The sequence below is a fragment of the Comamonas aquatilis genome (genome assembly GCF_965139575.1).
GTDB classification, from domain to species: Bacteria; Pseudomonadota; Gammaproteobacteria; order Burkholderiales; family Burkholderiaceae_C; genus Comamonas; species Comamonas aquatilis.
On sequence record NZ_CBCSIW010000010.1, the window covers coordinates 57,672 to 113,627 of the forward strand.

Annotated in this window: 50 protein-coding genes and 1 tRNA gene (1 of these 51 cut by a window edge); 26 read left to right on the forward strand and 25 right to left on the reverse strand. The window is 61.4% G+C overall.

Features of this window, described 5'->3' with window-relative positions:
* Both ACNAZA_RS13335 and ACNAZA_RS13340 read right to left on the reverse strand, forming a co-directional pair.
* Positions 1-22: the 5' end (the start) of a putative bifunctional diguanylate cyclase/phosphodiesterase gene (locus ACNAZA_RS13335; protein ID WP_415797046.1), read on the reverse strand. 2,438 nt of this gene lie to the left of the window's left edge; 22 of the gene's 2,460 nt are visible here — the first part of the coding sequence; the start codon lies at positions 20-22; the stop codon falls past the left edge of the window.
* 563 nt (positions 23-585) lie between these two features.
* Complete coding sequence (locus tag ACNAZA_RS13340) at positions 586-1,500, reverse strand: LysR family transcriptional regulator (RefSeq protein WP_415797047.1); 915 nt, start codon at positions 1,498-1,500, stop codon at positions 586-588.
* Positions 1,501-1,684: 184 nt separating this feature from the next.
* Between ACNAZA_RS13340 and ACNAZA_RS13345 the strand changes: the two genes are divergently transcribed.
* The 4 genes from ACNAZA_RS13345 (at position 1,685) to ACNAZA_RS13360 (ending at position 7,341) form a co-directional block, all read left to right on the forward strand.
* Positions 1,685-3,019: a DUF3100 domain-containing protein gene (locus ACNAZA_RS13345; protein WP_415797048.1), complete on the forward strand. Its 1,335-nt coding sequence runs from the start codon at positions 1,685-1,687 to the stop codon at positions 3,017-3,019.
* A gap of 24 nt (positions 3,020-3,043) precedes the next feature.
* Positions 3,044-4,243, forward strand: coding sequence for a M20 aminoacylase family protein (locus tag ACNAZA_RS13350; protein ID WP_415797049.1), 1,200 nt, complete (start codon positions 3,044-3,046; stop codon positions 4,241-4,243).
* Positions 4,244-4,874: 631 nt separating this feature from the next.
* Positions 4,875-6,188, forward strand: a complete 1,314-nt coding sequence (locus tag ACNAZA_RS13355; RefSeq protein ID WP_415797050.1) for a cation:proton antiporter domain-containing protein — start codon at positions 4,875-4,877, stop codon at positions 6,186-6,188.
* Complete coding sequence (locus ACNAZA_RS13360; RefSeq protein ID WP_415797051.1) at positions 6,178-7,341, forward strand: YbdK family carboxylate-amine ligase; 1,164 nt, start codon at positions 6,178-6,180, stop codon at positions 7,339-7,341. The genes ACNAZA_RS13355 and ACNAZA_RS13360 overlap by 11 nt, the downstream gene beginning before the upstream one ends.
* Before the next feature lie 87 nt (positions 7,342-7,428).
* Here the strand turns inward: ACNAZA_RS13360 and ACNAZA_RS13365 are convergent, their stop codons facing one another.
* The 3 genes from ACNAZA_RS13365 to ACNAZA_RS13375 form a co-directional block, all read right to left on the reverse strand.
* Positions 7,429-7,743 (reverse strand): DUF2322 family protein, encoded by a 315-nt coding sequence (locus tag ACNAZA_RS13365; RefSeq protein ID WP_415797101.1) that lies wholly within the window; start codon positions 7,741-7,743, stop codon positions 7,429-7,431.
* 181 nt (positions 7,744-7,924) lie between these two features.
* A complete protein-coding gene (locus tag ACNAZA_RS13370; RefSeq protein WP_415797052.1) occupies positions 7,925-8,680 on the reverse strand; it encodes a hypothetical protein in 756 nt (251 codons plus the stop codon).
* A gap of 103 nt (positions 8,681-8,783) precedes the next feature.
* Positions 8,784-9,632, reverse strand: coding sequence for a DUF2167 domain-containing protein (locus ACNAZA_RS13375; protein ID WP_415797053.1), 849 nt, complete (start codon positions 9,630-9,632; stop codon positions 8,784-8,786).
* 314 nt (positions 9,633-9,946) lie between these two features.
* On the opposite strand from ACNAZA_RS13375, the gene ACNAZA_RS13380 reads away from it, so the two are divergent.
* Positions 9,947-11,152 carry an MFS transporter gene (locus ACNAZA_RS13380; RefSeq protein WP_415797102.1) on the forward strand — a complete coding sequence of 402 codons (1,206 nt, stop codon included), beginning with the start codon at positions 9,947-9,949 and terminating at the stop codon, positions 11,150-11,152.
* A 128-nt stretch (positions 11,153-11,280) separates the two neighbouring features.
* Positions 11,281-13,077 (forward strand): amidohydrolase, encoded by a 1,797-nt coding sequence (locus ACNAZA_RS13385; RefSeq protein WP_415797054.1) that lies wholly within the window; start codon positions 11,281-11,283, stop codon positions 13,075-13,077.
* A gap of 109 nt (positions 13,078-13,186) precedes the next feature.
* Here ACNAZA_RS13385 and ACNAZA_RS13390 read toward each other — a convergent pair whose 3' ends face one another.
* From ACNAZA_RS13390 to ACNAZA_RS13405, 4 genes are all read right to left on the reverse strand, one after another.
* Entirely contained in the window at positions 13,187-13,681 is a 495-nt protein-coding gene (locus ACNAZA_RS13390; protein ID WP_415797055.1) for an EVE domain-containing protein, read from the reverse strand.
* A gap of 7 nt (positions 13,682-13,688) precedes the next feature.
* On the reverse strand, positions 13,689-14,345 hold the full coding sequence (locus ACNAZA_RS13395; RefSeq protein WP_415797056.1) for a hypothetical protein: 657 nt from the start codon (positions 14,343-14,345) through the stop codon (positions 13,689-13,691).
* A 131-nt stretch (positions 14,346-14,476) separates the two neighbouring features.
* Positions 14,477-14,728: a GlsB/YeaQ/YmgE family stress response membrane protein gene (locus tag ACNAZA_RS13400; RefSeq protein ID WP_415797057.1), complete on the reverse strand. Its 252-nt coding sequence runs from the start codon at positions 14,726-14,728 to the stop codon at positions 14,477-14,479.
* 190 nt (positions 14,729-14,918) lie between these two features.
* Positions 14,919-15,545, reverse strand: coding sequence for a C40 family peptidase (locus ACNAZA_RS13405; RefSeq protein WP_120967775.1), 627 nt, complete (start codon positions 15,543-15,545; stop codon positions 14,919-14,921).
* Positions 15,546-15,885: 340 nt separating this feature from the next.
* Between ACNAZA_RS13405 and ACNAZA_RS13410 the strand changes: the two genes are divergently transcribed.
* The 4 genes from ACNAZA_RS13410 (at position 15,886) to ACNAZA_RS13425 (ending at position 21,654) form a co-directional block, all read left to right on the forward strand.
* Positions 15,886-16,488: an isochorismatase family protein gene (locus ACNAZA_RS13410; protein WP_415797058.1), complete on the forward strand. Its 603-nt coding sequence runs from the start codon at positions 15,886-15,888 to the stop codon at positions 16,486-16,488.
* 238 nt (positions 16,489-16,726) lie between these two features.
* Positions 16,727-18,649 (forward strand): propionate--CoA ligase, encoded by a 1,923-nt coding sequence (locus tag ACNAZA_RS13415; RefSeq protein WP_415797059.1) that lies wholly within the window; start codon positions 16,727-16,729, stop codon positions 18,647-18,649.
* Between the two features lie 162 nt (positions 18,650-18,811).
* Positions 18,812-20,200, forward strand: coding sequence for a phosphomannomutase/phosphoglucomutase (locus ACNAZA_RS13420; protein ID WP_415797060.1), 1,389 nt, complete (start codon positions 18,812-18,814; stop codon positions 20,198-20,200).
* A 143-nt stretch (positions 20,201-20,343) separates the two neighbouring features.
* Complete coding sequence (locus ACNAZA_RS13425; protein ID WP_415797061.1) at positions 20,344-21,654, forward strand: 3-deoxy-D-manno-octulosonic acid transferase; 1,311 nt, start codon at positions 20,344-20,346, stop codon at positions 21,652-21,654.
* Between the two features lie 144 nt (positions 21,655-21,798).
* Here ACNAZA_RS13425 and ACNAZA_RS13430 read toward each other — a convergent pair whose 3' ends face one another.
* From ACNAZA_RS13430 to ACNAZA_RS13450, 5 genes are all read right to left on the reverse strand, one after another.
* Positions 21,799-23,229, reverse strand: coding sequence for a TolC family outer membrane protein (locus ACNAZA_RS13430; protein WP_415797103.1), 1,431 nt, complete (start codon positions 23,227-23,229; stop codon positions 21,799-21,801).
* Between the two features lie 144 nt (positions 23,230-23,373).
* Positions 23,374-23,718, reverse strand: a complete 345-nt coding sequence (locus ACNAZA_RS13435) for a rhodanese-like domain-containing protein (protein WP_120967785.1) — start codon at positions 23,716-23,718, stop codon at positions 23,374-23,376.
* 154 nt (positions 23,719-23,872) lie between these two features.
* Positions 23,873-24,583 (reverse strand): protein-L-isoaspartate O-methyltransferase family protein, encoded by a 711-nt coding sequence (locus ACNAZA_RS13440; protein WP_415797062.1) that lies wholly within the window; start codon positions 24,581-24,583, stop codon positions 23,873-23,875.
* Between the two features lie 54 nt (positions 24,584-24,637).
* Positions 24,638-27,859, reverse strand: coding sequence for an efflux RND transporter permease subunit (locus ACNAZA_RS13445; RefSeq protein WP_415797063.1), 3,222 nt, complete (start codon positions 27,857-27,859; stop codon positions 24,638-24,640).
* Between the two features lies 1 nt (position 27,860).
* A complete protein-coding gene (locus ACNAZA_RS13450; protein ID WP_415797064.1) occupies positions 27,861-29,123 on the reverse strand; it encodes an efflux RND transporter periplasmic adaptor subunit in 1,263 nt (420 codons plus the stop codon).
* 213 nt (positions 29,124-29,336) lie between these two features.
* On the opposite strand from ACNAZA_RS13450, the gene msrA reads away from it, so the two are divergent.
* The 3 genes from msrA to ACNAZA_RS13465 all read left to right on the forward strand — a co-directional run bounded on the left by msrA (position 29,337) and on the right by ACNAZA_RS13465 (position 32,849).
* Positions 29,337-29,885, forward strand: coding sequence for a peptide-methionine (S)-S-oxide reductase MsrA (gene msrA, locus ACNAZA_RS13455; RefSeq protein ID WP_415797065.1), 549 nt, complete (start codon positions 29,337-29,339; stop codon positions 29,883-29,885).
* Between the two features lie 255 nt (positions 29,886-30,140).
* Positions 30,141-30,515: a hypothetical protein gene (locus ACNAZA_RS13460; RefSeq protein ID WP_415797104.1), complete on the forward strand. Its 375-nt coding sequence runs from the start codon at positions 30,141-30,143 to the stop codon at positions 30,513-30,515.
* Between the two features lie 234 nt (positions 30,516-30,749).
* Entirely contained in the window at positions 30,750-32,849 is a 2,100-nt protein-coding gene (locus tag ACNAZA_RS13465) for a TonB-dependent receptor domain-containing protein (protein WP_415797066.1), read from the forward strand.
* Positions 32,850-33,002: 153 nt separating this feature from the next.
* On the opposite strand, the gene ACNAZA_RS13470 is transcribed toward ACNAZA_RS13465, so the two are convergent.
* Both ACNAZA_RS13470 and pdxH read right to left on the reverse strand, forming a co-directional pair.
* Entirely contained in the window at positions 33,003-34,088 is a 1,086-nt protein-coding gene (locus ACNAZA_RS13470; RefSeq protein WP_415797067.1) for a tyrosine-type recombinase/integrase, read from the reverse strand.
* A gap of 363 nt (positions 34,089-34,451) precedes the next feature.
* Positions 34,452-35,099, reverse strand: a complete 648-nt coding sequence (gene pdxH / locus ACNAZA_RS13475) for a pyridoxamine 5'-phosphate oxidase (protein ID WP_415797068.1) — start codon at positions 35,097-35,099, stop codon at positions 34,452-34,454.
* A 61-nt stretch (positions 35,100-35,160) separates the two neighbouring features.
* Here pdxH and ACNAZA_RS13480 point away from each other — a divergent pair, with 61 nt between their 5' ends.
* Positions 35,161-35,766 (forward strand): nucleotidyltransferase family protein, encoded by a 606-nt coding sequence (locus tag ACNAZA_RS13480; protein WP_415797069.1) that lies wholly within the window; start codon positions 35,161-35,163, stop codon positions 35,764-35,766.
* A 56-nt stretch (positions 35,767-35,822) separates the two neighbouring features.
* On the opposite strand, the gene ACNAZA_RS13485 is transcribed toward ACNAZA_RS13480, so the two are convergent.
* The 3 genes from ACNAZA_RS13485 to ACNAZA_RS13495 form a co-directional block, all read right to left on the reverse strand.
* Positions 35,823-36,434 (reverse strand): superoxide dismutase family protein, encoded by a 612-nt coding sequence (locus ACNAZA_RS13485; RefSeq protein WP_415797070.1) that lies wholly within the window; start codon positions 36,432-36,434, stop codon positions 35,823-35,825.
* Positions 36,435-36,605: 171 nt separating this feature from the next.
* Positions 36,606-37,211 carry a gamma-glutamylcyclotransferase gene (locus ACNAZA_RS13490; RefSeq protein ID WP_415797071.1) on the reverse strand — a complete coding sequence of 202 codons (606 nt, stop codon included), beginning with the start codon at positions 37,209-37,211 and terminating at the stop codon, positions 36,606-36,608.
* 174 nt (positions 37,212-37,385) lie between these two features.
* Positions 37,386-38,324 (reverse strand): Dyp-type peroxidase, encoded by a 939-nt coding sequence (locus tag ACNAZA_RS13495; RefSeq protein WP_415797072.1) that lies wholly within the window; start codon positions 38,322-38,324, stop codon positions 37,386-37,388.
* A 195-nt stretch (positions 38,325-38,519) separates the two neighbouring features.
* On the opposite strand from ACNAZA_RS13495, the gene ACNAZA_RS13500 reads away from it, so the two are divergent.
* Positions 38,520-38,596: transfer RNA gene (locus ACNAZA_RS13500), tRNA-Val, on the forward strand.
* A 141-nt stretch (positions 38,597-38,737) separates the two neighbouring features.
* Here the strand turns inward: ACNAZA_RS13500 and ACNAZA_RS13505 are convergent.
* Positions 38,738-39,679 (reverse strand): LysR family transcriptional regulator, encoded by a 942-nt coding sequence (locus tag ACNAZA_RS13505; RefSeq protein WP_415797073.1) that lies wholly within the window; start codon positions 39,677-39,679, stop codon positions 38,738-38,740.
* A gap of 176 nt (positions 39,680-39,855) precedes the next feature.
* On the opposite strand from ACNAZA_RS13505, the gene ACNAZA_RS13510 reads away from it, so the two are divergent.
* From ACNAZA_RS13510 to ACNAZA_RS13540, 7 genes are all read left to right on the forward strand, one after another.
* The gene (locus tag ACNAZA_RS13510) at positions 39,856-40,686 is read left to right on the forward strand and encodes an alpha/beta hydrolase (RefSeq protein ID WP_415797074.1); all 831 of its coding nucleotides are present in this window, start codon (positions 39,856-39,858) and stop codon (positions 40,684-40,686) included.
* A 211-nt stretch (positions 40,687-40,897) separates the two neighbouring features.
* Positions 40,898-42,175 (forward strand): efflux RND transporter periplasmic adaptor subunit, encoded by a 1,278-nt coding sequence (locus ACNAZA_RS13515; RefSeq protein ID WP_415797075.1) that lies wholly within the window; start codon positions 40,898-40,900, stop codon positions 42,173-42,175.
* Positions 42,176-42,201: 26 nt separating this feature from the next.
* Positions 42,202-45,444: an efflux RND transporter permease subunit gene (locus ACNAZA_RS13520; protein WP_415797076.1), complete on the forward strand. Its 3,243-nt coding sequence runs from the start codon at positions 42,202-42,204 to the stop codon at positions 45,442-45,444.
* 14 nt (positions 45,445-45,458) lie between these two features.
* On the forward strand, positions 45,459-46,928 hold the full coding sequence (locus ACNAZA_RS13525) for an efflux transporter outer membrane subunit (RefSeq protein ID WP_415797077.1): 1,470 nt from the start codon (positions 45,459-45,461) through the stop codon (positions 46,926-46,928).
* 267 nt (positions 46,929-47,195) lie between these two features.
* Entirely contained in the window at positions 47,196-47,771 is a 576-nt protein-coding gene (locus tag ACNAZA_RS13530; protein ID WP_415797078.1) for an RNA polymerase sigma factor, read from the forward strand.
* Positions 47,772-47,789: 18 nt separating this feature from the next.
* Complete coding sequence (locus tag ACNAZA_RS13535) at positions 47,790-48,602, forward strand: anti-sigma factor (protein ID WP_415797079.1); 813 nt, start codon at positions 47,790-47,792, stop codon at positions 48,600-48,602.
* Positions 48,603-48,844: 242 nt separating this feature from the next.
* Positions 48,845-49,378 carry an OmpA family protein gene (locus ACNAZA_RS13540; protein WP_415797080.1) on the forward strand — a complete coding sequence of 178 codons (534 nt, stop codon included), beginning with the start codon at positions 48,845-48,847 and terminating at the stop codon, positions 49,376-49,378.
* An 81-nt stretch (positions 49,379-49,459) separates the two neighbouring features.
* Here the strand turns inward: ACNAZA_RS13540 and gloA are convergent, their stop codons facing one another.
* The 3 genes from gloA to ACNAZA_RS13555 form a co-directional block, all read right to left on the reverse strand.
* Positions 49,460-49,876: a lactoylglutathione lyase gene (gene gloA / locus ACNAZA_RS13545; protein ID WP_415797105.1), complete on the reverse strand. Its 417-nt coding sequence runs from the start codon at positions 49,874-49,876 to the stop codon at positions 49,460-49,462.
* 215 nt (positions 49,877-50,091) lie between these two features.
* Entirely contained in the window at positions 50,092-50,244 is a 153-nt protein-coding gene (locus ACNAZA_RS13550) for a helix-turn-helix domain-containing protein (protein WP_415797081.1), read from the reverse strand.
* 98 nt (positions 50,245-50,342) lie between these two features.
* Positions 50,343-50,465 (reverse strand): hypothetical protein, encoded by a 123-nt coding sequence (locus tag ACNAZA_RS13555; RefSeq protein ID WP_415797107.1) that lies wholly within the window; start codon positions 50,463-50,465, stop codon positions 50,343-50,345.
* Here ACNAZA_RS13555 and ACNAZA_RS13560 point away from each other — a divergent pair.
* The 3 genes from ACNAZA_RS13560 (at position 50,433) to ACNAZA_RS13570 (ending at position 52,379) form a co-directional block, all read left to right on the forward strand.
* Positions 50,433-50,942, forward strand: a complete 510-nt coding sequence (locus tag ACNAZA_RS13560) for a VC1465 family Xer recombination activation factor (protein WP_415797082.1) — start codon at positions 50,433-50,435, stop codon at positions 50,940-50,942. The genes ACNAZA_RS13555 and ACNAZA_RS13560 overlap by 33 nt on opposite strands.
* On the forward strand, positions 50,939-51,415 hold the full coding sequence (locus ACNAZA_RS13565) for a hypothetical protein (protein WP_415797083.1): 477 nt from the start codon (positions 50,939-50,941) through the stop codon (positions 51,413-51,415). Before ACNAZA_RS13560 ends, ACNAZA_RS13565 begins: the two co-directional genes overlap by 4 nt.
* 67 nt (positions 51,416-51,482) lie before the next feature.
* Positions 51,483-52,379, forward strand: coding sequence for a rolling circle replication-associated protein (locus tag ACNAZA_RS13570; protein WP_415797084.1), 897 nt, complete (start codon positions 51,483-51,485; stop codon positions 52,377-52,379).
* A 499-nt stretch (positions 52,380-52,878) separates the two neighbouring features.
* Here ACNAZA_RS13570 and ACNAZA_RS13575 read toward each other — a convergent pair whose 3' ends face one another.
* Positions 52,879-53,865, reverse strand: a complete 987-nt coding sequence (locus ACNAZA_RS13575; RefSeq protein WP_415797085.1) for a DNA-binding protein — start codon at positions 53,863-53,865, stop codon at positions 52,879-52,881.
* Positions 53,866-54,309: 444 nt separating this feature from the next.
* Between ACNAZA_RS13575 and ACNAZA_RS13580 the strand changes: the two genes are divergently transcribed.
* The gene (locus tag ACNAZA_RS13580) at positions 54,310-55,353 is read left to right on the forward strand and encodes a site-specific integrase (protein WP_415797106.1); all 1,044 of its coding nucleotides are present in this window, start codon (positions 54,310-54,312) and stop codon (positions 55,351-55,353) included.
* Between the two features lie 87 nt (positions 55,354-55,440).
* Here the strand turns inward: ACNAZA_RS13580 and ACNAZA_RS13585 are convergent, their stop codons facing one another.
* Positions 55,441-55,905 carry a VOC family protein gene (locus ACNAZA_RS13585; RefSeq protein WP_120967933.1) on the reverse strand — a complete coding sequence of 155 codons (465 nt, stop codon included), beginning with the start codon at positions 55,903-55,905 and terminating at the stop codon, positions 55,441-55,443.
* Positions 55,906-55,956 lie beyond the last annotated feature (51 nt).

The following is a 55,956-nucleotide window of genomic DNA, read 5'->3' on the forward strand; positions in this document are numbered from 1 at the left end:
TAGGTTGAGTGCTCTGTTGCATATTGAGTAGCGCTGATGGGTGTGGTGTAAGCGATGCGCGAAAACAGGTTGAAATACCTCAATTCGAGCCATTAAAGTTCAGGCAACTCAAGCCGGCATCTGCAGTTCAATCTCAAAATTTGCGCATTCATCCGGGCCTTCTGTGAATAAACCCCCGTCTCTCACTTCTAAGTGTTTTAAATTGTTTAATTTGTATATGTATGCATTATCTCGCGAGCGATGTGCAATCAATGATTCAAAGCGGCAGCGCATGGCCCAATGCCGTATTTCTTCCTATTGCCCTATGTCAATGTGGCACACACTGCCTTGCCCTTCCGGCCTTTTGATCAGTGCGAAAAATCCACTAATGCGATAGCAAGCGATATCCTTATTTTGCGGTAGTTGGGTAACAAAGTGTTTGTAGGACGAGGTCGGCAAATGCCTGGGCGATATGGCTCACGCGGGATTGCCATGCTTTTAGGTACTTATCCGGTATCCAAGCCCTCGTGTGAGACTGCCTGTTTTACTGGCATTTGAAAGACAGCTGGTCCGGTTGCGCTGAGGCAGTCGGAGCTGCCGCCTGCTTTAGGCCGTAGCCTGAAATGCCTGCATGCCCTGCATGCAGTACTGAAGAAAACGATTGGCCGCTGGCGATAGATGCCGGCCGGTGCGCGTGATCAGCTGCATTTCTGCATTCTGGAAGGTGGGGCTATTGACGGGAATGGCGCACACGCGGCCCTGGGTCAGTTCGGTGGTGATGGAGCAGGGCGGCAGCAAGGTCACGCCCTGGCCGGTGGTCACAAAGCTGATCAGCACGCTGATCAGATTGCTGGTGAGAGCGGGGCTGAGGCGAATCCTGTCGGTCTGCTCGGCGTATTCCACCAGTTGCCGTATGCCGTAAACACCTTGCAGCAAGGCGATAGGCCATTGCGTCAGTTCCTGCAGCGAGGTGCTTTGCGCCTTGCTCAGGGCATGATGAGGGTTGACGATGGCATGCATGGGCTGGCGCGCCGAGCCGCGGGCGGTGATATGGCTGTCGGCAGGGGGGTAGTAGACCAGACCGACTTCGGCCTCATCCTCGCGCACGCGGCGCATGATTTCGTTGGTGCCGTAAATCTCCAGCGAGATGGACACGCCGGGATACTGCTGGCGAAACTGACGAATCGGCCCGTCAATCAGCTCCTGGGCAAAGCCTTCGCCGCTGACCACCTGCACGGAGCCGCTATGCAGGCCGCGCAGCGCATCCATCTTGGCCAACATGTCGTGGCGATGGGCCATATGCTGGCGGTAGTAATCCAGGATCAGCTGTCCAGCCTGCGTAGGCACGACTCCGCTGCGGTGGCGCTCCAGCAGGGCCACGCCCAGGGCGTCTTCCAGCAGACTGATCTGTCGGCTGACGGCCGAGGGAACAATGCCAAGCTTTTCTGCCGCTGCACGCACCGAGCCGCAGGTGGCGGCCTCATATAGATAGTGCGCACGAGAGTCTTGATAGGCAGGCATGAAGCGGAGCTTGAGTGATTCGGGATTCTGCTAGTGTCCACTTTTTTAGAACAGAAAATACAAAGTCATGAAATATATGCATTGATATATTCACCGCCAGTACAGGGTAGAGGCTTTGCGGCTCTGCCTTTGAATCATAGCAAGTGCTCGCTGTATGCATATACAGTGACTAAAAAGGAAATCGATGAGTACCGAGATGCAGCGAGCCAAGACGGCGTTGAACCTGGGCAGTGTGGTGCAGATATTTGCGCTGGCGCTGGTGATAGCAGCCCTGTCCGAATGGCTGGGGCCTTTGCCGATTGAGCTGGGCGTGGGCCGGGTGGTGCTGCTGCCCATGATCTGGGCGCTGCTGATTGGTCTGGTGCTGGGCTTGCTGAACAAACGTCTGCCTTCGCCGCTGAAGATCAGCCTGTACAGCCAGCATCTGGCGGCGGCCATCCTGTCTTCGGCGCTGTTTCTGTTCATTGCCAAGCTCGGTCTGCTGGTGGGCGGTTCGCTGCCGCAACTGGCTCAGGTGGGCTGGGGTCTGGTACTGCAGGAGCTGGGTAATCTGGTGGGCTGCATCATGCTGGGCATGCCGGTGGCGCTGTTGCTGGGGATCAAGCGCGAAGCGATTGGCGCTACCTTTTCCATCGGTCGTGAGCCCGGCCTGGCCATTGTGGGCGAGCGCTTCGGCATGGATTCGCCCGAAGGGCGCGGCGTGCTGGCCGAATACATCACCGGCACCTTGATCGGTGCGATCTTCATCTCTGTGCTGGCTGGCTTTGTGTCCAGCCTGAACATTTTTCACCCGCTGGCGCTGGGCATGGGTGCCGGCGTGGGTTCGGGCAGCATGACGGCTGCCGCCGTGGGCGCGATTGCGGCCCAGCATCCGGAGATGGCTGACCAGATCGCCACCTTTGCGGCTGCGGCCAATCTGATTGCGACCACGGTGGGCACTTATCTGACGCTGTTCATCTCCTTGCCGCTGGCGGTGCGCGCCTACCGCTTTCTGGAACCCATCCTGGGCCGCAACCGCAAGGCGGTGGCAGTGGAGCAAAGCGTCACGGCCGAGCCACAGGAAACCGTGCACGCACCCGTGCTGGGCCTGGGCATGCGCCTGGCCTCGTGGCTGCTGGTGGGCGCCATGGTGCTGATTGGCAACCGTATCGGTTACGGCGTTCCCATGCTGGATGCACTGCCGGGTGTGCTGATCATCATCTTGGCCGTGCTGGTTGGCGATCTGATCTATGTGGGCACCCGCCGCAAGCTGCCCGCGGTGTGCTGGATCTCCTTCATCGCCATGGCCATGACCTTCCCCCACACGCCTTATGCCGCCGAAGTGGCGGCGCTGACCGGCAAGGTGAGCTTTCTGGCCATGATCACGCCCATGCTGACCTTTGCAGGCCTGTCGCTGGCCAAGGACATCCCGGCCTTCCGCCGTCTGGGCTGGCGCATTGTGGTGGTTTCGTTGTTGGCCAATGCGGGCGTGTTTCTCGCCGCGACGGTGATTGCACAGTCTTTTGTGCACACCATGTGAACTGATTGAATCGAGGAGCATGCAATGAGCAGCATTCATTCACCCAAGAATTCATCCAACATCTGGCCTGAGCTGGCAGAGTTGCAATCTTGGCGCCACGATTTTCACCGCCACCCCGAAACCGCGTTCAAGGAACACCGCACCAGCGCCCGCGTGGCCGAGCTGCTGAGCAGCTGGGGACTTGAGGTGCACACCGGCTTGGCCGGCACCGGTGTGGTGGCCGTGCTCCAGGGCGCACTGGGCGAAGGCCCCAGCATCGGTCTGCGTGCCGATATGGACGCGCTGCACGTGCATGAGCTCAACCAGTGCGAGCATGCATCCCAGCACCAGGGCCGCATGCATGCCTGCGGGCATGACGGCCACACCAGCATGCTGCTGGGTGCGGCCAAGGTGCTGGCAGCCCAGCCGGACTTTGCCGGCACCGTGAACTTCATCTTCCAGCCCGCCGAGGAAAACGAAGGCGGCGCGCGCGAGATGATTGCGGAAGGCCTGTTCGAGCGCTTTCCCATGCAGGCCGTCTACAGCATGCACAACTGGCCGGGCCTGCCGGTGGGGACGGCGGCCGTGCACTCCACGGCGGTGATGGCGGCGTTTGATATTTTCGATCTGACGCTGACCGGCAAGGGCTGCCATGCGGCCATGCCTCATCTGGGCAAGGACGCCTTGCTGGCGGCCTGCCAGCTGGTGAGTCAGCTGCCGGCGCTGATTGCGCGGGAGCAGGAGGTGCACAAGCCTGCCGTGCTGAGTGTGACCAGTTTCAACGCCGGTGACACCTATAACGTGATGCCCGAAGTCATCAAGCTGCGCGGCACGGTGCGCTGCTTTGACATGGCGCAGCGTGCTCGCATCGAGCAGCGCTTTCGCGATGCGATTGCCGCCACCTGCGCGCTGCACGGTCTGCAGGCCGATCTGGACTACCGCGTGAGCTACCCGGCCACTATCAACAACCCCATCCACGCCGAAATCTGTGCCGAGGTGCTGACCGAGGTGCTGGGCCAGGGCCATGTGCGCCGCGACATGCAGCCCAGCATGGCCTCTGAAGACTTTGCCTTCATGGCCCAGGCCTGCCCCGGTGTCTATATCTGGATGGGTAACGGCGAAAACAGCGCCTCGCTGCACAACCCACATTACGACTTCAACGACGCGGTCCTGCCTCTGGGTGCGCGCTATTGGGTGGAATTGGTCAGCGCCTTGTTGCGCGAGGGCAAGCTGCCCAAAGCCTGAAGATGGATTTTCGAATTGCTACAGATGTAGCGTGACAAAAGCCTACGTCAGGCGCAAGTGATGGCTTGGCGGCAGCTTGGGGCTCTGGCTGCCGCTCCCCAAGCGGCTGTTGTGTCATCTGCTGTACGCCTAGGTTCAAGGTTTTGTCGATAGTCAGCAGTAACTCTTTATTTGATAGCTGCTGGCGATTGCCTTCAATGTGCTTGAAGGCTTTTCCTATATAAATGTTACCGAACCTGAGTCTTGGCTGTTCGCCGCTGCGATGACAGCAAATTGACAACAAGAAAAGGCCAGGGTCAAAGCCCAAATCGCTGAGCACATGGTTCTATGATGTGTTTAGCGCTCCGAATTTCGGAGCGTGCGTGGTGGCCGTCTTGAAAGCGCAGCCAACACAGTGAGGCCGATTCATGGCTTGGGTTGGGTTGTCGCTGGCTGGCAGACGCCAGGCGTCTATGACACCAGTCCTGTGTTGCTTGCTTTGAACGGACAGGCTACCTTCTGCAGGTGTTGCTTTCCAGGCCTTGGGCCTTTCACGCGGCGTTCGCCGCATTCACGTATCGCAACGCTGCCTGCCAAATCCCGGCCGCACGGCGTGTATCGCCGTGCCGGCCTTGATACAGGAAGGCGCTTTATGCACTCTGCCGACTTATGGGCAAAACTGGCACCGGGTCACTTTCCTGCGCTGCTCAGTTGGTGCGTGCTGGTGGGCGCTGCGGCGCTATTGGGTCATATGGTGCACCGCGTGTCCGGTTTTCCGCGCATGCTGGGCTATACCGCTGTGGGGCTGGTGGCCGGCTGGCTGGGCTTTGGTGATCTGCCCTGGCCGCTCAGAGGCAATACGGCGCTGCTGCTGGAAATCGCCGTAGGCACCAGCGTGCTGGTGGCAGCATCGCAAATTTCGCTGCGCTGGTTGTTCAAGCAACCCTGGCTGCTGCTGCAAAGCCTGGGCGAGTCTCTGATCACTCTGGGTTTGACGGCCGGCCTGCTGGTGGCCCTGGGCTGGGGCTGGCCGGTGGCGCTGGCCGTGGGCGTGATTGCCATGGCGGCATCGCCCGCCGTGTTGCTGCGCATTGCCGAAGATCTGCGTGCCAGCGGCGCGGTGACGGACCGCAGTGTGCTGCTGGCGACGGTGAGCAGCTGGCTGGCGCTGCTGGCCGGCTTGGTGCTGACGGCATCCTGGGTGCCGGTGAGTGACATTTTGGGCCCGACCACGGGCACCGAGCCCGCGCAGTTGACGCAGATGCGTTTTTCCGCCTCCGGTCTGCTGGCCGGTCTGTATAACGTGGCGCTTTCACTGCTGTGGGCGGCTTTGTTGGCGGCGGCTCTATGGCCGGTGCTGCGCTGGAAATCCTCGCGCAGCGACACCACGGCGCTGTATCTGCTGGCCGCTCTGGCTGCGACCTGCCTGATGGCCGAGCACTGGGGCGGTTCCGCTGTTTTCGCCTTTATGGTGGCCGGCTTGCTGCTGCGCAATTTGAGTGCCAAGCCGCTGCTCTGGCCCCAGGCTTTTCAGGCGGCGAATGCCATGCTCAATCTGGTGATGTTTGTGCTGGTGGCCAGCATGGCGGCGCAGGTGCAGCTCAATGGAGCCATGTTCTTTGTGGTGCTTTGTGTGGTTCTGGCGCGCATGACGGGCAAGCTGGGTTCCATCTTGCTGCTGGGCCACGGCACGGGCCTGGGCTGGCGGCGCCAATGGCCCGTGGCCTGCGCTCAGCTTCCGTTGTCCGGTCTGGCCCTGGTACTGGCTTCGTCCATTGCCTGGCAGTGGATGCCGCTGAACCCGGGCGTGGCACAGCAGGTCTCGGCCATTGCCTTGCCGCTGATCGTGATCTGCGAGTTGCTGGGCGTGTTGGCAGCATCGGCGGCGCTGTGGCGCTCGGGTGAGGCGCACCGCGGCATAGGCCGCACGGCGCTGTTGAGAGGGGAAAAACGCCATGACACATGAAACCACCGAGATTCAGAGTCCCAGCGCCGGTTCCGGCTTGGGCGAGTTTGCATCGTCCCAGGCATTGACGCTGGGGGTGGAGCTGGAGCTGCAGCTGCTCAATACCCACCACTACGACCTGACGCCTTATGCGCCGGACATGTTGGCCCTGCTGAAGAACACGCCGGTGCCGGGCTCCATCGTGCCCGAGGTGACGGCCAGCATGATTGAGATATCGACGGGCATCTGCACCGACGCACAGGACGCTTACCAGCAACTGGCCGTCACGCGCGATGCACTGGTCAAGGCGGCAGATCGCCTCAATATCGCCATTGCCGGCGGCGGTACCCATCCGTTTCAGCAATGGCACCAGCAGCGCATTTACGACAAGCCCCGCTTCAAAGAAGTGACGGCGCTGTACGGCTATTTGACCAAGCAGTTCACCATCTTCGGCCAGCATGTGCATGTGGGCTGCCCCGATGCCGATGCCGCGCTGATGATGCTGCACCGCCTGTCGCGCTATATCCCGCATTTCATTGCGCTGTCGGCTTCCAGCCCCTTTGTCCAGGGCCAGGACACGGCCTTCGACTCGGCCCGGCTCAACTCGGTCTTCGCTTTTCCGCTCTCGGGCCGGGCACCGTTTGCCCTGCACTGGGAGGATTTCGAGCGCTACTTCGACAAGATGGCGGCCACGGGCGTAATACAAAGCATGAAGGACTTTTACTGGGACATCCGGCCCAAGCCCGAGTTTGGCACGGTGGAAGTGCGGGTGTTCGACACGCCGCTGTCTATCGAGCGCGCCGCCCAGCTGGCCGCCTATGTCCAGGCCCTGGGTGCCTGGTTTTTGAGCGAGAACCCGTTCGAGCCCAGCGAGGATGACTATCTGGTCTATACCTACAACCGCTTTCAGGCCTGTCGCTTCGGGCTGGAAGGCAGCTATGTCGATCCGGTGAGCAGCGAACAATCGGTGCTGCGCGAACATATTGCGCTCACGCTGGAGCGCATCACGCCTTACGTCACGGCGCAGAGCAGGCCGGCCCTGCAGCAGTTGCGCAACAGTCTGAATCTGGGCGGCAACGACGCCAGCTGGCTGCGCGCATGTTATGCCGACGCTCAGCAACTGCCCGAGGTGGTGCGCCAAGCTGCACTGCGCTTCAGAGGGGCGCAGCCTTAAGCGGACAAAGACTGTTGTTTCAATGAAAAGAGCTGCCAGCCCTTGTCGATAAAGCGCTGGCAGCTCTTGTTTTTGAAGGCTTGCGCTTCAGGCTTCGATTACCTTGATGGCATAGCCTTGGCCCGAGGCAATCACTTGCAGCAGGCGGTCGATATTGGGGTGAGCGCCGGGTCGGGCCTTGGCGTCGTCCGTGTGCTCGGCAAAGAGTTGCAGACCTTCTTCGGCGGCGGCGACATTGATGCTGCCGTGCTTGACAGCCAGTGCGTTGTACACGGTGACGGAGCCGGCTTTGCCTGGTGCATTGGGAATGCTGGCGGCCAGGCCGCCGTCAGCGGCGATCAGCTGCAGCTCGGCAATGTGCTCGATGGAGGGGAGTTGCTTGAGGTTGTCGGCAAAGGCCATGGTGAACAAGTGCGCTATGGTTGAGAAAGTAGGCATTGTGCGGGATGAGCACAGAGCTTTCAGCAAAAGACTTGGCTTGCGCGGTTGCTAGCCATTGGTGGTTGGTTTGCTATTAAATAAATAACTACTACTCCTTTATATTCAAAGGGTAGAAGCTGATTTCACATGAATTTTTGCGGGCTCATTCAATCTCTTGCGGCAGTTCGGCGGTGAGCAGCTGCAGAGATTTTTCCAGCGCCTGGTGACGCTCGGCCAGTTCGGGCAAGCCGGCAATTTCCTGCAACTCTCTGGCAATAGCCTGGTGGGCCTGGGCTGCCAGGACTTTCCAGTCTGCCGTGGACAGTAGTTGCTTGGCGGCAAGCAGCAAATCCGGTCTTGCATGCTTATCCGCCAGGGACAGTTTTTTGACCACGTTGAGTGCAAACGGCGGGCACAGCAGGATCTGCAGGGCGATGGAGCGGGCTTCTTTGGCATGGCCATGCCGACCATGGCGCCAGGCCAGGGCCGACAGCCACAGGGTGGTGAGGTAAATCAGCCCCAGCGCAATCAATTGCAGCTGTTGGGAATGCAGCACCAGCAGCGCGGCAGGCAAGAGAACAAACAGCCAGGCGGCCAGCAGATAGATAGGCAGGGCAAAGCCTTTGACGCGTTGCGCATCTGCGGCAAGGCGCTGGGTCGTGCTGAGATCTCCTGCAAGGGCGATGTGCGTGGCATCCCAGTTCAGGCGGTAAAGCGGTTGGTGCGGCAAAAAAATTGGCGGCCACAACAGCCAGGCGCGGCGCAGTTCAAAACCGCTCATGGCCAGGCGGCCGTGCCAGCGCCTGGCGCCGGCGCGCAGCAGGCCTTGATGGGGTTGCAGGGCCAGAGCAGCGTCGTAGCCGTAGAAAAGGCAGATGGCCAGCACAATCTGCACTTCGATGCTGACGGTGAAATACAAGAGCGGTCGCGCTTTCCTTGAGGTGGGCTTTGCAATGACAAACCCCGCGATCTTAGCGATACGCGGGGCTGGCTTGAGGCGCTGAGCGCCGTCTAGGGCTGCATCAGCTGGCCTTTTTGCGCCCGAAGAGCTTGCCCAGACCGGCAAACAAGGCCACGGCCGCGGCGGCGATGAACTTCCAGCCGGCAGCCAGGAAACCGCCAATCACGCCCCACAGGCCTTTCTTGGTCGCCACGGCAGCCGCGCCGCCCAGCACCAGCGCGCCCAGGCCGATGGCGGCCACCTTGTCGCCGTTCTTGAATTCGGAGTAGTTCTGGCCGCTGTGATAGTTGAAGCCGGTCAGCAATTTCTTGAACTCTTCGGTATTGCTGGCCAGGGCCTCGGTGTCGGAGACCAGGATGGCGCTCATCACACCGCTGCGCCCCAGAATGCGCGCGGTGTAGTTCACATTGCGCTGGCCTGACTCATCGCGCAGGCGCAGACCCCATTCCAGGCGACGCGTGCCCGTGTCGTAGTGGGGCGCGACCTGCCAGCCTTCGGTATAGAGCGCTTCAAGTCCCAATTTTTTGCGCTCCTTGTTGCCGGCTTCGTCGCCCGATTGCATGGATTTAAGCAGCTCGGCGGCGTCGATCTTCTCGTCATCCTTGACATAGCCGGTGTCGTCGAACGAGAACACGGCAAACCAGTCCAGTGATTGGGGGGCGATCAGAAAGTGCTCGCTGCTGGGCGGGTTACCAAAGATCTGCAGCAGCTTGGAAGTATCTTGCTGGCCCAAAAAGCCATAGCCTTCGGGAATTTTGATGCTGGCCTTGCCGGCAATCTCACCCTGGCCGCTGCTGACCCAGGCCAGCTGCTTTATCTGTTCGGGCACGCGGCCCGGTTCTTCTGTCTTGGCCCACAGTCCCAGGGACAGTGACAGACCTAAGACAGCGGTGGCGATGGACTTGAACATGCGAATGACCTCCTTGTTATGAATCTATTGGGTACGGCTTTTGTCGCTTCACTTTTTGCGGCTGGATGCGCGGGCATCAAGGCGTGACGCAGGCGATGAAGGCGCGCCGATTATTGGCGGGCCTGCCGCCGCTTGGCAATGCGCATGCACAAGGTTTGCAATTGGCTGCCGTCCAGAAAGCAGGGCCGAGTTTCACACTGGTTGTTGACATATCATCTATCAAAAGTAAAACGGGAGACGCTTTGGCTGAAACGCTGATAGATAACGGGCTGCAGACCCGTCAGGGCGGGGGAATCCATCCCTCATGGATAGTCATGGCCGCGGGCGTGAGCGGCGCTTTGCACGTGGGCAAGCTGCCGCCGGCCGTGCCGGTGTTGCAGCAGGAGCTGGGCATCACTCTGGTGCAGGCCGGCTTTCTGCTTTCCACCGTGCAGGTGGCTGGCATGGTGCTGGGCCTGGTCGTAGGCCTGGGCGCGGACAAATGGGGGCTGCGCCGCAGCCTGCTGACGGGCTTGCTGTTGATGGCTCTGGCCAGTGCCCTGGGCGCCTGCGCTCGCAGCGTGGACTGGCTGCTGGGGCTGCGGGCCATGGAGGGCCTGGGCTTTTTGCTGATTGCCATGCCGGGGCCGGCGCTGATTCGCCGCAGCTGCGCACCCCATGAGCTGGGAACGCGCATGGGCTGGTGGGGTGCTTATATGCCCCTGGGCAGCGCCCTGGGTTTGCTGCTGGGCCCCTGGGTGCTCAAGTTCAGCTCCTGGCAGCTGTGGTGGTTGCTGCTGGGCGCGGTCTCGTTGCTGGCGGCCTGGGTGGTATGGCGCAAAGTGCCCGCCGATCCACTGCCTGCAGGCGTGCATATGAATGCTCAGGCCCGGACCCTCACCGATGCAGGCTGGCGTCCGCGCTTGGCGCTGACGCTGCGCACGCCGGCGCCCTGGCTGGTGGCGCTGAGCTTTATGCTGTATTCGGGGCAATGGATGGGCATTGTTGGCTTCTTGCCCACGATTTATGGCCAGGCGGGGCTGAGCGCCGAGATGGCCGGCATGCTGACGGCCCTGGTGGCGGCAGCCAACACGATTGGCAATGTGGCGTCTGGCAGATTGCAGCTACAGGGCTGGAGCGCCGGGCGCTGTCTGCAAACCGGCTTTGTGCTGATGGGCTTGTGCGCCGTAGCCGCCTATGCGCAAGTGGACGGCCAGCCGCTGGCGCCGCTATGGCTGCGCTTTGTGGCTGTGTTCCTGTTCTCGGCCGCTGGCGGGCTGATTCCGGCCACCTTGTTCACCTCGGCCATGCGGCTGGCGCCCAGTCAGAACACGGTCTCCACCAGCGTGGGCTTTATGCAGCAATGGTCCTGCCTGGGCCAGTTCGCAGGTCCGCCCCTGGTGGCTGCCGTGGCAACGGCCATGGGCGGCTGGCAATGGACCTGGGTGATCACCGGCGTGTTCTGCGCGGCCGGCTGGGGCCTGGCGGCGTTGATCCAGCGCCAATGGGCGGCTCTTGCGTCTGGAGCTTCTGCTCATTGAATTCATAGCTGTCAGTGCAGGTGAGCAAAGGGTTTTCGCCGGTTTTCATGGTTTTGTTGCGCTGATTCAAGCTGAATCAGCACGCTTGCGGTTAGGCTTGGCCTATAGCCATCAGGAGTCCAATACTCATGAAAAAACGCCAGTTTCTGACCACGGCGGCATCGGGCACGGCCTGGGCTGCTGTTGCAAGCTCCGCTTTGCTGAGCGCCTGCACCACGGCAGCGGTGGGCGAGTCCCAAACTCAAAGCCAGGCGCAGGCGCCTGCTCAGGGGGCAACCCGGCCTGGCCAGGCCGAACAAATCTATTTTGGCGGCCCGATTCTCACCATGAACGACGCCCAGCGGCAGGTGCAAGCGCTGGCCGTGGCGGGCGGGCTGATTCTGGCGGTGGGCACGCGCGATGAAATCTTTGCCTTGCGCGGTACCGAGACGCGCATGGTGGATTTGCAGGGCCATACGCTGATCCCCGGCTTTGTGGACCCGCACAGTCATCTGGGCGGCGTGGGCCTGCAGGCCATCTCCGCCAATCTGCTGCCCCCGCCGGACGGCCGCAATGCCTCGATTGCCCAGTTGCAACAGACCTTGCGCGAGTATCTGAAGACCTCGCCTGAGGTGAAATCTCTGGGCATGGCCTTTGGCTTTGGCTATGACGACTCCCAGCTCAAGGAGCAGCGCCATCCCACGCGGGCGGATCTGGATGCGGTCTCCAAAACCGTGCCGATTGTGGCGATTCACCAGTCCGGCCACTTTGGCGCACTCAATTCCGCAGCTCTGGCCAAGGCCGGCATCGGCGCGGCAACGCCAAATCCCGAAGGCGGCGTGATTCGCCGCAAAAAAGGTAGCAACCAGCCCGATGGCGTGCTGGAGGAAAACGCGTTTTTCCACAGTCTGGCCAAGATCATGCCCAGGCTGACGCAGGAGCAATCGATTCAGTGGCTGGAAAAAGCCCAGCAGCTGTATCTGCAGTTTGGCTACACCACGGTGCAGGACGGCCGGGCCGACCCCGGAGCCGTGGCCACGGCGATTGCGGCTGCCGAAGCCGGGCGGCTGCTGGTGGATGTGGTGTCCTACCCCGACATCTTGCAGATGGGCGAAGGCGCTTTCATGCGCGGGCCGTATTACGGGCGAAGCTACAAGCATAATTTGCGCATAGGCGGGGTCAAGCTCACGCTGGACGGCTCGCCCCAGGGCAAGACAGCCTGGCTGACCCAACCCTACCTTGTGCCGCCCCACGGGCAAAAGCCAGGCTACAGAGGCTATGGCGCGCTCAGCGATGCCCAGGCCAATGCCCAGGTGGCCAAGGCCATCAGCAACGGCTGGCAGATTCTGGTGCACGCCAATGGCGATGCGGCTATTGACCAGTTCATCCGGGCGGTGCGCGCCAGCGGCCCGGTGGATAAAGCCCGCGCCGTGCGGCCGGTGCTGATTCACGGCCAGACGCTGCGGCGCGACCAGATTCCTCAGCTCAAGGAGCTGGGCATTGTTCCTTCGCTGTTCCCCATGCACACGTTCTACTGGGGCGACTGGCATCGCGACTCGGTGCTGGGCAACGAGAGAGCACAAAACATCTCGCCCACAGGCTGGGTGCTGCAGCAAGGCATGCGTTTTACCTCCCACCACGACGCACCCGTGGCCTTGCCCTCGTCCCTGCGGGTGCTGGACGCGACGGTGCATCGCACCACCCGCAGCGGCAAGCTGCTGGGAGCCGAGCACCGTGTCTCGCCCTGGGTGGCGCTGCAGGCCCAAACCATTTGGTCGGCCTGGCAGTACTTTGAGGAAGAGCGCAAAGGCAGTCTGGAAGCCGGCAAGCTGGCCGATCTGGTGATTCTTTCGGACAACCCGCTGACCGTGGAGCGCCACCAACTGGCCCATCTCAAGGTGCTGGAGACCATCAAGCAAGGGCGCAGCCTGTATCGGGCGCCTTGAAATTCCGGCTGCTTATGAATGGATAGCGTTCTGCGCTTGTCAGCTATGGGCTAAAGCCCTGTTTTACTTAAAATCAACTAGCACCCGGCCCGGCCATGGTCCGGGCGTTTCAGCTGTCCAGCAGCTGCACAATGCGCTGCCATTCAGCTTCGCTGACCGGCGTGATCGACAGACGGTTGCCTTTTTGCAGCACCCGCATCTGGGCCAGATCGGGTTGTTCGCGCAGCTCGGCAATCCGCAGCGGGCGGGTCTTGCGTTCGGCCTGCACGTCCAGCGTCAGCCAGCGCGGTTTGTCTGGAGAGGATTTGGGGTCGTAGTAAGGATCGGCCGGGTCGAACTGCGAGGGATCGACACGCAGATTGCCGGCAATGCGTGCCAGGCCGTAGATACCAGGTTCGGCGCAGCTTGAATGCCAGTACAGCACGCCGTCGCCCACTTGCATCTCGTCGCGCATGAAGTTGCGCGCCTGGTAATTGCGCACGCCGTTCCAGGCAATGGTCTGCCCGGGCGCGGCCAGGGCATGGTCAATCGAGTATTCGTCGGGCTCGTTTTTCATCAGCCAGTAACGGCGCCCGGACGCGGAAGTTGTTGAGCTTGCGTTCATGGTGAGTTCATTGACCTTTGCCATCGCCTTGGCGGTTGCGGCCCCAGGGGCCTCGATCGGCCTGACTCCAGCTGCGTGCGCTGGCGCTGCTTTGCTCTACTGTATGGGCCGTGCGACGCAAGCGGCCGGGCAGGTCAAGATTGGCGTGTTCGACCACGCGCAGGCAATCCTGGATATGGCGCTCGCCCAGATAGCGCAGCGTGGCATAGCCCAAGGCCGCTGCTGCCACGGTTCCGGCCAGGGGCACGTATTTGGCGGCCTGTTTGGTGGTCATGCGCATGCCGGCGGCGCGTGCCAGGCGCATCACCACATCGCGGGTAATGAACTTGCCAATCACCACCGAGCCCACCATGGCCACGGCTTTCTGTACCTGTTCACGTTTGGTGGGGCTCAGTTGATCCAGTTGCTCGGGCGTGAGGCCGAACTCCTCGTTGATGCGCGGCAACAGCTGGGAGAGCAGGGCGGCATCCACGGCCCAGTCCAGTCCCGGAATCGGAATGGTGCTGACGGCAGCGCCAAACAAGGCGCGTTTTTTGAGTAGGGCACGCGCGCGTGCCGCGGCCTGGGCCACATCGTCTCGGCTGGCGAAGGCCGAAGATGCGGGAGATGGCTGAGCGGCTTGGGGAGATGCCTGGGAAGAGGCTTGAGGTTTTTGGGTCCACATGAATCAATCCTTTGGATGCCAGGCGTCAAAAGCAAAAGCCGCCAAGGCACAAGAGCCAGCTCCTGTACCTTGCGGCCTGAAATGCGGCAGTCAAGACTATACGGTCATTGCTGCGCAATCAACTTATGCGATCAACTGGCCTTGCTTCTGACAACGGCGTAGACGAACAGCAAGACAATGGCGCCGACGATGGAGGCAATCCAGCCTGCCGCCTGGCCCTGCTGATACCAGCCCATGGCCACGCCCACATAGCTGGCCAGAAAGGAGCCGGCTATGCCTAGCAAGATCGTCATGATCCAGCCCAGCTTGTCATCGCCGGGTTTAAAGGCGCGCGCCAGCAAACCCACGATCAAACCCACAAACAGCGTACCCAAAATTGACATAGGAAAGTTCCTCAGCATTGATTGACGATTGACTCTAGGGGGGTGTGCAACAGCCGCTTGTCGGACGCCGTCCTTTGTCTGCGCGGGTCTGAATCCGCAGGGTTAGGCCATGGTGTGCAAGTCATGCCAGCCCATGAGGCAGGCAATAAAAAACGCCTGCAGGGCAGGCGTTTTTTGGGGCGTCACAGATTCACTGAGGCAGCGCTGCGGCGGCCGTCAGAGCGGCTGCCGTGGCATCGGCGCCCTGAGCGCCTTCTACGCGGCGGGCGCCGTCAAAGCGGTGTGCCCAGTAGGAAGTCTGCATGCTTTCCACCCGTACGCTGGCGCCGGTGCGGGGAGCGTGGATGAATTTGCCTTCGCCAACATAAATGCCCACATGGCTGAAAGCACGGCGCATGGTGTTGAAAAACACCAGATCGCCGGGCTTGAGCTCGTCGCGGTCGATCTTCTGGGTGGCCTGGGCTTGCTCGGCAGCCAGACGGGGCAAAACCTTGCCCACGGTCTGCGAGTAGATGGCGCGCACAAAACCGCTGCAATCAAAGCCGGTTTCAGCGCTGTTGCCGCCAAAGCGATAAGGAACACCCAGAAAACCCATGGCCGTGACGACCAGATCGGAGGTTTTCTCGGCTACGTTCTGGCGCGCTTCGCGAACGAAGTCGGAAGTACGCTCGGCCATGGAGTGGCGCGCTTCACGCAGCTGGGTGATGAGACCGCGGTTGACCAGCAACTGGGTCATGTCGTCGTCACGCTGTTCGCTGGGTGCCGCATGTGCGGTTGTAACGCCGACAAAGAGGAGTGCAATAAGCCATCTGGACATGGGGCGTGAGGGTACCACGTTAATTTGTAGGATGGGACCTCCATTTCCATGTTCTACCCTAGGTTTTTGATCTCAAGCAGTAAATGCCTTGCGGGCATGAGCTTATTGCCTAATGTGCTCTCAAAATTGAAGCGCATTGCGGTCGGTGTTCGGTCGGTGTTTTCCCGGTTCTGTCTCTGGCGATTTCGGGCGAAGCACAAGCTGTGCTACCCCGGGTTTTTACCGGTCTGAATCGCGTAAAGCAGGGCGAGCAGCGACAATAGCGCCCTATAGCGATGGAGGGTGAAGCTTTCACCCTCCATCACAAGCAAAAGTACAAGATTTCTCAGAAAGAACTGCCATGCTGTTAGAAGCCGCCGAATCGCAACTGGTGCTGGTCGATTACCAGGACAAGCTCATGCCCGTGATCCACGAAGGCCAGGAGGCCTTGGTCAATGCCATCAAGCTGGCCAAGCTGGCCCAGATGCTGGACGTGCCGGTCTGGGGAACGGAGCAGAACCCTTCGCGCCTGGGCGCCAACCAAGCCGAGTTGAAGGCCTTGTGCGGCAAGACGCTGGAGAAGATGTATTTCAGCGCTGTGGCCGAAGGCCTGGGCGAATGGCTGCGTCCGCCAGCCAAGGCCCCGAGCGGCAATGCCCGCAGCCTGCCCAAGCACCTGCAAAAGCCCCAGCAGCAAGCGCCCGAGCGCAATATGGTGGTGATCGCCGGTTGCGAAACCCATGTCTGCCTGCTGCAGACGGCGCTGGAGCTGCTCGAGGAAGAGTTTGACGTCTGGGTGGTGACGGATGCCTGCGGCTCGCGCACCGAGCGCAATCGCGATGCAGCCTTTGACCGCCTGGCCGGTGCTGGTGCCGAACTGGTGACCACCGAGATGGTTATGTTTGAATGGCTGCGCACCTGTGAAGATCCGGCCTTCAAGGAAATGCTGGCGCTTGTGAAATAAGTGCGGGTAGCTATCGGATTGATATCAAACCGATCTCGATAAGAAAAAGATAAGAAAAGCGCCTTCGGGCGCTTTTTTCATTGCTGTCGCACTGTGGTGCAGGAAAGCCCGGATGGGCAAGTCGGCCCGGCTTGATTGAATTCAGACAAGAGCCTGTCAGTTTTTGGCAAGCGCATTATGAATAATTATGAATTCAGAAGACTCTCTGCAAAGGATGGAGAGTCAAGGAGACCGACATATGAACACCAACCAGCAGACAGACAAGCAGGCGCGCGCACGGTTTGAGGATTTCTATCAGCGCTCCATCAACGACCGCGATGCCTTCTGGGCCGAGCAGGCCGAGCTGATAGCCTGGCAGCAAAAGCCCACGCAGATCTGCGACTACAGCAACCCGCCTTTTGCCCGGTGGTTTGTGGGCGGCACCACCAATCTGTGCCACAACGCCGTGGACCGTCATCTGGCGGCGCGTGGCGATCAGAAGGCGCTGATCGCCATTTCCACCGAGACCAACACGGAAAAGACCTATACCTACCGCGAACTGCATGCCGAAGTAAACCGCATGGCGGCCGCGCTGCAGGCGCTGGGCGTGGAAACAGGCGACCGGGTGCAGATTTACATGCCCATGATTGCCGAGGCGGCCTTTGCCATGCTGGCCTGCGTGCGCCTGGGGGCGATTCATTCCGTGGTGTTTGGCGGCTTTGCCTCGGGAGCGCTGGCTTCGCGCATCGACGATGCCCAGCCCAAGGTGATTGTGAGCGCCGATGCTGGTTCGCGCGGCGGCCGTGTCGTGGCTTACAAGCCTTTGCTGGACGAGGCGCTCAAGCAATCCAGCCACCAGCCTGCGGCCGTGCTGATGGTCAATCGCGGCCTGGCCGATATGCCCATGCGCGCCGGCCGCGACCATGATTGGGCCGCCTTGCGCGCTTTGCACAGCGAGGCGGCGGTCGATTGCGTCTGGGTGGAGTCCACCCATCCCAGCTACACCCTCTACACCAGCGGCACCACGGGCAACCCCAAGGGCGTGCAGCGCGATACCGGCGGCTATACGGTGGCGCTGGCCTCCAGCATGCCCCATATTTTTGATGCCCAGGCCGGCCAGACTTTTTTCTGCACCAGCGACATAGGCTGGGTGGTGGGCCATAGCTATATCATCTACGCACCGCTGATTGCGGGCATGGCCACCGTCATGTATGAGGGCCTGCCGATCCGTCCCGATCCCGGCGTGTGGTGGAGCATTGTGGAGAAGTACCAAGTCACCCATATGTTCTCGGCACCCACGGCGATACGGGTGCTCAAAAAGCATGATGCAGACTATCTGAACCGCTACGATATCTCCAGCCTTAAAGCCTTGTGGCTGGCCGGCGAGCCGCTGGACGAGCCCACGGCCGCCTGGATCAGCGGCGCCATCAGCAAGCCCATCATTGACAACTACTGGCAGACCGAAACCGGCTGGCCCATCATGACGCTGTGCAACGGCATAGCGCCGCAGGCCACGCGCTTTGGCAGCCCGGGCAAGGCCGTGTATGGCTACAACGTCAAGCTGATCGACGACGCCACCGGCGAAGAGCTGAGCACGCCGAATCAGAAAGGCGTGCTGGCAATCGAAGGGCCGCTGCCGCCGGGCTGCATGCAGACCGTCTGGCGCGACGATGCGCGTTTTGTGAACACCTACTGGAAGAGCATCCCTGGCCGCATGGTCTACAGCACCTTCGACTGGGGCGTGCGAGACGAGGACGGCTATTACTTCATCCTGGGGCGCACCGATGACGTGATCAATGTGGCCGGCCATCGTCTGGGCACGCGCGAGATCGAGGAAAGCATTTCGGCGCATCCGCAGATTGCCGAAGTGGCCGTGGTGGGCGTGGCCGATACGCTCAAAGGGCAGACGGCCCTGGCCTTCGCCATCGTGCGCGATGCCTCAGCTGTGGCCGATGAGGCGGCTTGCAAGGCGCTGGAAGCCGATGTGATGAAGCTGGTTGATTCCCGTCTGGGGGCAGTGGCCAGACCATCGCGGGTGATTTTTGTCTCGGCCCTGCCCAAGACGCGCAGCGGCAAATTGCTGCGTCGGGCCTTGCAGGCGGTGGCCGAAGGGCGCGATCCCGGCGATTTGAGCACCATGGAAGATCCGGCTGCGCTGGCCCAAGTGCAGCAAAGGCTGTAAATACTGCCGGTAAAGCCGTAGCAGCTATAAAAAGGTGAGTGAATGCAAGGCCTGCTGCAGGATGCCGCAGGCCTTGTTGTTTGCCGCCTAAAATCGATGGCTTGGCCGGCGCCACCGCGCGCCCGGCAAACCAGAATTCAAACTTCCCGAGAAAGAGTCGCCGTGCAAGTTGCTGCTTCCATTTTCAAAGCCTATGACATCCGCGGCATCGTGCCGTCCACGCTGACCGAAGAGGTAGCACGCGGTATCGGCCGTGCTTTTGGCATGGCGGCACTGGTGGCCGGTGAAAAGACGGTGGCCGTGGGCCGCGACGGCCGTATTTCCGGCCCCGCGCTGTCTTCGGCGCTGATGCAGGGCCTGACCGATGTGGGCGTGAACGTGATCGATATCGGCATGGCGACCACGCCCATGCTGTATTTTGCGGCGGCCACGCTGTGCACCAGCGGCATTCAGGTCACCGGCAGCCACAATCCCAAGGATTACAACGGCTTCAAGATGGTGCTGGGTGGCCGCGCCATCTATGGCGACGAAATCCAGGCCTTGCGTGTGCGCATGGACACCGAGGACTGGGTCATCACCGGCACGGGCCAGATGTCCCAGGCCGATGTGCTGGCCGACTACACGGCCCGCATTCTGGGCGATGTGAAGCTGGCCCGCCCCATGAAGGTGGTGGTGGACTGTGGCAACGGCGTGGCCGGTGCCTCGGCACCCGCCATCTTCCGCCAACTGGGCTGCGAGGTGGTGGAGCTGTTTTCCGAAGTGGATGGCGATTTTCCCAATCACCACCCCGATCCCAGCAAGCCCGAGAACCTGCGCGATGTCATTCACGCCCTGCAGACTACCGATGCCGAACTGGGCCTGGCTTTTGACGGCGACGGCGACCGACTGGGTATTGTGACCAAGGACGGCCAGACCATTTACCCCGACCGCCAGATGATGCTGTTTGCCCGGGACGTGCTCTCGCGGGTGCCCGGCGGCGCCATTGTGTTTGACGTGAAGTGCACGCAGCGCCTGGCTCCCGAAATCGAAGCGGCCGGTGGCAAGGCCGTGATGTTCAAGACTGGCCACTCCCTGGTCAAGGCCCGCATGAAAGAGCTGGGCGCGCCCCTGGGTGGCGAGATGAGCGGCCATATCTTCTTCAAGGAGCGCTGGTTCGGTTTCGACGACGGCACGTATGCCGGCTGCCGTCTGCTGGAAATCGTGAGCCGCGAGGCCGACCCCAGTGCCTTGCTCAACGGTTTGCCCACCAGTCACTCGACGCCCGAGCTCAACGTGAGCTGCGCCGAAGGCGAGCCCCACCGTCTGGCAGCCGAACTTCAAGCCCTGGCTGCGACGGAGTTTGAGGCGCCGGCCCAGGTCAGCACCATTGACGGCCTGCGTGTGGACTGGCCCGATGGCTTTGGTCTGATCCGCGCCAGCAACACCACACCGGTGCTGGTCCTGCGTTTTGAAGGCCATAGCGAAGCGGCTTTGCAGCGTATTGAAGCCAAGATGCTGGCGCTGCTCAAGCGCGTCAAACCCGACGCGCAAGTGGGTAGCGCTGCGCATTGAGATGAAACACCCCCTGAGCGGCGTTGCCGCTTCCCCCTTGGAGGGGACGATGCCGTCGCCGAGGCAGTATGCGCTGCGGGGCGGCTCTTGCTTGGCATCTCTGGCTTGGGCCGTGCCAATGTGAGCCGTCAGGGGCTTTTTTCATGAATCTGCATTCCTCCCGCTCTCGAATCACTCTGGCCCGCGCCGCCTATAGCGCGCTGGCCTGGGCGGTCCAGCCTTTGCTGCGCCGCAAGCTGCGCCGTCGTGCCGTGGCCGAGCCCGGTTATGCCGAGCAGGTGCCCGAGCGTTTCGGACACTATATGCCAGAGACCTGGGGCCAGGACGGGCGCGGTCAATGGGTTTGGGTGCATGCGGTATCGTTGGGCGAGACACGGGCGGCAGCGATTTTGCTGCAGGCCCTGCGGCAGAAAATGCCAAGCATGCGCTTGCTGTTGACCCACAACACGGCCACTGGCCGAGCCGAAGGCCAAAAACTGCTGCAAGAAGGTGATGTCCAGGTCTGGGTGCCCTGGGACACGCTGGCCGCAACCCGCGCCTTCGTCGCGCAGTTTCGCCCGGCCGTGGGCGTGCTGATGGAAACCGAAATCTGGCCCAATCTGATTGCCAGCTGTGCCGAGGCCTCTGTGCCGCTGGCGCTGGCCAATGCACGGCTCAACGCCAAGTCGGAGGCCGGGGCCTTGCGTATGGCGCCGCTGTCGCGTCCCGCCTATGCGGCACTGTCTGCCGTCTGGGCCCAGACCGAGGCCGATGCCCAGCGCCTGCGCAATGTGGGAGCCAAGGTGGATGCGGTGCTGGGCAATCTCAAATTCGATGTGCAGCCCGATGCGGCCCAACTGGCCCGGGCCGGCCAGTGGCGTAAGGACCTGAGCCTGCCCGTCCTGCTGTTTGCCAGCAGCCGCGAAGGCGAAGAGGCGCAGTTGCTGGCCGAACTGAAGAAAAATCCCCAAGCCCTGCAGGCCGTACAGTGGCTGATTGTTCCGCGCCATCCCCAGCGTTTCGATGCGGTGGCGCAACTGTGCGCCGATGCCGGCTTTGCTGTGTCCCGCCGCAGTCAGTGGGATCACGGCCTGCCGCAGCCAGAGGGCGCGGTCTGGATTGGTGACTCACTAGGTGAGATGCCGCTGTATTACGGCCTGGCCGATGTGGCGCTGATGGGGGGTAGCTTCGAGCCCTTAGGCGGGCAGAACCTGATCGAGTCTCTGGCCTGTGGCACGTCCGTGGTGCTGGGGCCGCATACCTTCAATTTCAGCGAAGTCTCCGATCTGGCCGTGCTCTCTGGCGCGGCCTTGCGCAGCGCGGACATGGCTGCGGCCGTGCAACAGGCCCTGGCCTTGGTGCAAAGCCCACAGGCGCGAATGGCGGCCGAAACCTCGGCGCGTGATTTGCTGCAGCAACATCGGGGTGCCGCCGAGGCCACGGCCGAAGCCGTGCTGCAGCTGATGCTGCGTTGATCTGAAGCGGTCCGCTTTATTTGATAGCTGCAGGCGCTTTATTCTTGATATTTTGACCCTTGAACCGCACTGAAGTGTCCACAGTAAAAGCGCTAAACGCTCTCAAATAGAGAGCGATGGCTTGGGTGAAGCGTTTTCAATCTTTCAGCGATTTTCCTGGCGCACCGCAGGCTTGGCCGCTTTGGCGACTGCCGTAGCGGGCGCTGCAGTCTTGCCGGCTGCGCCGCTAATGCTAGGCGCCACAGTCAGTGCGTCGATCATGCGCAAGTCCTCATCGCTCAAGGATCCGGCAGACTGGCGCAGCTTGAGCTGGCCCAACAGTACCTGGTAGCGGGCCTGGGCCAGATCGCGCTGGGTCTGGAAGAGCTGGCTTTGGGCATTGAGCACGTCGATATTGATGCGCACGCCCACTTCATAACCGAGGCGGTTGGCTTCCAGAGCGCTCTGGCTGGAGCTCAGGGCCGCTTCCAACGCCTTGACCTGGGCCTGACCCGATTGCACGCCAAAGTAGGCGGTGCGTGTGGTCTGCTCCACCGTGCGGCGGGCGTCATCGAGCTGGGCGCGGGCTTTTTCTTCCAGCGCCACGGTCTCCTTGACACGGTTTTGCACGGCAAAGCCGGCAAACAGCGGCAGATTCATCACCACGCCGATCTGGGCCGAATTGGTTCTGGTCCCCGCAGGCAGGCTGGGCGTCATATAGCCGTTGGGGTAGCGGTTGATGCCATAGCCGGCCTGCAGATCCACGGTGGGCTTGTGGCCGGCTTCGGCTTTTTGGGTTTCGAGCTGGGCCACATCCAGGGCCAGCTGGGCCTGGCGCAGCTGGGGCTGGCGCTCCAGCGCCGTGTTCACCCAGCTTTGCGCATCGGCAGGCTGCAGGGTGGGCAGGGTCAGAGGCTGGGCCAGCGGGCTGGGTTGGGTTCCCACCTTGCCCACGATCTGGTCTAGCGCAATGCGCTTGACCTGTACCTCGTTCTGGGCGGCGATCTCCTGCGCCGTTGCCAGGTCGTAGCGGGCCTGGGCTTCGCGCGAATCGGTGATGGTGGCCGTGCCCACTTCAAAATTGCGCTTGGCCATCTCCAGCTGGCTGTTGATGGCGTTTTTCTGGGCTATGGCCACGTTGAGGCTGTCCTGGGCCGACAGCACATCGAAATAGGCCTGGGCCACGCGCACGATCAGGCTTTGCGCCGCGCCGTCGAGCTGAGCCTGTGCCACATCCAGCCCGCGCTGGCCTTGCTCGTAAGCTACTTTGTTGGCCGGGCGGTACAGCGGCTGCTGGGCGCTGAGCTGCAGGTTTTGCAGCGTGGTGTTGACGCCTGTTGCGGCCTGGGGCAGGTGAATCTCGGTATGCGTGCGGTTGACGCCGCCTTGCAGGCCCACACTGGGCAGCAGACCCGACAGAGCCTGATCGGCCCGGCTGGCCGCCGCGCGTGCATCGGCCTGCTGGGCCTGCCAGGAGGCATCGTAGCCGCGCGCCTGGGCCGTGAGCTGGGACAGCGTCTCTGCCTGCACCGTGGCGGCACCACTGCCCGCTGCGATCATAAGAGCCAGGGCCAGCAAGGAGGGCCGGGGCAGCATGCTTGCGGTGCGGGCCTGACTGGCCTGGTTGGCCTTGGGAGTGGTGAAGCACTGGGGCCGGGGCAGCTTGGTCATAGATGAAGTCTTTGGCAGTCTCGGTCTAGGTCGGTGTCGGTGGCCCTCGGTGCAGGGCAGGCCTGGGAATCAGTAGCGCGGCACGCTGGGGTCGGCGGTCAATGACCAGGCATCGATGCCGCCGGTGATATTGCTCACGTCCTCAAAGCCGTGGTTGATCAGAAACGCGGCCACGCTCATGCTGCGTGCGCCGTGGTGGCACAGGCAGGCAATCGGGTGATCGGGGTCTAGCTCTTGCAGGCGGCCAGGGATTTCGTGCATGGGAATGCAGCGCAACTCAAAGCCTTCGCCTTGAATGCTGGCCTGGGCAATTTCCCAGGGCTCGCGCACGTCCAGCACCACGGGCAGGGCCGAATCATTGCTATGGGCGGCGAGCCAGGCCTGGAATTGAGCGGGAGAAACTTGGGTCAGCATGCGAAAAATTCAAAAAGAAGGCAGAAGTCAGGAGAGAGTGCCTGAGGCAATCACGTACCGGAAGGACCGGAACTGCCAGGCGGTCGCTATTAGAAAAATAGCGCCTGTCGCAGATATCTTGCGGGCGAGGCGCTATTTTCAGGCTGCGAGGGGCTTAGAAGTTGAAGCGCGAAGGCTCTTCAAAGCTGGTCAGTCGCGGAGCGACCGTATCCCAGGGCTGGCTGAGCTTGAACTCGTTGCCAGTCTTGGTGACCAGGGTAAAACGCATCACGGGCTGCTGGCCCACGATGGCGGCAATGCGGCCGCCGTCGTTGAGCTGGGCAATCAGGGAGTCGGGAATCTGGGCTACCGAGCCGCTGAGCACGATGACATCGAACTGGCCCAGGGCGGCTGCGGCGGTGGCGCCGTCTGCCAGCTTCACTTCCACGTTCTTCACGCCGGCGCTCAGCAGGTTCTCGCGGGCCATCTCGGCCAGCTCGGGCACGATTTCTAGCGTCACCACTTCCTTGGCCTGTGCGGCCAGCAGGGCCGCCATATAGCCGGAACCCGAGCCGATTTCCAGCACGCGGTCGCTGGGCTTGATCTGCAGATCTTGTGCCATGCGGGCTTCGATCTTGGGGGCCAGCATGATCCAGCCCTTGGCAGCGGCTTCGTCGGGCGTGCCGTGCAGAGGGATTTCGATGTCGCAATAGGCCAGCGTGACATGCTCGGGCGGCACATAGTCTTCGCGCCGCACCTTGCCCAACAACTCCAGCACTTGTTCATCCAGCACGTTCCAGGGACGGATTTGCTGTTCAATCATGTTGAAGCGGGCCTGCGCGTGCACATCGCGCGGATCGACTTGGCTGTTCATTGGCAGGGCCATGGGGAGATCTCCGGGGAAAGTCTTTTATCGGGACAAACCAGCGATTCTACGAGCCTAGAGGGCATCGTGCGGCGGCTGGCCGTTTTTTGCGTGGCCGCCCGACCATTTGCGGCGCAGCCAGACGGAAAAATCATCAAGGTAGCAGTAGACCACGGGCACCACGACCAGAGTCAGCAGCGAGGAGGTGATCACGCCGCCAATTACGGCCTGGCCCATGGGCGCGCGCTGCTCCGAGCCTTCGGTCACGGCAAAGGCCAGCGGCACCATGCCGAAAATCATGGCCAGCGTGGTCATCAAAATCGGGCGCAGGCGCACGCGGGCGGCCAGCAGCAGAGCGTCGGAGCGTGGCAGGCCGGGCGTGGTCTGGCCCGTCGCCTCGTCGCGGTGTGGCTCGCGGGCGCGAATGGCAAAGTCCACCAGCAAAATAGCGTTCTTGGTCACCAGCCCCATCAGCATGACCACGCCGATGATGGAGAACATGGACAAGGCCGAGCCGAACATCAGCAAGGCCAGCACCACGCCTATCAGGGTCAGAGGCAGGGAGGTCATCAGGGCCAGGGGCTGCAGAAAGCTCTTGAACTGGCTGGCCAGAATCATGTAGATGAAGATCACGGCCAGGGCCAGGGCGGAGACCGCATAGCCAAAGGACTCGGCCATGTTCTTGGCCGCGCCGTTGAACTGAAAGCTATAACCCGGTGGCATGGCCATCTGCTTGAGCTCGGTCTGGATATCGGCCGTGACCTCGCCCACGGAGCGCAGATAGACATTGGCGTTCAGCGCGACCTCGCGGTTCAGATTGCGGCGGTTGATCTGGCTGGGGCCGCTGCCGGGCACCACCTGGGCCAACTGGTTCAGGCGCACAATGCGCAAGCTGCCGTCGCCGGCGCTGAGCGCAAACGGCAGGCGTTCCAGATCCAGGGGAGTGGTACGGGCTTCAGGGGCCAGGCGCACATTGACGTCATAGGTCTGGTCGTCGCTGGCGCGCCAGTTGCCCACGGTCTGGCCCGCCACCCAGGTGCGCAGTGCGTTGGTCATGCCGCCCACGGACAGGCCCAGATCGGCTGCTGCATCGCGGTTGATCCGGATGTCCACCATGGGCTTGTTGGGCTTGAGGCTGGAGTCCAGATCCACCAGGCCGGGAATGCTGCGAATCCTGTCCTGCAGCTGCAGGCTCAGGCGTTCAAGCTGGCCCAGGTCTGCGCCCACCAGAGACAGCTCGATCTGCTTTTGCCCGCCCACGTTGTCGCGCTGGCCCACATGGGTGACGGTGATGCCGGCGACGGCGCCGAGCCGGGTGCGCAATTCCTCGGAGATGGTGTCCACGCTGCGGTGGCGCTGATGTCTATCGCTCAGGCGTATGTAGATGCTGGCCGAGTTCTTGCCGTTGGCACTGGCCGAGTTGATGGTGGTCAGCGCATAGCGCAGCTCGGGCAGGGTTTTGAGAATGTCGTTGACCTGCACGGCCTTGGCTTCGGTCGCCTCAATGGACGAGCCTACGGGCGTGGTAAAGCTCACCGCCGTTTCGGAGTAATCGGCCTTGGGCACGAATTCAGTGCCAAGCAAGGGTACAAGCGCGATGCTTGCTATGAAAATCAAGAATGCCAGCAACAGCGTCAGCAGCTTGTGGGCCAGAGACCAGCGAAGAATGCTCTGGTAGAGGTCGGACAGCCGGTCGCTGGCGCGCTCCACCCAGGCCGTGAGCTGGCCCAGGGTCTTGTCGTACAGCGATTTTTTCTCGTGCACGCCATGGGCATGGATGGCCGGGTCATGCCAGACGCTGGAGAGCATGGGGTCCAGCGTGAAGCTGACAAACATGGAGATCAGCACGGCCGCCACGATGGTGATGCCGAACTCATGAAAGAACTTGCCTATGATGCCGCCCATAAAGCCTATAGGCAGGAACACGGCCACGATGGACAAGGTGGTGGCCAGCACGGCCAGGCCTATCTCCTGCGTGCCGTCCAGCGAGGCCTGGTAGGCGCTTTTGCCCATTTGCACATGGCGCACGATGTTCTCGCGCACCACGATGGCATCGTCGATCAGCAGGCCCACGCACAGCGACAGCGCCATCAGCGTGACCATGTTGATGGAAAAGCCGAACCAGTACATGAAGAGAAACGTGCCTATCAACGCAATCGGCAGGGTCAGCCCCGTGATGACGGTGGAGCGCCAGGAGTTCAGGAACAGAAACACGATCAGAATCGTGAGCGCGGCGCCTTCGATCAGGGTCTGGCGCACATTGTCCACACCCACTCGGATGGTGCGCGAGGTGTCGCCAATCGCCTGCAGGCGCACGCCGGGGGGCAGCTCGGGGGCGATGGCGGCAAGCGTGGCGTTCAGGCCGTCCACCACTTCGATCGTGTTTTCGTCCTGGGCTTTCTGCACCGACAGCAGCAGGGTGCGGCCGCCGTTGTACAAGGCCAGCGATTGCAGCTCCTGGGCATCGTCCTGTACCCGGGCCAGTTGGCCCACACGCACCGGAGCGCCTGCGCGCTGGGCGACGATGATGTTGGCAAACTCGGCCGGGCGCTTGATGCGGGTATCGATCTGCACCACCCGCTCCTGCTCTTTGGAGCGTATGGCGCCTACGGGCAGATCCTGGTTTTCGGCGCGCACGGCCTGGGCCACCTGCTCGGGCGTGATGGCATAGGCCTCCAGCGCCTCGGGCCTGAGATAAATATTGATCTCGCGCTTGGTTGCGCCCACCAGATTCACGGCGCCCACGCCGCGCACGTTCTCCAGCCGTTTTTTGAGCACCTGATCGGCCCAGCTGGTCAGTGCAATCGCATCGGGGGGCGTGACGGCTTGTTCGCTGTTCTGTCCCTTGAGCGCATGGGCATCAGGCAGCACGGCCACCGACCAGACGGCGTTGCTGGAGGGATCAAAGCGTATGACCCGCGGCTCCTTGACCTCGTCGCGCAGCGTAGGGCGCACTGCGGCGACTTTTTCGCGCACATCATCGGCGGCGCGGCGCCCGTCGACCTGGAGCTGAAACTCCACGATGACCACGCTGGTGCCTTCATAGCTGCGCGAGGTCAGCGAGTTGATGCCGGCCACCGAGTTGACGCTTTCCTCTATCTTCTTGGTGACCTCGCTCTCCACAATCTCGGGCGAGGCGCCGGGATAATCCACCGTCACCACCACCACAGGAAACTCGATATTGGGGAACTGATCGACCTTGAGGCGCTGGTAGGAGAACACGCCCAGCACCACAAAGGCCAGCATGAGCATGGTGGCCAGCACCGGGTTTTTCAGGCTGATACGGGTGAACCACATCTCACTGGCTCCCGGTTGCGGCTGGTGCAGTTTGGGCGCCGCTCTTGCTGTTCTGCTCGGCCTTGGCAGCTATCACCACCGCCGTGCCCTCACGCAAACCGCCGGTTGCTCCGACCAATACCCGGTCGCCGGCACTCAGGCCCGAGACAATCTGCACCCAGGTGCTGGCTTCATGCGGGGTTTGCGGCCCCAGGACCACGGGTGCCTGCACCACGCGCCACAGCGGGGCCGGACCATCCTGGCTGGCTTGCCGTTGCAGCAGCTGCACATAGGGCTGGGGCTTGTCGGTCAGCACGGCCGTCAAAGGCAGAGCCAGTTGCAACGATTGGCCGGTGGTCACAAAACCTTGTAAAAACAGGCCAGGGCGCAATTGGGGTGTGCGCTTGTTGCTATCAGCTTTGAGTTCTAAAATTTTCAGATAGGCCGCTACGGTGCGCGAACCGGTCTGTGCACTGGGGTTGATGCGTGCCACCTGGGCCTGCACCGGCTGCAAATCGTCTTCGCCCGTGTTGGCGCTACTGGTACCTGGCACCTGCAACTGGGCGGCCTGGCCGATCTGCACATAAACCGAATCTGCCGGCGCCAGTTGCACCTGCACTTCGAGTTGGCGGCCATCCACGATTTCCAGCAGCTTGGCTTCCACGCCCACGCGCTCGCCGTCTTGCACAAAACGCTGGGCTATCTGTCCGTCCATGGGCGAGGTGATGACGGTGTCGGTCACGCTTTTGCGCGCCGCGTCAGCTGCGGCCTGGGCGGCGGAGAGGTTGGCTTGCGCACCATCGAGATTGGCGGCCGAGGTCAGTAGCGCGGTTCTGGAGATGAAACCCTTGTCCACCAGCGCCAGATTGTTGTCCTGCTGGCGCTGGGCGATGGCCAGCTGGGCCTTGGCGGCATCGGCCTGTTTTTGGGCCTGGCGCCAGCGGGCGTCCACCTCGGTGGCGTCGATGCGGGCCAGGATCTGGCCTTTTTTCACGCTATCGCCTTCGCGCACCTGCAACTCGCGCAACTGGCCGGCCACATAGGCCTTGACCACGGCCGAGTTCACTGCCTGCACCACGCCATTGACGGGAACCGTGATGTTCAGCGTCAGCGGCTGCAGCTCAAGCACCTCGCCGGCCTGCACCTGGGTGGGCAGCTCGCGCGCTTGCGTGGTCTGCTGCATGGCGGCTTTTTTCTGCTGCTGATGGCTGGCGGCACGCCAGGCGACAAAGCCCAAAACCGCGACAAAAGCCAGGGCCAGAGCCCAGCGGCCGGAACGCTTCATAATGTGTAAAACCTTTTTTGGATTTCTTGTGATGCCGCCGCAACGAGTCTAGCTGTGTCGCTTGTACTGAGATGTTTCAAGGCGCAGCCATGCTAGCTTTTCCGGTAGTTGAAAACCAGGGTGCTAGCCAGTAGGCCGAATGGCTTATATCCGCCCGGCAGGGCCAGCCGGTATGCGCTAACCTTGAGGGAGTTTTAGATTCAAGGAGTGAGCATGGCTGCAGAAACGATTTATCTGGCGGGTGGCTGCTTTTGGTGCACGGAAGCCGTTTTTGACCGCGTGCGCGGAGTCACGGATGTGGAAAGCGGTTATGCCAACGGCCAGACCCCGAAACCGAGTTATGAGCAGATCTGCACGGGCCGCACCGGTCACGCCGAAGTGGTGAAGCTGGAGTTCGACCCTGCCGTCATTAGTCTGCGCGATCTGCTGCTGATTTTTTTCGGCACGCACGACCCGACTACGCTCAACCGTCAGGGCAACGATGCGGGCACGCAATACCGCAGCGGCATCTACACCACCACCGACGAACAAGCCGAGATTGCCAAGGCGCTGATTGCGCAGATGACGGCAGAGGGCGCATACGACGCGCCCATAGTCACCGAAGTCCAGCCCTTGAGCAGCTACTGGCCGGCCGAGGATTACCACCAGGACTACTTTGCGAACAATCCCAATCAGGGCTATTGCGCCTTTGTGGTGGGCCCCAAGGTGAGCAAGTTTCAGCATGCTTTTGGCCGCTGGCAGAAGAACGCGCCAAACACCTGAGCCGCTGAAGTCTTTGCAAGCGCCCAAGTCGCTATACACTCGTGCGCTTTGCTCAATCATTGGCCTAGAGTGCCGACACCCGCAAAAGTGTCGGTGTGAGCCGATGAGCTGATACGGCCCCCTGATCCCGACCTGATTGCTGGTTTGAAATCTTCCATCCACGCTTGCCAGCGCAGCCAGCCCATGGCTGCTAACTCACGCCTGCCGCGTGGGGGAGAGGGCGCGCGCGAGCGATTCTGGGCCAATCGCTGGTTGATGGCTTTGTTGGCGCTGGCCTTGGTGCTGGGGCCGGCTTTGGGGCAGATGCACCGGGTGGTGCACGAGGCTGCGAATTCCACGGCAAGCTCGGTCGGAAATGCCTATGGCAGTGCCGCCGTATTTGCCACTGACAGCCATGTCGCATCGGGCTATGGCTGGATTCACGATCTGTTCGCCGGCCACGGCCCTGCGGAATGTCAGCTGCTCGATGAGCACAACCACGGCTATGCCGGGCCGCCCGCCCTGCAGGCCTTCACGCCCGTGGTGCCGGGTACGGCCGTGCCGCTGTTTGTGCCCCAGGCCACGGCGGGTCAGGCCATCCTGGCGTTTTTTGATGCGCGCGGGCCCCCGCTTCATCACGGCAAGGTTTGAGAGATTGGCGTGCGCCGGTGCGTTGTGAGCGCCGGCCAGCTCCAGGGCTAGCCCATCGGGCTTTGTTCTCTCTACTTGCACTCCCACATTAATAGCAGGTAGCGCATATACAGCATGCGCTAGCAACCTGTTTTGTTTGAATTTTCAGGCCCGGATGCGCTGATCTAAAGCGTAGCCGCATGGGCAGATGCGCTCGATGCGCCTGTCCATGCCCGTGCCTGTGTGGAGTTTTTGATGAAGTTGCGCCATTTTTCTACCCGTTTTTCCAAGCCGGGCGCCTTGAGCGCGCGCAGTGCCCATGCGGTTCTGGGCATGGCCGCCGCGGTCATGGTTCCTGCCGCCATGGCACAGCAAGCCAAGGAGGCCGAAGCCACGCTGAGCGAGGTGACCGTCTCCACCAGCGGTTTGCCCGCTGCCGATATGGCCACGCCTGTGCAAGTACTGGATTCAGAGCAATTGCTGCAGCGCCAGGCAGCCACTCTGGGCGAGACCCTGGCTGCCGAGCCCGGCATTCATGCCAGCCACTTTGGCGCAGGCGCCAGCCGCCCCGTGATTCGCGGCATGGATGGCGCCCGCGTCTCCATTCTCAGCGACGGCTCCGAGCTGCTTGATGCCTCCACCGTCAGCCCCGACCATGCAGTGACCAGCGAGCCCATGCTGGCCACGCAAATGGAAGTGCTGCGCGGCCCATCGGCTCTGCTCTACAGCGCCGGCGCCATGGGCGGCGTGGTCAATGTGCTGGACGGCAAAATTCCCACCTCGCGCCCGGACAAGAGCGTGCAAGGCTCGGCCCAGCTGCAGGGAGGCACGGCGGCCGGCCAGACGGCGGGGGCTTTTTCGCTGACCGGCGCTGCGCCCAATGCGGATAGCTCCGGTTCCCTGGTATTGCATGCCGAAGGCGTGGCCCGTAACGCGGGTGACTACCGCGTGGGCAGCGGTTGGAGCGACAAAAAGGTAGCAGGTAGCTTCAACCGCACCCAGACCGGCAGCCTGGGCCTGAGCTGGGTGACTGACAAAGGCTATCTGGGCCTGGCCTATACCCGCCAGACTGCGCGCTACGGCCTGCCCGGCCACAGCCATGGCTTTGAGGGCTGCCATACCCATGGCGACCATCTGCATTGCGGCGAGGAAGGCGGGCATGAAGGTCATGACCACGGCGCTGAAGCCCATGGAGCAGGGGATGTGCCGGTGGTGGAGCTGACCAGCGAGCGCTGGGATCTGCGCGGCGAATGGCGCAACCCGGCAGCCGGCGTAGCCGCCGTGCGCCTGCGCAGCGGCTTTACCAATTACCGCCATGATGAAGTGGAAGACGGCCAGGTGGCCACCCGTTTCAAGAACCGTGCCCATGATCTGCGCCTGGAGGTCGAGCACGAGCCCCTGGCCGGCTGGCGCGGCACCTTGGGTCTGCAGACCATGAACCGCCGTTTCAGCGCCCAGGGCGAGGAAGCTTATGTGCAGCCCACGGACACCAGGCGCGACAGCCTGTATCTGTTTGAAGAGTATCGCTGGCAGGACTGGAGCCTGCAGGCCGCGCTGCGCCATGATCGCCAGAGGGTTGAGGCGCAGCTGACGGACGAGCGCCGCAGCCACAGCGCCACATCGGCCTCGCTGGGTACGGTGTGGAAGTTCCAGCCCGGCTACAGTGCCACGGCTTCCGTGACCACGGGCAGCCGCATGCCCACGGCCGAGGAGCTGTTTGCCAATGGCTTGCACATGGCCACAGCCACCTACGAGCGCGGGAACGCCAACCTGAGCCGCGAGCGCTCGCAGGCGCTGGACCTGGGTCTGGCCAAGACCACGGGCGATACCAAGTGGAAGCTCAATGCCTACCACTACCGTATCAACGACTACATCTACGGAGCCACGCTGGATGCCCACGAAGGTCTGCAGCTGCTGCAATACACCCAGGGCGATGCGCGCTTTACGGGCTGGGAAGCCCAGGTTTCCCAGCGCCTGTCTGCCAGCTGGACGGTGAGTGTGTTTGGCGATGGCGTACGTGCCCGCCTGGCCAATGGCGAAGCCTTGCCGCGCATTCCTTCGCAGCGCTGGGGCTTGCGCGTCAATACGCGCTTGGCCGGCTGGGATGGCATGGCCGAATGGGTGCAGGTGACGCGCCAGAACCGTACGGCAGCGTTTGAGAGCGAAACGGCCGGATACGGAATGCTGAACCTGGGGGCCAGCTATCAGTTCAGGAGCGGAACCAACACCTGGAGCGTTTACGTCAAGGGCCAGAATCTGACCAACCGTCTGGCCTACGCCGCCACGTCCTTCATCAAGACGGCAGCTCCCTTGATGGGCCGCAATCTGACGGTGGGCATAAAGCTGGACTTCTAAAAGCCGCTAACACCACTCTTGATACGTCGTTACTTCGCCTTGACGTACTTTTGTACTGTCTGCGGCTTTGTGCCTCATCTCAAACGCAAATCTTCGATTTGCGGAGTGGTGTTATCCGCTCTAAACTTCCTCGGGCTTGCGCCAGCTGCCGCGCTACAAATAGTGTTGCAGGTGGCGCAAGCCTTTGGTGCTTTCCAGCCCGATCTGGGCAACTACTTCCAGCTCCGGCCTGCCGTTTTTAAGCCACTGCACCACGGCGGTGTTGCGCAACACCTGGGGACCGACGCGCAACAGACGGGTCTTCTGGCTGTCTTCGGGCAAAGCCTGATGGGCTTTTTGAATGATTTGCGAAGCAACATGAAACAGCATGCGCACCGATAGCGGCCCGCCACGGCGCGAATAAAACACGATGTGATCGCCATCGACCACGAGAGGCCCGCGCTGCTGGTGGCTGAAGCGTCGCCAATCGGCCAGGGCCTGGGCCACGTTCTCTGGAATCGCCAGCGTGCGTTGCTGGGCAGCGCGCGCACCATCAATGCGCAGCCATTGAGGCGACTCGGCTCCCCGAATTGGCAGCTTGTTTTCATCTTGCACATCGCGCCAGAGCAGGGCGCGTACTTCCTCGGGGGCCAGCGCTAATTCATACAGCAGCAGCATGATGGCCCGGTCTCTGGCGTTTTGGTAGCCATCGGCCGCTGGAATATGCCTTGGCAGAGCATTCCACAGCGGGGCAGGCAGGCAGTGACCTTTGCCATCTTCTGACGGCGGGCGTTCCGAATGTTCTATGCCTCGCGCGGGGTTGTGTGCTATCCAGCCATGCTCGCAAGCGTGGTCGTAAATGCGTTCAAGTAAGCGCCAGTAGCGCCTGCGGGTGACTTCGCTGATTTGCCTGTCCGGTTGGTGCAGGGCACGCTGGCCCTGGCGTAGTTGCAAAAAGTGCTGCACATCGATTGCTGTGGCTTCATGCCAGAGCTTGGGGTTGACTGGCGTCTTGCTGTTCCGCTTTTTAATAGCAGTCGCTATGGGAGGAGAGGGCGCAGGACCCGCATCGGCTTGATTGTGGTTGCCTTTGATAGCAAGCTCGCCTGCCAGCTGCTGCAACCAGGAAGCCCAGACTTTTTCATAGCTGCCATCGGGGGAGGTATCCAGGCCGTGCCAGCTTTTGCTGCCCTCATGTTCCAGCCAGTCGCGAAACAAAGCGGTGCCTGAGGGGAGCGTGGAGGGCGGGGTTGCTGTCATGGATTCGTTCTTGGCTAGTAGGGTTGCGAGTTTGTTGATTGAATCAACGCTGAGGGTTGGCAGAGCCCGTTCTCAGGTTGGTTGCATCATCCACGTAGGTTGATGTGCTGATTCAAATTCCTACGAGGTTTTATCGGTATATAGCCTCGTGCATCTTTTGTTAAGGATGGTGCTCAAACTGGTTTAATGTAACTTACATGTCATCGATTTTTATTCCAAAAAACAGTTCATGCCTTATCACCTAGTAATCAAGAAAAGGGCAAACAAATGAACGCATTAGCATGAAAAGCGCGGCCCTGTGCCGTGCTTTTCATCAAAACTGGGCTGAAATTTCTAGAAATTCCGAGTCCACAGATCAGTGGCTCAGGGCGCCAGGCGCTCACGCAGCCATTGCCCGTCTTCCTCGCGATAGCACAGACGATCATGCAGACGGCTTTTACGGCCTTGCCAGAATTCCCAGCGGTCCGGCACCAGGCGAAAGCCGCCCCAATGTTCGGGGCGGGGTGGTTTGAGCAGGAACTGGGCGCTGTACTTGGCTGCATTGGCCACCAGCACGCCACGGCCGCTGATGACCTGGCTTTGCGGGCTGGCCCAGGCGCCTATGCGCGAATCCAGCGGCCGGCTGGCAAAGTAGGCATCGCTTTCTTCGGCGCTGACTTTTTCCACTCGACCTTCTATGCGCACCACGCGCTCCAGCTCCACCCAGTGAAATTGCAGCGCAGCAAAGGGGTTACCTGCCAGTTGCTGGCCTTTGCGGCTGTCGTAATTCGTGTACCAGACGATGCCGCGCTCGTCATAGCCTTTGATCAGCACAATGCGGGTGCTGGGGCGCATGTCACCGCTCACGGTGGCCACCGTCATGGCATTGGGTTCGGGCACTTGCGCTTGAACCGCCTCCTGCAGCCATTGATCAAACTGTTTCAGAGGGTCGGCGTTGGAGGCGGATTCGCTGAGTTCGGCGCGCTCATAGCTTTTGCGCAGATCGGCGATGGAAGAAGATAAGCTGCTCATGCTTGGCATTGTGCCGCGACTGTCGCGCCACGTTCATGTTCAGGCACAAGACATCATTGCCATGAGTTCTCACATCACTTTCTCCAAAGACCTTCCCTGTGTGCTGATTCTTGCGGCAGGCAGGGGAGAGCGCTTTCTCGCCTCTGGCGGCAGCACCCACAAACTGGCGGCCACGCTGGGCAATAGCACCGTGCTCGATGCCACATTGGCGGCAGTACAGGCTAGCGGATTGCCGTGGCATCTGGAGCGCGGCCCGCATCCGGGCATGGGTGACAGCATTGCCGCCGCCGTGCGTGCCACGCAGGGCGCAAAAGCCAGGGGCGGCTGGATGATCCTGCCGGCCGATCTTCCCCTGGTGCTGCCAGCCACCTTGCAAGCCGTTGCCCACACCTTGCAGCAAGCCGGCAGCGGTGGCTTGGCGGTGGTTCAGCCCCTGTATCAGGGCCAAAAAGGCCATCCCGTGGCTTTTTCCCAGGCCGCAGCCGACGCCTTGATGGGCTTGAGCGGCGATCAGGGAGCCTCCGCCATCGTCCAACAAGTCCGTGCCGTTGGTGGCTGGCATGCCCTGGCAGTGGATGATGTGGGTGTCGTTCTGGATGTGGATACCGTGACAGCCCTGGAACAAGCCCGCAAGATCTGGCGTGAGCGCCAGCTGGCGAGCAGATAGATGTCCATAAAAAAGGGCTGAAATATCAGCCCTTGTGCTTGATGCCCGTTTGAAAATCAGGCGCCGCGCTGGATCACGGCACAGGCCAGGCGAGCGCCTGAGTTGCCAGTGGGCTGGGTGGTGTAGTCGTCAGGGTCGTTGTGCACAATCAGGCTGCGGCCCAGCACGCCATTGCTTTCGCGGTCCAGAGTGAAGGCGCGGCTCACAAAATCCACCTTGGCCACGCCTTGGGTATCTGCTACCAGGCTGGGCAAGTCGCCCACATGGTGTGCGCCGGTGCTGCCGGCCTTGCCATGTGCCTGTTGAGCGGGGTTGAAGTGACCCAAGGCACTTAGACCGTCGCCGCTGGAGCAATCGCCTTTTTCATGGATGTGAAATCCGTGCTCGGTATTGGGTGCCAGGCCCGAGACACTGCCTTGCACGCGCACGCTGCCGTCGGTCTGCGGGAAGAACTGAATCACGCCGCTGACGGTGCTGCCCTTGGTGGCTTCCAGGCGTGCAATCGACTGGATCCCTGCCGCCTTGGCATAGCCGCTGCTTGCGGCCGCCCCTGGCGCTGCAGAAGCGCCGGAGGAAGAGGGCGCGGAAGTGGAGCAGGCGCCCAGCGCCAGCGTGGCTGCAACGGCCAGGGCAAGCCAGACGGGCTGCAGGGCTGGTGAGTCTTTCATCTTGTCGTCCTTGTGTAGAGCAGCTGCCACGCGCTGCATATGCCACTCACGAAAGCAGAGCGGCTAGCGCATGGTTGATATAGCTTGCAGAGAGAAAACTAGTGGAAAAGCCAATCCATGGAAACGCAGGTGGCTCCCAATACCATAGCGCACAATGGCTTGGCTCAGGCATCAGTTTGCTGCGTAGCTCAGCAACTTTTGCAAGGCCTTGTCACGAATGCCCATGCGCTGCAGCTCATCAAAGGTCGCCTGGGCATAGTCGCGCGTCGTGCCATAAATGCCCTGGGCCTGGGCAAAGATGCGCCGGTACTCTTCGGGTGGCAACTCGCCCGTGTGATGCGGGCTTTGCCGCGACAGTGTGAAAGCCAAGGCTTTCACCGTGCCATGGGCGGTCTTGCAAGGCAGCCAGCGCGGGTCATAGACTGCATTGGGCATTTCGCGCTGCCATAGCTGCTTGAGCACGGCGGGTGCATCGGTTTGCGCGACCCGGAAAGCCATGCCATGGCAGCTTCCGCCCGAGAGCATGCCAAACACCAGGCCCGGGCACTGCGGAGTGCCGCGGTTGATGGTGCTCCACATTTTGAGAGCACGATGCCAGCCATGGACATGGGCTGTACGCCGTTCGCTAAAGGCAAAATCCGGGCGCCAGATCAGCGAGCCGTAGCCAAACACCCATAAATCTTCTGAGCCCCCCCATTGCGACATGGTGTGTTCCAGCATGGGCGTGGCATCACGGTCATGCGCGCAGAAAAGAGAGGGAAAGGGCAGGGCTGACATCGAAAACTCCCACACGGAAAGGCTGGGTAGCTACAAAAGTGCAACTTCGTGCTGCACTGCTGTCTTGTATAACGCAGCCCTGCGCCTGTGGTGCACAGCGGGCGGAATGTTTGTGCAAAAGCAACAGCCATCCACCCTCAGCCAATCTCGCGCGAGGAAGCTTTCCGGTTTCTTTTAGCCCGCGCTGGTAGCTGCTGCGAGCTCACCCAGTTGGCGCAAATCCAGTTTGCCGTCGCGCATGGGTGGGCACCACAGATAGCAGCCGGTCAAAGGCTTGGAGAACTTGAACAGGGCGTCGCTGATGCCGTCGTCCAGCCCGAGCATGCGTCGCATTTGCGCTTCAAAGGCATCGAAACGATGGCCAAAGGCGGAAAACATCAGACCGCAATGATCTTCAGCTTGCGGGCTGACGCTCCACCAGGGCATGGAGCGGCGCACCAGAAACGCTTCGGGCTCAAAATCTTCCTGGGCGGTGCGCTTGACGTGAGCGGACTCGGGAGCATCTTCCAGCTCTTCGTTGTCGCTGCGGCGGCGACCCATGGCGTTGTCCTGCTCATGCGTAGCCATGCGTTCGAACGTGGAAAAGTCATGCTCCCACTTTTGAAGCACCCAGCAACTGCCGCCATTGAGCCCATCGCTTAAATCGGCGCACAGGGCAGCAGCCGAGGCATCCTCGTCCTGAGGGTTCTCGGTGCCGTCTTCGTAGCCGGTCAGGTCACGGCCGTGGCCGCTTTCACCCAGTTGATGCAAAAAGCTGTCAACGATATGCCTGACGGCAAAAGCAGGGCGTAGGGCCTTGACCAGCTCACGGGTTTGCGTGAGCACCTCACCTCGGCCGGGGCCGCGCAGCCAGATGCAAAGCGCCTCTGGAGTGCTGGGGGTTGAAAATTCCTTGCCCTGCAGCGCAGGGAACTCGCGCAGACATGAAATTTCACAGCCCAGCGCAGCTATCAGCTGAGGACCCATGCCGACTACAGCGGAACGGCCGTCCACCATGGTTTGCAAGCGTGCCAGTGCGCTGCGCAAGGCCTGTGCATCGCCAGCAATCGAAAAGAAAATATAGCGGCCGCTGCTGGGAAGGGGGGCCAGAATGCCTGCTTGAGACAGATTCATTGTGTGCATGCAGTTAGTCGTTGGGGTGTGATCAGTCTACTGCGCTGCAAAGGGCTTCACGCCGACAGCAGGGCAGGCGTGAAATGGCGGCCTGGCCCTGGGAAAATGCATAAGCGGCTCTCTTTTTCAGAAAAATGCCGCATTTTGGGAAAACACGGTTTTTGCGCTGCTATACTTGCGGCTTCAACAAACGACAGGCGCGTAGCTCAGCTGGTTAGAGCACCACCTTGACATGGTGGGGGTCGTTGGTTCGAGTCCAATCGCGCCTACCAAATAAAAGCAAGCAAAACCAGTGCTTGCAGCAAAAATGCCCGCTAACAAGCGGGCATTTTTGTTTCCGGGCCACGCAACTGCTACAGCAAACAGTACCGGACATTGCGGCTCAAACAGGTGTCACGGCTGCGGCCCCCCAATCAGTTGGCCAGAGCCCGCACATCAGGGGCTGTGCGTTGCAGGTGAGGGTGTTGCACGAACAGCTCGGCCGCCCAATCCACAAAGGCCCGCACCTTGGCACTGAGGTGACGGTTGGGCGGGTAGACCACGTAAACAGGCAGCAGGGGCTGGCCCCATTCGGGCAGCAGCTGCACCAGCTCACCACGCGCTAGGTGCTCATGGGCCTGAAAAGTGGTGATCTGGCCCACGCCTTGGCCTGCGACCAAGGCCGCCACATAGGCATTGGCTTCGTTCACGGCCAGTTGGGCCGGGCTGCCAATCTCCAGCACCTCGCCGTCAAGGTGAAATTCCAGCGGATAGCGGCGCATGGACACGGGCGAAAAATAAATGATGTTGCGGTGGCCTCGCTCCAACTCCAGTGGATGCAGTGGCGTACCGTGGTGGGCAAGGTAGCTTGGTGAGGCCACAGTGACGAATTCCAGATTGCCGATGCGCCGAGCAACCAAAGATTGATCTGCCAACTCGCCGCCGCGGATGACGCAATCCACATTGTCACCAATCAGGTCCACGGTGCGATCGCTCACGCCCAGGTCCAGCTGGATGTCGGGGTAGCGCGCCTGAAATTCGGCCAGGTGCGGAATGATGAGCAGACGAGCCATGGAGGTGCCCACATCCACGCGCAGGCGTCCGCGCGGTGTGGCACGTGCCTGGCTGAGGCTGGCTTCCATGTCGTCGAAATCGGCCAGCAGGCGCACGACGCGGTCGTAGTAGGCCGCGCCGTCGGCCGTGACCGTGACCCGGCGGGTGGTGCGGTTGAGCAGCTTCACGCGCAGACGGGCCTCCAGGGCCTGGATGTGTTTGGTTACCGTGCCCTTGGGCAACTGCAGCGAATCAGCCGCGCGCGTGAACGTGCCGGCTTCGACCACCCGCGCAAACAGGCGCATGGCCTGGATCTGGTCCATGGACTCTCCCTTTTCCTTCTCTGCCCCAGTCAGGGGCAGAAGAATTCTCACACGTAGTCCCTGTGCGATTGTTCGGTAATTGGAAACACTGCGGTGGCGATTGCCCGGTTTATCGTTGCCAACTGTCCCGCTACATTTGCCATCATCCGGTTCTGTCCTGTCCGGTTCCCAACACCATGTCCACTACACCTGCTGCCTCGTCGCCATCATCCATCTGCACCGACTCCTCTATCAAAGTGGCCGGGCAGGAGGTGGCTGTGCGTGTCTACGGCAAGAAGCCGGCGGGCCAGGTACACCCCCTGGTCGTGCATTTCCACGGCGGAGCCTTTGTCTCGGGCGACCTGGACAACGGCTCCGCCGTGGCCAGCTTGCTCGAGGCGGCTGGCGCGCGTGTGGTCTCCGTGGCTTACCCGCTTTCTCCTTTTCCCCAGCCGCTGGAAACCAGCTATGCCGTGCTGCAGTGGGCCTACAAGCAACGCACGCGGCTGGCCGGTCACGGCGCTCTGGTCTACCTGGCGGGCGAGGAGGCTGGTGGCAACCTGGCCGCCGGCGTAGCCCTGATGGCGCGCGACCAATCTCACCCACCGCTGGCCGGGCAGATTTTGCTCTCGCCCATGCTCGATCCCTGTGTGGGCACGGCCTCGCTGCGGGCGGCAACGGGCACGGCCACGGTCTGCAAGTGGGCCGACGGCTGGTTCAAATTCTTGAGCTGCACCCGCGACGCCGAACACCCTTATGCCGTGCCCGGTGCCGCCCAGCGCCTGGCAGGCCTGCCGCCCAGCCTGGTCATGGTTGGCAGCGAGGACCCCATGCACGACGAAGCCCTGGCCTATGCGGCCCGGCTTGAAGCCGCTGGCCTGTCGGTGACCCGTCATGTGTTCAACCAGGCGGAGCAATGGCCCGAAGCGCTGCTGCAGCCCGGTGCGACTGCCTGCCCTTGTGCGGATGAAGTACAGGCGCAGATCCGTCACTTCTTCGAGGCCACACGATGTCGCCCACCCCCTTGAAGGGCCGCAAGCCCTGAATCCCCTGTTTGCTGCAGGTGCTTGACCTCAAGTTTGCTTTAGGTTGAACACTGCCTACCCCTGACCAGCGCCTGCCGGTGCGGGCTCCCTTGTTGTTCGGTTTTTTCCGGTGTGATCGGCCGGAGGGCACCGCTTTGCCTGGATTTTCCGCATCCTGCCCCAGGGCAGGGCGCACCACCTCTAAAGAATCGCCATGAACGCACCTCTTTCCACCGTTTCCTCTTCCTCGCGCCGTTGGTGGACGGCCGTTGGCGCAGCCACTGTGGTGGTTGCCGCCGGAGGCGCAGCCCTGGGCTTGCAAACCTCGCACGCCGAGGCGCCCGCCCATGCCGCATCGCCGGCCATTCCCGTGTCCGTAGCCGCCGTGGTGCAGCAGGATGTAGCCCTATGGGACGAGTTTTCGGGTCGGCTTGAAGCTGTGCAGCGTGTGGACATCCGTCCGCGCGTGGCCGGTGCCGTGCAGGCCGTGCACTTTCGCGAAGGCGCACTGGTGAAGCAGGGAGACCTGTTGTTCACCGTGGACCCTGCACCTTACGCCGCTGAGGTGGAGCGTGCCGATGCCCAGGTCGTCGCCGCCCAGGCCCGCGTGTCGTACACGCGCAGCGACATGGAGCGTGCCACTCGCCTATGGGACGAGCGCGCCATTGCCCAGCGCGAGCGGGACGAGCGCGTGAACGCCCAGCGCGAAGCCGACGCCAATCTGCGCGCCGCCCAGGCAGCGCTGCAGACGGCACGCCTGAACCTCTCCTACACCCAGGTTCGTGCTCCCGTGGCCGGTCGTGTGGGTCGCATCGAAGTGACCCTGGGCAATCTGGTCGATGCCGGCGCCAGCGCCCCCGTGCTGACCACATTGGTTTCAGTGAGTCCCATCTACGCCAGCTTTGACACCGACGAGCAGGTGGTGGCACGCGCATTCGACGGCCTGGATAGCGGCAAGAGTGCCCAGGGCGCCAGGGCCCTCATAGAACGCATCCCCGTGCAGATGGGCACGGGCACGGCTGGGAGCACACCGTACACCGGTCACCTGCAGCTTATCGACAACCAGGTGGACGCCAAGAGCGGCACGGTGCGGGTACGCGCCGTGTTTGACAACACGGACGGCGCCCTCATGCCCGGCCAGTTTGCGCGCATCCGCATGGGCCAGGCCCAGAGCACTTCGGCCGTGCTGATCAACGAACGCGCCGTGGGCACGGACCAGAACAAGAAATTCGTCATGGTCGTGGGCGAAGGCGACAAGGCCGAGTACCGCGAAGTACAGCTGGGTGCGCCGGTCAATGGCCTGCGCGTCGTCACCTCGGGCCTCAAGGCGGGAGAGCGCATCGTCGTCAACGGACTGCAGCGCGTGCGCCCCGGTGCCGTGATCGCCCCACAGAACGTACCCATGAGCGCCAAGGCCGAACTACTGACAGGTGAAGCCGCACAAGCCCAAGCCGGCGACAAGCCGTCTGCTGCCACGCAGCCCGCGGCCTGAGCACCGACCGCCAGAAAGACAAGAACATGAACCTTTCCCGCTTTTTCATCGACCGCCCCATTTTTGCCGGGGTGTTGTCGGTGCTCATCTTCCTGAGTGGTCTGATCGCCCTGCGCGCGCTGCCAATCTCTGAATACCCTGAAGTCGCGCCGCCCTCCGTGGTGGTGCGCGCCACCTATCCCGGAGCCAACCCCAAGGTGATCGCCGAAACCGTGGCTACGCCGCTGGAGGAATCCATCAACGGTGTGGAAGGCATGCTCTACATGGGCAGCCAGGCCACGACCGACGGCGTGATGACGCTGACCGTCACCTTTGCCCTGGGTACCGACCCCGACAAGGCACAGCAGCTGGTGCAAAACCGCGTCTCCCAGGCCGAGCCACGCCTGCCAGAAGAAGTTCGCCGCCTGGGCATCACCACGGTGAAAAGTGCGCCCGACCTGACCATGGTCGTGCACATGGTTTCGCCCAACGGCCGCTATGACATCGACTACCTGCGCAACTACGCCGTGCTGAACGTCAAGGACCGCCTGGCGCGCATCCAGGGCGTGGGTCAGGTGCAGATCTTCGGTGGTGGCGACTATTCCATGCGCGCCTGGCTGGATCCCCAGAAGGTGGCGCAGCGCGGCCTCTCTGCCGCCGATGTGGTGGCCGCCATTCGCGGCCAGAACGTACAGGCCGCAGCCGGCGTGGTGGGCCAGTCGCCCAGCTTGAAGGGTGTGGACATGCAACTGTCCATCAACGCACAAGGGCGTCTGCAGACCGAAGAAGAATTTGGCGACATCATCGTCAAGACCGGAGCCGACGGCGCGGTGACACGCCTGCGCGACGTGGCCCGTCTGGAGCTGGGTGCAGCCGACTATTCGCTGCGCTCGCTGCTCAACAACGACCCGGCCGTGGGCATGGGCGTGTTCCAGGCACCAGGCTCCAACGCACTGGACATTTCGGCCAATGTGCGCTCCACCATGGCCGAGCTGCAGAAAAACATGCCCGAAGGCGTGGAGTTTCGCATCGCCTACGACCCTACGCAGTTCGTGCGTGCGTCGATCAAGTCCGTGATCCAGACGCTGCTGGAGGCCGTGGCCCTGGTGGTGATCGTGGTGATCCTGTTCCTGCAGACCTGGCGCGCCTCCATCATTCCGCTGCTGGCCGTGCCGGTGTCGGTGGTGGGCACGTTCGCCGTGCTGCACCTGCTGGGTTTTTCCATCAATGCGTTGAGTTTGTTTGGCCTGGTGCTGGCCATCGGCATCGTGGTGGACGACGCCATCGTGGTGGTGGAGAACGTGGAGCGCAACATCGAGGCAGGCCTGAGCCCGCGCGAGGCGACCTACCGCGCCATGCGCGAAGTGTCCGGCCCCATCATCGCCATCGCCCTGGTGCTGGTGGCCGTGTTCGTACCGCTGGCCTTCATCAGCGGGCTCACGGGCCAGTTCTATCGCCAGTTCGCGGTGACGATTGCGATTTCCACCGTGATTTCGGCCATCAACTCGCTGACTCTGTCGCCTGCGCTCTCGGCGCTCTTGCTCCGTGGCCACCACGAGCCCAAGGACGCGCTGACGCGCGGCATGGACAAGGTGCTGGGCGGGTTCTTCCGCCGCTTCAACAGCCTGTTCCACCGTGGCTCGGAGGCCTACAGCGGCGGCGTCAAGCGGGTCATCGGCCGCAAGGCCTTGATGCTGGTGATCTACGCTGCGCTGGTCGCCGCCACCTGGGGTCTGTTCAAGATCGTTCCCGGTGGCTTTGTGCCGGCGCAGGACAAGCAGTACCTGGTGGGCTTTGCGCAACTGCCTGACGGCGCCACGCTGGACCGCACCGAAGACGTGATCCGCCGCATGGGCGAGATCGTCAAGACCAACCCCAATGTGGAAGACGCCATTGCCTTCCCGGGCCTTTCAATCAACGGCTTCACCAACAGCTCCAACTCGGGCATCGTGTTTGTCACGCTCAAGCCCTTTGCCGAGCGCACGCTCGCCGACCAGAGCGGTGGCGCCATCGCTGGCCAGCTCAACCAGGCCTTTGGCAGCATTCAGGAAGCTTTCATCGCCATGTTCCCACCGCCCCCCGTGGCGGGCCTGGGCACGACCGGCGGCTTCAAGCTGCAGATCGAGGACCGCGCTTCGTTGGGCTATGACGCCATGGATGCGGCCGTGAAGGCCTTCATGGCCAAGGCCTACCAGACGCCCGAGCTGGCCGGTCTGTTCACCAGCTGGCAGGTCAACGTGCCCCAGCTCTATGCGGCCATCGACCGTACCAAGGCGCGCCAACTCGGTGTGCCCGTGACCGACATCTTCGAGACGCTGCAGATCTACCTGGGCAGCCTGTACGCCAACGACTTCAACCAGTTTGGCCGCACTTACAGCGTGCGCGTCCAGGCCGATGCCGCCTACCGGGCGCGTGCCGAAGATGTGGGCCTGCTCAAGGTGCGCTCCACCACGGGCGAAATGGTGCCGCTGTCGGCGCTGATGAAGATAGAGCCCAGCTTTGGGCCCGAGCGTGCCATGCGCTACAACGGCTTTCTGGCTGCCGATGTGAACGGCGGGCCCGCGCCCGGCTTCTCCTCGGGCCAGGCCCAGGCGGCCATCGAACGCATCGCCGCCGAAACCCTGCCGCAGGGCATTGGTTTCGAATGGACCGAGCTGACCTACCAGGAAATTCTGGCCAGCAATTCCGCCGTGCTGGTCTTCCCCATAGCCATCCTGTTGGTGTTCCTGGTGCTGGCCGCGCAGTACGAAAGCCTGACACTGCCGATCGCCATCATTCTGATCGTGCCCATGGGCCTCTTGGCCGCCATGACGGGCGTGTGGCTCAGCGGGGGCGACAACAACGTGTTCACGCAGATCGGACTCATCGTGTTGGTGGGGCTATCGGCCAAGAACGCCATCCTGATCGTGGAGTTTGCCCGCGAACTGGAATTTGCCGGCCGCACGCCCGTGCAGGCCGCCATCGAGGCCAGCCGCCTGCGCCTGCGCCCGATTCTCATGACCTCGCTGGCTTTCGTGATGGGTGTGCTGCCCCTGGTGCTGTCCACCGGTGCCGGCGCCGAGATGCGCAGCGCCATGGGCGTGGCGGTGTTCGCCGGAATGATTGGCGTGACGGCCTTCGGCCTGTTCCTCACCCCGGTGTTCTATGTGGTGCTGCGCCGCATGGCCGGCAACCGCCCACTGCAGCAGCACGGCAGCCGCACAGCGCCGCTGGGCGATGAAGACCAGGGCGCGGGTCACGGTGCCTCAGCCTACCCTGTGATTGCTGCACCGCGCGGGCAGCACGAATGAGACGGAGTTTTTCAATGACGCTATTTTTTCCTCCCTCTATCGCACGCCTGGTGCCGCTGGCTGCGGCTCTGGCCTTGGCTGGCTGCATGAGTATTCCGGCGGTTCCGGAGCATGCCGGTGTGCCTGTGCCTGCCGCTTTCAGTGAAGCCGCTGACACCGTGTCATGGACTACGGCAGCTCCTGCCGAGGCTCAGCCGCGCGGCGCGTGGTGGTTGGGCTTTCGCGACCCGGTGCTGAACGATCTGGTGCAGCGGGCCGGCGACGGCAACACCACCGTGCAAGAGGCTGCAGCACGGCTGGCAGAGGCTAGGGCACTGCTGCGATCGGCTGATGCCAACCGCGCTCCGCAGATAGGCGTGTCCACCGGTGTGGCGCGCCAGGTGGGAACCAACACCGCCAACGGCACCACGCCCGCCACGCTGGCTACAGCCGGCTTGAATGTGTCGTACGAGCTCGACCTGTTCGGCCGCCTGTCGCAAGCCAGTATGGCGGCCCAGCTCGATGCCCAGGCGCGCAAGGCCTTGTTGCAGAGCACACTGCTCATGACACAGGCCGACGTGGCGCAGACCTATTTGCAGCTACGCGCTGTGCAAGCCGAACGCGCCTTGGTAGATGAAGGTCTGCAGGCCTATCAAAGCACGCTGCGCCTGACCGAGCGCCGCTTTCAGGCGGGTGATGTGGCCGAGCTGGACGTGGCCCGCGTGCAGACCGAGGTGGCCTCTACCGAATCCGACGCCCTGGCGCTGCAGCGCCAGCAGGCCCTGCTGACCCACGCACTGGCCGTGCTGGTGGGCGAGGTGTCCACGGGCTTTACCGTAGCGCCCGCTGCGGGCGAGGCGACGCTGCCGGTGATTCCTGCGGGCGTGCCCGGCACCGTACTGGCGCGCCGGCCCGACGTATCAGCCGCGCAGGCGGCTGTAATGGCCGCGCAAGCACGTGTGGGCGTGGCGCAGGCGGCGTGGTTCCCGGCCGTCACGCTGACGGGCAACGGTGGCTACGCATCGCCCGAGCTGGGCGACCTGCTCAAGTGGTCGGCACGGTCTTGGGGCATAGGCGCTCTGCTGTCGCTGCCGATCTTCGACGGCGGTCGACGCGCAGCGCAAGAGGAGGGTGCCCGCGCGCGGATGGATGCTGCCATGGCGGCCCATCGTGGTCAGGTGCTCACGGCGTTTCGCGAAGTGGAGGATCAGTTGAGCGCATTGCGCCTGCTGGACGGCCAAGCCCAAGCCCAGGGCCGCGCCGTGCAGTCTGCCGTACGTGCAACGCAACTGTCGGACTCGCGCTACCGCAACGGCATGGTCAGTCAGCTGGAGCTGCTGGACGCCCGCCGCAGCGAGCTGCGCAACCGCCGCCAGGCGCTGCAGGTGCGCACGGCGCAATACACAGCCACCGTGGCGCTGATCCGCGCGCTGGGCGGCGGCTGGGAAACGATGCCATTGGCAGGGGCAACCCTGCCGCAGAAATTTGCCGCTGCACAGCACTGACCCCAAGGCGTTAGACCAAGGCCAGGCACACACAGCAAGTTGAAAAATATCAGCAAGCCAGTGCATGCCGGGCAGTTGGAGCCGGTGCCCGACTCGTTCACGACGCAGACGAAAAGACAGCAGATGCAAATTTTGATGATTTTTATTCTTCAAACCGCATCCAATGGCTGATTGCCTGCGTATTCACTGATAAGCGATGGCAAGGCATGACTTGCCATCAATACAAAAGAGCTGGCTACAAAGCAAGCTTGTCTTTCACAATGGGGCATGAGCGCACCCCAACTGGATCAAGAGCTGATGGAACTTCTGGACCGAATCGCCGCGCATGAGGAGCTTGCGCTCAAGTGCCTGTACGACTTGACCTCGTCCCGGCTGTATGGACTCGCGCTGCGCATTCTGGGACACAAGGATTGGGCCGAAGACGTGCTGCAGGAAAGCTATCTTCATGTCTGGCGGGGTGCCGGTGACTATCGGGCCTCGCTCAGCCCGCCTCTGGCGTGGTTGGGGCTGGTAGTGCGCAGCAGGTCGCTGGACTTTCTGCGCCGCCGCCGGGCTGAGCGCCTGCATCTGCATGAAGACTTTGACGAAATGCAGACATCGCTTGCAGATTTGGGAGAGCAGGGACCGCAGCAACTTGCAGAAGCCAGCGAGCAGGCCCTGGTGCTGCAGCAGTGCTTGCAGCGGCTGGAGCAGCGCCAGCGTGAGCTGGTCAGTCTTTCTTATTTGCGCGACTTGAGCCACAGCGAGCTGGCTGTGCAGCTGCAGCTGCCACTGGGAACGGTGAAGACCTGGATCCGGCGCGGGCTGGAACAGCTGCGCCAATGCATGGCGCGCTATGTGTAAATTGCCGAAGCAAGCATCATGAACCTCGGCCAACACCCTCAACTGCTGGATCGCCTTGCGGCCTCATACGCGCTTGGCACCTTGAGAGGCGGAGCACGACGCCGTTTTGAAACCCTGGCGCGTGAGAACCCCCGAGTGCGCGCGGCGGCCTTGCTGTGGCAAGGACGCTGGTCGGCATTGCCTGAATTGCAGACGCCGCATACCCCCGATGCTGCCGTCTGGATTCGCATCAACAATCTGCTGCAGACGGAAAAGAGCAGGGCGGCTGCACAACCGGCGCCTGAGAGCACGACGAAAGTGGAGCTCGCTTCCATCCGCTCTGCTCTTGCATGGTGGCGCGGCGCTGCAATTGTGGGAGCTTGTGCCAGCGCGACTGTGCTTGCCATTGGGCTATGGTCAAACCAGAACATCAAGCAAGAAGCCGGCGCTCAGTTGGCTCAGCTGCGCACCGAGGTGCAGACGGCCCAGGCCGCGCTTGCTTCCGCGCCGCAAATTCAGTATGTGGCCGTGCTGGCGGACGCAAAATCCGATGCGTCCATGCTGGTCACCTTTGACCCCGCACACAACAGCCTGGTACTGCAACGCGTGGGCAACTTCCAGGAAGGACAGGATAAATCGCTGCAGCTATGGGCCTTGCCGCCACAAGGCGGGCCGCGCTCTCTGGGCGTTCTAGGACAGGAAAAATTGCTCAAGCTGACTGCAGGAGCATCGCAGGTGGAGGCCGTACCGGCCTTGGCCATAAGCCTGGAGCCCAAAGGAGGGGTTCCCAGCGAGACAGGGCCTACCGGGCCGGTTCTTTTCAAAGGCGCTTTGATCCGGCGCGATCTTTAGGATTGCCGGCTTGCGTTTCCCTCACTCTGTGAGGTAGCGCGGCCTTTCATGTGCAAGAAATCTCAGGCCCGCAAAGCGCAAGCCTCACTGTTGGAGAACTGAGATCAGGCAAGCTTTGGCGAGTGCAAAAACACCGCTTGTAAAGACAACACCATACAATGCCTGTTTTTGTTGCAAACGCATATTGCATTGCAGCAAAACAATGCATTTCAACACTCTCGGAAACAACGGAGATTTCTTACATGTCTTTTAGCAGCTCTGACGACGACAGCCAAACACGCTTTGCCCTGGGTTTTCTGTTTGCCCTGATTGCCCTGGTCGTTTCCGCCGTGGTGGGAACCGTGGTCTACAAGCGCGGCATCGCCCATGCGCCTGCAACTTCCGGCGCCAGCGCCCAGATGCCTGCAGGCAATGCCACCAATGTTCCTGTCATCGTGCAGGCAGATGTTGCCAGCGTCATCGTTGAAAACGGCGTGGTGAAGTTTTACTTTGCATCTGGTAAAGCTGAAGTGGCCGAAGGTGGCAATGTGGCCCTGGCAGATATCGTCAAGGGCGTTCAAGCCGGCAAGCGTGCGATGGTCTCTGGTTTCCATGACGCCACGGGCGGCGCTGAAATCAACGCCGAACTGGCCAAACAACGCGCTCAAGCCGTGCAGATTGCACTGATTGCTCTGGGCGTGGCCGAAGACAAGGTGGAGCTGAAAAAGCCAGAAGAATTGCAAGCCAGCGGCAGCAATGCAGAAGCTCGCCGTGTCGAGGTGATTCTGGTCGACTGATCTACACGCTTTTTCCAACAAAAAACCCGAGGGCGCATTTGCTGCCATCGGGTTTTTTGTTGTGTCATTCAGCTGTCTGAATCAGCGCAGGCCCGTGCCTTGACCGTGATCATCGCGGCGTTCAATCAGCTCAATCTTGTAACCATCTGGATCCGTCACAAAAGCGATCACCGTGGAGCCTCCTTTGACTGGGCCTGCCTCGCGTGTCACATTGCCGCCTGCAGCCTTGATCTTGTCGCAAGCAGCATAAGCGTCGGGTACGCCCAGGGCGATATGCCCATAAGCCGTGCCCATGTCATAGCTTTCTGTGCCCCAGTTATAGGTCAGCTCGATTTCAGCCTGTGCCGGATTACCGCCATCAAATCCCAAGAAGGCCAGCGAGTATTGGTACTCTTGGTTTTCTGACGTGCGCAGCAACGTCATACCAAGTACCTGGGTGTAAAAATCAATAGAGCGCTGGAGATTGCCAACGCGCAGCATGGTGTGAAGAAATCTCATGCCTTGATTGTGCCAGCCTCCCCACATCGTTGCTGACGAGGCAGAAGTACATTGCCAGTCAACCGATCCTGAAAATCGGGGAATTGGCTGCGCTGCCGGGTTGCTCGGCCAGCTGCTTTTCAAGCTTTGCTCGATAAGTCGCAGATTCTCGCGCTTGTAGGCTGATGCTCGCGCTGCATGGGCGGCGGTGTGATTGAAGGCCACAGCATCGGCAGTCATGCGCCCCCAGGTGGACTCCTAACTTTGTACTTGCGAAGCGTTGCCGGTGAAATTCCCAAGTGTCTAGCCACTTGGTCAATGTTGCCGTGAACGTCGTTCAGGAGAGTGAGGAGATGGGGGAGGTTGGCTTGTGATGGTGCTCTGTACATCACATTGGTTCGACAAGCCTAGATTGCCAAAGTCGCGGCAGAGCCAGTGCGCATCAATCGTCGTAGCATGCAATTTAACATAATATACATCGTATCTACTAAAGAAGAAGTTCGGACAGAGGCGTCACGACCGTGATACCCGCGCCCAGCTTGCTCAGAACTTCCGTGCCATGTACCGAAGCCTCGGTATGGATCTGCATGGCTGCGCGCAGTTTCTTCATGTGTCGACCAGGACTGTACATAACTGGGAATCCGGCAAACACGACATCCCGTATTCAGCGTACAGACTGCTGCGCCTGCTCAACCGCATGGAGCTGCCTGGCCAGGCGTGGCAAGGCTGGTGCTTCTACGGTGGCAAGCTGATTTCGCCTGAAGGTCGCTCGTTTGAGGGTAAGGACAGCAGCTGGTGGGGCCTGCTCCTTATGAGAGCGCGTGTGAACGACCGTCTACGGCAACGCTTGGGGGTCGAAGGCGCAGCGCGCACGGCCATGGGGGCAGCGGGCGCTGACCGCGTGGCCGGGAGCGTAGAGCCTCGTCCCACGGACGTGTCCGTGGGACGGCGCGAAGCGCCGGCCCTAGATTTATCTCATAGACACTTTAGAACATACACGGAGCAAAGCATTGCTGGATACGGCTTGCAGCCCCGTTTGAGCTACCACTACCAACCCCTGTTCAACGCAAAAAAGGATAAGCAATGAACGTACTCGAGCCTGTTCGTACCCGCGAGGACTGCATCAACTGGATCACACTCCAAGAGATTGAAACTGAGGTGTTCGGTGCTTACGCAGGTGCCCGCATGCATGCTCTCAAGCATGACTTTGCGGCTGATGTGCAGTCTGACCACCCTGATGATCACTTGATTCCTGGCTCCATTCTTCACGCTGATGGGTCCGCTTACCATGATCGTGGAATGTTCCTGGAATACATGCTCTGTGGCATTGTGTGGCGTCTTCAGGCGTTGGCTGAGCGTAAGGGGGTTGATCTAGGCAACAGCGATATAGGTGAAGCACTCACAGGGCCTGCAGGAACGATCGCAGACAAGCTAGCAGACCCCTACTTCAACTACTTGGCAGGTGAGGTTCAAACCATCACCAAGGCCGAGATAGAGGCCATGCCTCCTGCACAGCGCAAAGCCATGAAGAAGGCCCTGAGCAAGACCCCTGTGCGATGAACTGCGCACCCCAAAAGAAAGCCCCAGCGAGTGCTACCAACACTCCTGAGGCCATGAAAGGACAAGAATGATGGAACGGATTGTGGGGCGTGATCGCCTTGTTAGCACCTCTGGCGGTGGATACGAACTTGTTCGTCGCCCTCTTGGCAATGGCCATGTCGAGTGCACTGTTCGGGAACTGGTGACTTGGCACCATGCAGGCGAGTTGACCGAAGAGGCCTATCAACAGTATCTAGAGGCACGTGAGGCCAACGCTGAAGAGCGGCATCAAGCCAACCTGGAACGTGCAGCCAAGCGGGCCAAAACCCGTGTACGGCACCTGTGCAAGGCTGCCGGTGTGGATACCCTGCTCACGCTCACCTACCAGCAAAACATGACCGACTGGAGCCTGCTTAAGCGTCATGTCAAAGAGTTCAACCGTCGTATGGCTCGCCTGATTCCTGGCTGGTTTTACGTCGCTGCGTATGAACGCCAAGCCCGTGGGGCTTGGCACGTACACATGGCCGTGCATCGGGTTCCGCGCATGCTCGAGCATTCCCGTGGCGTCAAGGTCAAAAGCTACAGCGTCATACGCTCCGTATGGCATGCCGTCGTTGGTGAACTGGGCGGCAATGTGGACTTGCAAGCTAGCAAGCGCATGCGTGCACCATCCCGCATCGCCGCGTACCTGTCGAAGTACATGACCAAGGCCTTTGCGGATGGAGACGCCTGGAGCAACCGGTTCTCCTCTAGCAAGGGCCTATCTGTGCCCAAGCCTCAGCGCATCCGCTTTGTAGGTTGGAACATGCCTGACGTGCTACAGGCCGTGTTCGATGACCTGGACTCCGTCGGTTACCAGTGCTCAGAGCAGCTGAGTGTCCGGCTAAGCCACTTCAAGGATGCCTGCTGGTTCATTCTTGATACCAACATCCCCATGCGGGAACCCTCTTGGGCTGAGGCCTCCAGCAGCGCTTATTGGGCCTGATGGGGGTATCGGGGGCGTAGCCCCTGATGTAGCGAAGCGAAACCTTACAGGCTTCAATTAATCACTGGTGATCGCCGCGAATACTTCCGTTAAATGACCGGAAAGATTGATCGCGTCCTGATAAACAGAAAACTCTGCAAATAAATCCTCAGCCGGGGATAAATAGGGTTCATTTACTCGCAGATGAAGATTATTATCTCGGGGAGTCCAGATAATGCCTTATACATCGCATCTACCAAATAAGAAGTTCGGACTGCTGCGTCATGACCGTGATACCCGCCTCCAGTTTGCTCAGAATTTCCGCGCCATGTACCGAAGCCTGGGCATGGATCTGCATGGCTGCGTGCAGTTTCTTAATGTGTCGATCTGGACTGTACATAACTGGGAATCCGGTAAGCACGACACCCCGTATGCAGCGTTTAGTTTCCCAGCGCGTTGATGTGGCACACCAACGCTCTGAACAACTAAACGCGCGACTGAATCGCTCTGAACTCACCTCTTATCGCAATGTGCGTACACGCGTCATGGAGCGGCGTGCGGTGGATAGCGTCGAACGGCGTGCACTGGCCGCAGTTGCATCGCCTGTTGGACTGCTTGCCACTAGCCGTTGCTGGGCATCCAAAAGGCTTTTCATGTCCGCTGCGCGCTCTTGGGCCAGCGCAGCAGCGTTTTGAGCGGCCTGCAGTTGTGCATATGCATTGAGCAGGTCTTGCTCGCCACGTTCCTGGCGGGTTTGCAGTTCCTGGTATCGACTTTCAGCTTTGCGCTCCTGCTCCTGAGCGGTTTTGCGCGCAGCCGCAACTTCCTGTCGCGCTCGATCTAGTTCGGCCAGCATATGCCGCTCGTTGCCGGCGTATTGCTCGGCCAGGCGTTGCCGCTCCACGCCCGCGGCCTGGATTTCTTCGCCGTGCTTTTGCTGTTGTGCTTCACGCTGTTTGGCGGTATCGGCCAAGGTATTACGCATTTCATCCAGACGCACGTCCCTGTCTTGCAGCTGCTGCTGGACCTCATCCAGCCGTCTGGCCAGATCCTGGGCCTGAGCTTGGGCTGCCTGCAAAGCCTGGTTGAGCGCTTCTTTTTGCGCCTGCATTGCCACTTCGCGCTGAGCCAGCTGATCCTTTTGCTGCTGATGTTCAGCCAGGGACCGAGCTAGCAGCTCTTCGCGCTCACCCAGTACAGCGCTGGCCGCTGCGACGGCTTCTTCCTTGGCCGCGTTCCACAGATCTTGCGCCAGACGCTGTACCGGGTCAGGAACCGCTTGGGTAGTTCCAGCATCTTGCTCTCCCGCCACACCCAGGCGCTGACCCAGCGTGGCAAACCAGGTTTCCAGCATGGGGCTGACGGTATTGGGCGAGCCACGCCCTATGTGCTGGCGGACGCGCTCAATGGTCGGGCGCAGGCCTTGAGCTATCAATGCATCGGCGGCCGCCCAGACATCGGCCTCTTGCACGCCTCGTGACGTTGTTTTTGGAGTGTTTGTATTCATATCTTGATTTAACTAACGATAAGCGATGGTTATCGTGATCTACTTAATATATACGTAATACATCATACATGCCATGTATTTAATATTACATATGAAATTTTCATACAGAGTTTTTTCTACAATACACCGGGTTTGGCACTGAAAGCGCGCCAACGGAGCCGTCAAATGGCCAAATTCAGTTTCAATCGACGAAAACAGACCAATGACTCACAACCCAGGCTTGCTGTGGGGTATGACCGCGCGGCCCATCGGGCGGTCGTTTGAACGCCATGCATCGTCTGGTGCTTGGCCCCGACTTCCCTCGACGAGTCGGCGTCAGCGCTGTCTGGCTGCGCAGACAATAAAGACATGTCTATAAATTCGCGCTACCAGGGCTCGCCCTCCTCTTTTCTGGCGACCTTCACGCCAGAGGATCAACGCCTGCCAAGTGCTGAAAACCAGGTGATGGCAGTCGGGCTGCAAGCCGCGACCCAGGAGGCCATTCGTGAGCTGATGCGCGAGGGCGAGTCCGGCAACACCCGTACCAGCTATCAAAGTGCCATGCGTTACTGGGCTGCATGGCATGTGTTGCGGCTGGGCCGTCCCATGCAGCTGCCGCTGGCAACGGCGGCCGTGTTGCAATTCATTGTTGACCATGCCCAGCGACAGACGCCCAACGGCCTGATGAGCGAAATGCCCGATGAAGTCGACGAGGCGCTGGTGCTCGCAGGCTACAAGGGCAAGAAAGGCCCGCCGTCACACAACACGCTGGTGCACAGAATTGCGGTGTTGTCGAAAGCGCATCAGGTACACGGGCTGGTCAACCCCTGCCAGGACGGCGCGGTGCGCGAGCTGATGTCGCGTACCCGCAAGGCCTATGCCCGCCGGGGCGAGCAACCGCAGAAAAAAGAGGCGCTGACCCGCGATGTACTGGAAGAACTGCTGACCACCTGTGACGACAGTCTGCGCGGCTTGCGCGATCGTGCCTTGCTGTTGTTTGCCTGGGCCAGTGGCGGGCGGCGCAGGTCCGAGGTGGCGGGGGCCGACATGCGCTATTTACGCTCCGTAGGGCCTGAGGACTTCATCTACACGCTGGTGCACAGCAAGACCAACCAAAGTGGTGCCGACGCACCCGAAAATCACAAACCTGTAACAGGCCGCGCCGCCCAAGCTTTGCGCGATTGGCTGCAGGCCGCGCAGATCAATGAAGGACCGATATTTCGCCGTATTCGCAAAGGCGGCCATGTGGCCGAACCGCTGACCCCAGCCGCAGTGCGTAATATCGTCAAGGAGCGCTGTGCGCTGGCGGGCGTGGAAGGCGATTTTTCGGCCCACTCGCTGCGCTCAGGCTTTGTGACGGAAGCGGGCCGGCAGAACGTGCCCCTGCCAGACACCATGGCCTTGACCGGTCACCACAGCGTGAACACGGTGATGGGCTATTACCGTGCAGATACGGCTTTGCAAAACCGGGCTGCGCGCCTGCTTGATGAGCCCAAAAAGAAAAGCTGAGCGCAAGCCGTAAAAATGCGGCTGAAATTTCGCAGGCATGCGCCGCTTGCCACAGCACATACCTGCCGTTTATCCGCTTTTGAGGCTTTAGCCCAGCGCCGCAATTACATCCGCCGGTGCCTGCACCAGTTCGATCAGCACGCCTTCGCCGGCAATGGGAAATTCGTCATTGCTCTTGGGGTGCAAAAACGTGATGTCATAGCCGGCCGCGCCTTTGCGGATGCCGCCCGGTGCAAAGCGCACGCCGTTGGCCGTCAGCCATTCCACGGCCTTGGGCAGGTCGTCGATCCACAGACCGATGTGGTTGAGCGGCGTGGCGTGCACGGCGGGCTTTTTCTCAATGTCCATGGGCTGCATGATGTCCACTTCCACCTTCATCGCGCCCTTGCCCATGGCCAGAATGTCTTCGTCCACATTCTCGCGCTCGCTCTGGAAGGTGCCGGTCTGCTCCAGACCCAGCATGTCCACCCACAGCTTTTTCATGCGGTTCTTGTCGGTGCCGCCGATGGCCACTTGCTGAATACCCAGAACCTTGAAAGGACGGTTGCTCATGAAATACTCCTTGATTGATAGCTGCCTGCGCAATCAGGTAAAGCGCTTCAG

Bases quoted from the DNA above. Each gene is read 5' to 3' on its own strand.
- ACNAZA_RS13340 (WP_415797047.1), bottom strand. From the start codon at position 1,500: ATGCCTGCCTATCAAGACTCTCGTGCGCACTATCTATATGAGGCCGCC.
- ACNAZA_RS13345 (WP_415797048.1), top strand. From the start codon at position 1,685: ATGAGTACCGAGATGCAGCGAGCCAAGACGGCGTTGAACCTGGGCAGT.
- ACNAZA_RS13350 (WP_415797049.1), top strand. From the start codon at position 3,044: ATGAGCAGCATTCATTCACCCAAGAATTCATCCAACATCTGGCCTGAG.
- ACNAZA_RS13355 (WP_415797050.1), top strand. From the start codon at position 4,875: ATGCACTCTGCCGACTTATGGGCAAAACTGGCACCGGGTCACTTTCCT.
- ACNAZA_RS13360 (WP_415797051.1), top strand. From the start codon at position 6,178: ATGACACATGAAACCACCGAGATTCAGAGTCCCAGCGCCGGTTCCGGC.
- ACNAZA_RS13365 (WP_415797101.1), bottom strand. From the start codon at position 7,743: ATGGCCTTTGCCGACAACCTCAAGCAACTCCCCTCCATCGAGCACATT.
- ACNAZA_RS13375 (WP_415797053.1), bottom strand. From the start codon at position 9,632: ATGTTCAAGTCCATCGCCACCGCTGTCTTAGGTCTGTCACTGTCCCTG.
- ACNAZA_RS13380 (WP_415797102.1), top strand. From the start codon at position 9,947: ATGGCCGCGGGCGTGAGCGGCGCTTTGCACGTGGGCAAGCTGCCGCCG.
- ACNAZA_RS13385 (WP_415797054.1), top strand. From the start codon at position 11,281: ATGAAAAAACGCCAGTTTCTGACCACGGCGGCATCGGGCACGGCCTGG.
- ACNAZA_RS13390 (WP_415797055.1), bottom strand. From the start codon at position 13,681: ATGAACGCAAGCTCAACAACTTCCGCGTCCGGGCGCCGTTACTGGCTG.
- ACNAZA_RS13395 (WP_415797056.1), bottom strand. From the start codon at position 14,345: ATGTGGACCCAAAAACCTCAAGCCTCTTCCCAGGCATCTCCCCAAGCC.
- ACNAZA_RS13400 (WP_415797057.1), bottom strand. From the start codon at position 14,728: ATGTCAATTTTGGGTACGCTGTTTGTGGGTTTGATCGTGGGTTTGCTG.
- ACNAZA_RS13405 (WP_120967775.1), bottom strand. From the start codon at position 15,545: ATGTCCAGATGGCTTATTGCACTCCTCTTTGTCGGCGTTACAACCGCA.
- ACNAZA_RS13410 (WP_415797058.1), top strand. From the start codon at position 15,886: ATGCTGTTAGAAGCCGCCGAATCGCAACTGGTGCTGGTCGATTACCAG.
- ACNAZA_RS13415 (WP_415797059.1), top strand. From the start codon at position 16,727: ATGAACACCAACCAGCAGACAGACAAGCAGGCGCGCGCACGGTTTGAG.
- ACNAZA_RS13425 (WP_415797061.1), top strand. From the start codon at position 20,344: ATGAATCTGCATTCCTCCCGCTCTCGAATCACTCTGGCCCGCGCCGCC.
- ACNAZA_RS13430 (WP_415797103.1), bottom strand. From the start codon at position 23,229: ATGCTGCCCCGGCCCTCCTTGCTGGCCCTGGCTCTTATGATCGCAGCG.
- ACNAZA_RS13435 (WP_120967785.1), bottom strand. From the start codon at position 23,718: ATGCTGACCCAAGTTTCTCCCGCTCAATTCCAGGCCTGGCTCGCCGCC.
- ACNAZA_RS13440 (WP_415797062.1), bottom strand. From the start codon at position 24,583: ATGGCCCTGCCAATGAACAGCCAAGTCGATCCGCGCGATGTGCACGCG.
- ACNAZA_RS13445 (WP_415797063.1), bottom strand. From the start codon at position 27,859: ATGTGGTTCACCCGTATCAGCCTGAAAAACCCGGTGCTGGCCACCATG.
- ACNAZA_RS13450 (WP_415797064.1), bottom strand. From the start codon at position 29,123: ATGAAGCGTTCCGGCCGCTGGGCTCTGGCCCTGGCTTTTGTCGCGGTT.
- msrA (WP_415797065.1), top strand. From the start codon at position 29,337: ATGGCTGCAGAAACGATTTATCTGGCGGGTGGCTGCTTTTGGTGCACG.
- ACNAZA_RS13460 (WP_415797104.1), top strand. From the start codon at position 30,141: ATGGCTTTGTTGGCGCTGGCCTTGGTGCTGGGGCCGGCTTTGGGGCAG.
- ACNAZA_RS13465 (WP_415797066.1), top strand. From the start codon at position 30,750: ATGAAGTTGCGCCATTTTTCTACCCGTTTTTCCAAGCCGGGCGCCTTG.
- ACNAZA_RS13470 (WP_415797067.1), bottom strand. From the start codon at position 34,088: ATGACAGCAACCCCGCCCTCCACGCTCCCCTCAGGCACCGCTTTGTTT.
- pdxH (WP_415797068.1), bottom strand. From the start codon at position 35,099: ATGAGCAGCTTATCTTCTTCCATCGCCGATCTGCGCAAAAGCTATGAG.
- ACNAZA_RS13480 (WP_415797069.1), top strand. From the start codon at position 35,161: ATGAGTTCTCACATCACTTTCTCCAAAGACCTTCCCTGTGTGCTGATT.
- ACNAZA_RS13485 (WP_415797070.1), bottom strand. From the start codon at position 36,434: ATGAAAGACTCACCAGCCCTGCAGCCCGTCTGGCTTGCCCTGGCCGTT.
- ACNAZA_RS13490 (WP_415797071.1), bottom strand. From the start codon at position 37,211: ATGTCAGCCCTGCCCTTTCCCTCTCTTTTCTGCGCGCATGACCGTGAT.
- ACNAZA_RS13495 (WP_415797072.1), bottom strand. From the start codon at position 38,324: ATGAATCTGTCTCAAGCAGGCATTCTGGCCCCCCTTCCCAGCAGCGGC.
- ACNAZA_RS13505 (WP_415797073.1), bottom strand. From the start codon at position 39,679: ATGGACCAGATCCAGGCCATGCGCCTGTTTGCGCGGGTGGTCGAAGCC.
- ACNAZA_RS13510 (WP_415797074.1), top strand. From the start codon at position 39,856: ATGTCCACTACACCTGCTGCCTCGTCGCCATCATCCATCTGCACCGAC.
- ACNAZA_RS13515 (WP_415797075.1), top strand. From the start codon at position 40,898: ATGAACGCACCTCTTTCCACCGTTTCCTCTTCCTCGCGCCGTTGGTGG.
- ACNAZA_RS13520 (WP_415797076.1), top strand. From the start codon at position 42,202: ATGAACCTTTCCCGCTTTTTCATCGACCGCCCCATTTTTGCCGGGGTG.
- ACNAZA_RS13525 (WP_415797077.1), top strand. From the start codon at position 45,459: ATGACGCTATTTTTTCCTCCCTCTATCGCACGCCTGGTGCCGCTGGCT.
- ACNAZA_RS13530 (WP_415797078.1), top strand. From the start codon at position 47,196: ATGAGCGCACCCCAACTGGATCAAGAGCTGATGGAACTTCTGGACCGA.
- ACNAZA_RS13535 (WP_415797079.1), top strand. From the start codon at position 47,790: ATGAACCTCGGCCAACACCCTCAACTGCTGGATCGCCTTGCGGCCTCA.
- ACNAZA_RS13540 (WP_415797080.1), top strand. From the start codon at position 48,845: ATGTCTTTTAGCAGCTCTGACGACGACAGCCAAACACGCTTTGCCCTG.
- gloA (WP_415797105.1), bottom strand. From the start codon at position 49,876: ATGAGATTTCTTCACACCATGCTGCGCGTTGGCAATCTCCAGCGCTCT.
- ACNAZA_RS13550 (WP_415797081.1), bottom strand. From the start codon at position 50,244: ATGTACAGAGCACCATCACAAGCCAACCTCCCCCATCTCCTCACTCTC.
- ACNAZA_RS13560 (WP_415797082.1), top strand. From the start codon at position 50,433: ATGGATCTGCATGGCTGCGCGCAGTTTCTTCATGTGTCGACCAGGACT.
- ACNAZA_RS13555 (WP_415797107.1), bottom strand. From the start codon at position 50,465: ATGAAGAAACTGCGCGCAGCCATGCAGATCCATACCGAGGCTTCGGTA.
- ACNAZA_RS13565 (WP_415797083.1), top strand. From the start codon at position 50,939: ATGAACGTACTCGAGCCTGTTCGTACCCGCGAGGACTGCATCAACTGG.
- ACNAZA_RS13570 (WP_415797084.1), top strand. From the start codon at position 51,483: ATGATGGAACGGATTGTGGGGCGTGATCGCCTTGTTAGCACCTCTGGC.
- ACNAZA_RS13575 (WP_415797085.1), bottom strand. From the start codon at position 53,865: ATGAATACAAACACTCCAAAAACAACGTCACGAGGCGTGCAAGAGGCC.
- ACNAZA_RS13580 (WP_415797106.1), top strand. From the start codon at position 54,310: ATGGCAGTCGGGCTGCAAGCCGCGACCCAGGAGGCCATTCGTGAGCTG.
- ACNAZA_RS13585 (WP_120967933.1), bottom strand. From the start codon at position 55,905: ATGAGCAACCGTCCTTTCAAGGTTCTGGGTATTCAGCAAGTGGCCATC.